At 41.0% G+C, this 57671-nt stretch carries 44 protein-coding genes and 1 tRNA gene (2 of these 45 cut by a window edge); 24 read left to right on the top strand and 21 right to left on the bottom strand.

What is annotated here, in order from left to right; translation table 11 throughout:
• A protein-coding gene (locus LH29_RS12055) for a type I restriction enzyme HsdR N-terminal domain-containing protein (RefSeq protein WP_045030023.1) crosses the window boundary here: on the bottom strand, nt 1-174 show its beginning. The gene continues 267 nt to the left of window position 1, outside the view; only the first 174 of its 441 coding nucleotides appear in the window; its start codon is at nt 172-174; its stop codon lies beyond the left edge, outside the window.
• 116 nt (nt 175-290) lie between these two features.
• Here LH29_RS12055 and LH29_RS12060 point away from each other — a divergent pair, with 116 nt between their 5' ends.
• Genes LH29_RS12060 through LH29_RS23830 form a run of 4 tightly spaced genes read left to right on the top strand, consistent with a single transcriptional unit; the run spans nt 291 to nt 3516 of the window.
• Nucleotides 291-1061: an AMP nucleosidase gene (locus LH29_RS12060; RefSeq protein WP_045030024.1), complete on the top strand. Its 771-nt coding sequence runs from the start codon at nt 291-293 to the stop codon at nt 1059-1061.
• Nucleotides 1062-1063: 2 nt separating this feature from the next.
• Nucleotides 1064-2065, top strand: coding sequence for a DNA polymerase III subunit delta (gene holA, locus LH29_RS12065; RefSeq protein ID WP_045030025.1), 1002 nt, complete (start codon nt 1064-1066; stop codon nt 2063-2065).
• Nucleotides 2065-2676 carry a rhomboid family intramembrane serine protease gene (locus LH29_RS12070; protein ID WP_045030029.1) on the top strand — a complete coding sequence of 204 codons (612 nt, stop codon included), beginning with the start codon at nt 2065-2067 and terminating at the stop codon, nt 2674-2676. The genes holA and LH29_RS12070 overlap by 1 nt, the downstream gene beginning before the upstream one ends.
• Nucleotides 2677-2679: 3 nt before the next feature.
• On the top strand, nt 2680-3516 hold the full coding sequence (locus LH29_RS23830) for an aminotransferase class IV (RefSeq protein ID WP_052670850.1): 837 nt from the start codon (nt 2680-2682) through the stop codon (nt 3514-3516).
• Between the two features lie 6 nt (nt 3517-3522).
• Here the strand turns inward: LH29_RS23830 and LH29_RS12080 are convergent, their stop codons facing one another.
• The 3 genes from LH29_RS12080 to pruA form a co-directional block, all read right to left on the bottom strand.
• Complete coding sequence (locus LH29_RS12080; protein ID WP_045030031.1) at nt 3523-4113, bottom strand: YqgE/AlgH family protein; 591 nt, start codon at nt 4111-4113, stop codon at nt 3523-3525.
• Nucleotides 4114-4235: 122 nt separating this feature from the next.
• Nucleotides 4236-4544 carry an FtsB family cell division protein gene (locus LH29_RS12085; RefSeq protein WP_045030034.1) on the bottom strand — a complete coding sequence of 103 codons (309 nt, stop codon included), beginning with the start codon at nt 4542-4544 and terminating at the stop codon, nt 4236-4238.
• Between the two features lie 130 nt (nt 4545-4674).
• Complete coding sequence (gene pruA / locus LH29_RS12090) at nt 4675-6312, bottom strand: L-glutamate gamma-semialdehyde dehydrogenase (protein WP_045030275.1); 1638 nt, start codon at nt 6310-6312, stop codon at nt 4675-4677.
• 424 nt (nt 6313-6736) lie between these two features.
• Between pruA and LH29_RS12095 the strand changes: the two genes are divergently transcribed.
• Nucleotides 6737-8650, top strand: a complete 1914-nt coding sequence (locus tag LH29_RS12095) for a sensor histidine kinase (protein ID WP_157493678.1) — start codon at nt 6737-6739, stop codon at nt 8648-8650.
• A gap of 102 nt (nt 8651-8752) precedes the next feature.
• Here the strand turns inward: LH29_RS12095 and LH29_RS12100 are convergent, their stop codons facing one another.
• Nucleotides 8753-10039, bottom strand: a complete 1287-nt coding sequence (locus LH29_RS12100; RefSeq protein ID WP_052670851.1) for a type IX secretion system plug protein — start codon at nt 10037-10039, stop codon at nt 8753-8755.
• Nucleotides 10040-10460: 421 nt separating this feature from the next.
• Here LH29_RS12100 and LH29_RS12105 point away from each other — a divergent pair, with 421 nt between their 5' ends.
• The 8 genes from LH29_RS12105 (at nt 10461) to LH29_RS12140 (ending at nt 19189) form a co-directional block, all read left to right on the top strand.
• Nucleotides 10461-11807 carry a Na(+)-translocating NADH-quinone reductase subunit A gene (locus LH29_RS12105; RefSeq protein WP_045030039.1) on the top strand — a complete coding sequence of 449 codons (1347 nt, stop codon included), beginning with the start codon at nt 10461-10463 and terminating at the stop codon, nt 11805-11807.
• Nucleotides 11808-11838: 31 nt separating this feature from the next.
• Entirely contained in the window at nt 11839-13020 is a 1182-nt protein-coding gene (locus LH29_RS12110; RefSeq protein ID WP_045030042.1) for an NADH:ubiquinone reductase (Na(+)-transporting) subunit B, read from the top strand.
• A 16-nt stretch (nt 13021-13036) separates the two neighbouring features.
• Nucleotides 13037-13735: an NADH:ubiquinone reductase (Na(+)-transporting) subunit C gene (gene nqrC / locus LH29_RS12115; RefSeq protein WP_045030044.1), complete on the top strand. Its 699-nt coding sequence runs from the start codon at nt 13037-13039 to the stop codon at nt 13733-13735.
• A 5-nt stretch (nt 13736-13740) separates the two neighbouring features.
• Nucleotides 13741-14385 carry an NADH:ubiquinone reductase (Na(+)-transporting) subunit D gene (locus LH29_RS12120; protein ID WP_045030047.1) on the top strand — a complete coding sequence of 215 codons (645 nt, stop codon included), beginning with the start codon at nt 13741-13743 and terminating at the stop codon, nt 14383-14385.
• A gap of 24 nt (nt 14386-14409) precedes the next feature.
• A complete protein-coding gene (gene nqrE / locus LH29_RS12125; RefSeq protein WP_045030049.1) occupies nt 14410-15027 on the top strand; it encodes an NADH:ubiquinone reductase (Na(+)-transporting) subunit E in 618 nt (205 codons plus the stop codon).
• Nucleotides 15028-15048: 21 nt separating this feature from the next.
• Nucleotides 15049-16320 carry an NADH:ubiquinone reductase (Na(+)-transporting) subunit F gene (nqrF, locus tag LH29_RS12130; protein WP_045030051.1) on the top strand — a complete coding sequence of 424 codons (1272 nt, stop codon included), beginning with the start codon at nt 15049-15051 and terminating at the stop codon, nt 16318-16320.
• A gap of 575 nt (nt 16321-16895) precedes the next feature.
• Nucleotides 16896-18416: a sensor histidine kinase gene (locus LH29_RS23835; protein ID WP_198152434.1), complete on the top strand. Its 1521-nt coding sequence runs from the start codon at nt 16896-16898 to the stop codon at nt 18414-18416.
• Between the two features lie 14 nt (nt 18417-18430).
• Entirely contained in the window at nt 18431-19189 is a 759-nt protein-coding gene (locus tag LH29_RS12140; RefSeq protein ID WP_045030053.1) for a LytR/AlgR family response regulator transcription factor, read from the top strand.
• A gap of 564 nt (nt 19190-19753) precedes the next feature.
• On the opposite strand, the gene LH29_RS12150 is transcribed toward LH29_RS12140, so the two are convergent.
• Nucleotides 19754-20485: a toxin-antitoxin system YwqK family antitoxin gene (locus tag LH29_RS12150; protein ID WP_045030057.1), complete on the bottom strand. Its 732-nt coding sequence runs from the start codon at nt 20483-20485 to the stop codon at nt 19754-19756.
• A gap of 270 nt (nt 20486-20755) precedes the next feature.
• Here LH29_RS12150 and LH29_RS12155 point away from each other — a divergent pair, with 270 nt between their 5' ends.
• Both LH29_RS12155 and LH29_RS12160 read left to right on the top strand, forming a co-directional pair.
• A complete protein-coding gene (locus tag LH29_RS12155; protein WP_045030059.1) occupies nt 20756-21520 on the top strand; it encodes a hypothetical protein in 765 nt (254 codons plus the stop codon).
• A 168-nt stretch (nt 21521-21688) separates the two neighbouring features.
• Nucleotides 21689-21880 carry a cold-shock protein gene (locus LH29_RS12160; RefSeq protein WP_038564982.1) on the top strand — a complete coding sequence of 64 codons (192 nt, stop codon included), beginning with the start codon at nt 21689-21691 and terminating at the stop codon, nt 21878-21880.
• A 122-nt stretch (nt 21881-22002) separates the two neighbouring features.
• On the opposite strand, the gene LH29_RS12165 is transcribed toward LH29_RS12160, so the two are convergent.
• Nucleotides 22003-23181, bottom strand: coding sequence for a DUF5009 domain-containing protein (locus LH29_RS12165; RefSeq protein WP_045030064.1), 1179 nt, complete (start codon nt 23179-23181; stop codon nt 22003-22005).
• Nucleotides 23182-23338: 157 nt separating this feature from the next.
• On the opposite strand from LH29_RS12165, the gene LH29_RS12170 reads away from it, so the two are divergent.
• Nucleotides 23339-24400 (top strand): hemolysin family protein, encoded by a 1062-nt coding sequence (locus LH29_RS12170; RefSeq protein WP_045030066.1) that lies wholly within the window; start codon nt 23339-23341, stop codon nt 24398-24400.
• Between the two features lie 14 nt (nt 24401-24414).
• Here LH29_RS12170 and LH29_RS12175 read toward each other — a convergent pair whose 3' ends face one another.
• From LH29_RS12175 to LH29_RS12195, 5 genes are all read right to left on the bottom strand, one after another.
• Complete coding sequence (locus tag LH29_RS12175; protein ID WP_045030069.1) at nt 24415-26871, bottom strand: DUF5686 and carboxypeptidase-like regulatory domain-containing protein; 2457 nt, start codon at nt 26869-26871, stop codon at nt 24415-24417.
• 329 nt (nt 26872-27200) lie between these two features.
• The gene (locus LH29_RS12180; protein WP_045030071.1) at nt 27201-28853 is read right to left on the bottom strand and encodes a diphosphate--fructose-6-phosphate 1-phosphotransferase; all 1653 of its coding nucleotides are present in this window, start codon (nt 28851-28853) and stop codon (nt 27201-27203) included.
• A gap of 252 nt (nt 28854-29105) precedes the next feature.
• Nucleotides 29106-29603: a GNAT family N-acetyltransferase gene (locus tag LH29_RS12185; RefSeq protein ID WP_045030073.1), complete on the bottom strand. Its 498-nt coding sequence runs from the start codon at nt 29601-29603 to the stop codon at nt 29106-29108.
• Nucleotides 29604-29612: 9 nt separating this feature from the next.
• Nucleotides 29613-29990 (bottom strand): RidA family protein, encoded by a 378-nt coding sequence (locus LH29_RS12190; protein WP_045030074.1) that lies wholly within the window; start codon nt 29988-29990, stop codon nt 29613-29615.
• Between the two features lie 405 nt (nt 29991-30395).
• The gene (locus tag LH29_RS12195; RefSeq protein ID WP_052670857.1) at nt 30396-33068 is read right to left on the bottom strand and encodes a putative LPS assembly protein LptD; all 2673 of its coding nucleotides are present in this window, start codon (nt 33066-33068) and stop codon (nt 30396-30398) included.
• A 293-nt stretch (nt 33069-33361) separates the two neighbouring features.
• On the opposite strand from LH29_RS12195, the gene LH29_RS12200 reads away from it, so the two are divergent.
• The 8 genes from LH29_RS12200 (at nt 33362) to LH29_RS12240 (ending at nt 40888) form a co-directional block, all read left to right on the top strand.
• Nucleotides 33362-34453 (top strand): N-acetylmuramoyl-L-alanine amidase, encoded by a 1092-nt coding sequence (locus LH29_RS12200; protein ID WP_198152435.1) that lies wholly within the window; start codon nt 33362-33364, stop codon nt 34451-34453.
• A gap of 51 nt (nt 34454-34504) precedes the next feature.
• Nucleotides 34505-35758 carry an MlaD family protein gene (locus tag LH29_RS12205; protein ID WP_045030078.1) on the top strand — a complete coding sequence of 418 codons (1254 nt, stop codon included), beginning with the start codon at nt 34505-34507 and terminating at the stop codon, nt 35756-35758.
• A 287-nt stretch (nt 35759-36045) separates the two neighbouring features.
• Complete coding sequence (gene dnaA, locus LH29_RS12210) at nt 36046-37473, top strand: chromosomal replication initiator protein DnaA (RefSeq protein ID WP_045030080.1); 1428 nt, start codon at nt 36046-36048, stop codon at nt 37471-37473.
• Nucleotides 37474-37511: 38 nt separating this feature from the next.
• Nucleotides 37512-38369, top strand: coding sequence for an EamA family transporter (locus tag LH29_RS12215; protein ID WP_045030082.1), 858 nt, complete (start codon nt 37512-37514; stop codon nt 38367-38369).
• The gene (locus LH29_RS12220) at nt 38369-38971 is read left to right on the top strand and encodes an IMPACT family protein (protein WP_045030084.1); all 603 of its coding nucleotides are present in this window, start codon (nt 38369-38371) and stop codon (nt 38969-38971) included. Before LH29_RS12215 ends, LH29_RS12220 begins: the two co-directional genes overlap by 1 nt.
• 314 nt (nt 38972-39285) lie before the next feature.
• Complete coding sequence (pyrB, locus tag LH29_RS12230) at nt 39286-40194, top strand: aspartate carbamoyltransferase (protein ID WP_045030088.1); 909 nt, start codon at nt 39286-39288, stop codon at nt 40192-40194.
• A 7-nt stretch (nt 40195-40201) separates the two neighbouring features.
• Nucleotides 40202-40675 carry an aspartate carbamoyltransferase regulatory subunit gene (gene pyrI, locus LH29_RS12235; RefSeq protein WP_045030090.1) on the top strand — a complete coding sequence of 158 codons (474 nt, stop codon included), beginning with the start codon at nt 40202-40204 and terminating at the stop codon, nt 40673-40675.
• 126 nt (nt 40676-40801) lie between these two features.
• Nucleotides 40802-40888: transfer RNA gene (locus LH29_RS12240), tRNA-Leu, on the top strand.
• 250 nt (nt 40889-41138) lie between these two features.
• Here LH29_RS12240 and LH29_RS12245 read toward each other — a convergent pair.
• The 9 genes from LH29_RS12245 to LH29_RS12285 all read right to left on the bottom strand — a co-directional run.
• A complete protein-coding gene (locus LH29_RS12245; RefSeq protein ID WP_045030092.1) occupies nt 41139-43346 on the bottom strand; it encodes a beta-glucosidase in 2208 nt (735 codons plus the stop codon).
• 342 nt (nt 43347-43688) lie between these two features.
• On the bottom strand, nt 43689-44639 hold the full coding sequence (locus LH29_RS12250) for an alpha/beta hydrolase (protein WP_045030094.1): 951 nt from the start codon (nt 44637-44639) through the stop codon (nt 43689-43691).
• A gap of 2 nt (nt 44640-44641) precedes the next feature.
• The gene (locus LH29_RS12255) at nt 44642-46429 is read right to left on the bottom strand and encodes a glycoside hydrolase family 2 protein (protein ID WP_045030096.1); all 1788 of its coding nucleotides are present in this window, start codon (nt 46427-46429) and stop codon (nt 44642-44644) included.
• A gap of 71 nt (nt 46430-46500) precedes the next feature.
• Nucleotides 46501-48048: an alpha-L-fucosidase gene (locus tag LH29_RS12260; RefSeq protein ID WP_045030097.1), complete on the bottom strand. Its 1548-nt coding sequence runs from the start codon at nt 48046-48048 to the stop codon at nt 46501-46503.
• A gap of 102 nt (nt 48049-48150) precedes the next feature.
• The gene (locus LH29_RS12265) at nt 48151-50574 is read right to left on the bottom strand and encodes a glycoside hydrolase family 2 TIM barrel-domain containing protein (RefSeq protein ID WP_045030098.1); all 2424 of its coding nucleotides are present in this window, start codon (nt 50572-50574) and stop codon (nt 48151-48153) included.
• Nucleotides 50575-50700: 126 nt separating this feature from the next.
• Entirely contained in the window at nt 50701-52227 is a 1527-nt protein-coding gene (locus tag LH29_RS12270) for an alpha-N-arabinofuranosidase (protein WP_045030100.1), read from the bottom strand.
• Between the two features lie 148 nt (nt 52228-52375).
• Nucleotides 52376-53992: an alpha-L-fucosidase gene (locus LH29_RS12275; protein ID WP_082063659.1), complete on the bottom strand. Its 1617-nt coding sequence runs from the start codon at nt 53990-53992 to the stop codon at nt 52376-52378.
• A 35-nt stretch (nt 53993-54027) separates the two neighbouring features.
• Nucleotides 54028-56076 (bottom strand): beta-galactosidase, encoded by a 2049-nt coding sequence (locus LH29_RS12280; RefSeq protein WP_045030104.1) that lies wholly within the window; start codon nt 56074-56076, stop codon nt 54028-54030.
• A gap of 254 nt (nt 56077-56330) precedes the next feature.
• A protein-coding gene (locus tag LH29_RS12285) for a glycoside hydrolase family 43 protein (protein ID WP_052670861.1) crosses the window boundary here: on the bottom strand, nt 56331-57671 show its 3' portion. Its footprint extends 270 nt past the window's final position; only the last 1341 of its 1611 coding nucleotides appear in the window; its start codon lies off the right edge, out of view; its stop codon occupies nt 56331-56333.

The raw sequence follows: 57671 nt of genomic DNA on the forward strand, positions 1-57671 counted from the left end.
CATTAAATTCTGCGGATAATTCCGTTCCTGTATCAAATATTGAATAAAATTCTGGCGCACCCATTCTTCCGGCGTCAGCACCACAAATTTTTTCCTAATCGAATCAAATATCCAGTTTTTATCGTTTTCTGTTTTTGTTCGGAAAGCATATTCCGGCAAATTCAGTTTGTACATAATCTTCTCAATAACTTATTAAATGAACTTGGCTGGCGAGCTCTAAAAATGTACATTTGTGTTCGCCTTAAAACCAAAGGTATTCCTATTTGTTCAAAGGTAGAATAATTCAGCTTATGAAGACGAAAAAAGAAATTGTTGACAACTGGCTACCGCGATATACAGGCAAAAAACTAGATGAAATTGGCCAGTATATTTTGCTCACTAATTTTCAGGATTACGTAGAACGGTTTGCACGCAAGTTTGAGGTTCCGGTTGAAGGGACTGACAAAAATATGCCCAGTGCAACTGCCGAAGGCATTACCATGATCAACTTTGGAATGGGAAGCCCTAACGCAGCAACAGTAATGGATTTACTAAGTGCAATACATCCAAAAGCTGTTTTGTTTCTGGGAAAATGTGGCGGATTAAAAAAGAAAAATCAGCTGGGTGATTTTATCCTTCCCATTGCCGCCATCCGTGGCGACGGGACATCGACGGACTATTTGCCACCGGAAGTTCCGGCATTACCTGCATTTAACCTGCAACGTGCGGTTTCGCATATTCTACGAAATTCGGAGCAGGATTACTGGACAGGCGTGGTATTAACCACCAACCGTCGGGTTTGGGAGTTCGACAACCGGTTTAAAAAATACCTCAAAAAAACACGCGCAATGGCCATCGACATGGAAACAGCAACCCTGTTTACCGTTGGTTTTGCCAACCAAATACCTACCGGAGTTTTATTACTGGTTTCCGATCAGCCCATGATTTCCACCGGCGTAAAAACTGACAAAAGCGATCAGTATGTTTCTTCTTCGTACGTAGAAAGGCATATTCAGGCCGGTATTGATGCCTTGCTGGAAATTAAAAATCACGGACTTTCTGTAAAACACTTACGATTCTAAAAATGGAGTATAGCGACATACTGCACAACCTGAAAAAAGGCATCTACCACCCCATTTATTTGCTTCAGGGTGAAGAAGCATATTTTATTGATGAACTATCGGATTATATTGAAGACAATGTGCTTACCGATGCTGAAAAAGGATTTAACCAAACCATATTTTATGGAAAAGATTCGGATCCGGTTACTATCGTTGAAGCATCGTTACGTTTCCCGATGATGGCGAGTAAGCAGGTTATTATTGTGAAAGAAGCGCAAAGCCTCAGCAAAATAGAAACGCTTACATCGTATGCTGAAAAACCATTGGCTTCAACCATTTTGGTATTGGCTTACAAATACAAAACCCTTGATTCGAGAACAAAACTGGCCAAAGCCATAAAAAAGAACGGTGTACTTTTTACCTCAAAGAAATTGTACGAGAACAAAATTCCGGGCTGGATTGATGGCTTTTTGAGAACGCACAACTATACCATCACGCCGCAGGCCGCGTTATTGCTCACCTCGTATCTGGGAACGGATTTAAGTAAAATTGCCAACGAGCTGAATAAACTGGTAATTGCGGTTAAAGACACCACTAAAATCACTCCCGAGCATATTGAAAAAAATATCGGGCTAAGTAAAGAGTTTAACATACTTGAACTTCAGAATGCATTGGGAGAAAAGAATGTGCTAAAAGCCAACCGGATCATCAATTATTTTGGTGCTAATCCAACACTAAATCCGATACAGAAAACCGTTGCCGGGTTGTATTTTTATTTTTCAAAACTGTTTACCTATCATTTCCTAAAAGACAAATCGGAACGAAATGTTGCCGCCGAACTTCGGGTTCATCCTTTTTTTGTAAAAGAATATGTGTCGGCAGCCAAACGTTACTCCCCTACCAAGCTTTACGAAATTATGGGTATTTTACGCGAATACGATATGAAAAGTAAGGGTTTTAACGTATCAACAATGGTAGAAACCGGAGAGTTGCAAAAGGAAATGATCTATAAAATTTTACATTAATGATAGTATGGTTCATCATCGGCGTAACAGCCGTAATCTCATATATTGCCTTTCAAAACCGCGAGTTATCGGCAAAACTGCAGTTTAATGCTGCGCAAATTATCCACCGCAATGAATACTACCGTTTGGTGAGCCATGCCTTTGTGCATGCCAACTGGTCGCACCTGGGTGTAAACATGCTGGTTCTTTATTTTTTCGGACGAAATACAGTTGTTTATTTTGACTACTATTTTGGAACTAAAGCAACGGCTTATTTTCTTCTATTGTATTTCGGAGGTATTTTGGCCTCGAATATCTGGAGCCTGATAAAGCATAAAAACAACTATTATTACAATGCGGTTGGCGCTTCGGGTGCAGTGTCGGCGGTGCTGTTTGCCACCATATTTTTCCAGCCCTGGGAGCCTTTGTATTTATTTGCAGTGCTTCCTATTCCCGGAATTCTTTTTGCTGCCGGTTACCTATTTTACTCCTATCAAATGAGTAAACGACAATCGGACAATGTGGCACACGATGCCCACTTTCTGGGAGCTGTATTTGGTTTTATTTTCCCGATTTTACTAAAGCCTGAATTATTCAGCCGCTTTATCGACAATCTGTTTTCGTTCCTGTAATTTATGGCCTACCTGCTTGTAAATAATCAGATTTTAAAAGAAGCAGAAACCAACCTTACACCTTTTCTGTTAAACGCTCCCGATGTGTATAAACACAGCATTTGGTTTGGTTTTGGCGGAATTCCAATGCTTGACGAAAATCTGGATATCCTGAAAATAGAATTAAAATCGCTCGGACACGACCTACCAGTCCTTTTTCAAAACCGTCGCGAATTATTCAGGCTGCTAAAACGTATGCTCAATAAAAACCGATTTTTCAGGACAGGACTGATTACTTTTCAGTTTTTTATAGCTGAAGAAAAAATTGATTACCTGGTTACCTGTAAGGCCTTTAATGATTTCGATTTCCAGATAAATGCACAAGGATTGCTCATCGGCATTTCAAGCTCTAAACTGTTAAGTCATTCGCAAAACAGCAATTCACGATTTGGAAAGGCAACATTATGGAAACAAGTTTGTGCAGAAATGAAGGAAAGACCAAGTCCGGCAACAATAATTCTAAATGAAAAGGATATAGTTTGCGAAGGCATTGCTGCGAACCTTTTTATGATAAAGGAGAATGTTCTTTTTACGCCGTCGGTTAAAACGGGTTGTTACTGCGATGTAATTCGCCCGGAAATTATGCGACTGGCGAACGAACTAAATATTAAAGTGGTAGAAGCCGATGATCTGGAACCCAAACACCTGCTGCAGATGGATGAAATATTCTTTGCTTCAGAAACGAAAGGAATACAATGGGTTTTAGGATTTGAGAACCGCAGATACGTGCATCAACACACCGACAGGATTTATGCTGCTCTAAATAAATTTTTAGAAATTAAAACGGAAAAGCAGAAATAAAAAAGGCTAATTAAGTGCCGGGTTCTCAGGGAAATTCTCCCAAACGGCATAACGATTACCTGCTTTTTTTACAAAATCGAACCATGAAGATTCACTTAAATCTTTCATTACTTCGTTTTGCTCGACATCGGTTACCAGCCACGAGTCTTCTTTTAATTCATCTTCCAGCTGTCCACCATCCCAGCCTGAGTAGCCAAGGAAAAAGCGTATATCAGAAGTATTTATCTTTCCGCTGCGAATGTCCCTTTTTAATACCTCAAAATCGCCGCCCCAATACAAATCGCCCATTACATGAATACTACCCGGAAGTTTATCGCCCAGTTTGTGAATAAAGTAAACCGTATCGGTAGAAACCGGACCGCCTAAGTAAACATCGGCGTTAAAATCAGGAAAATCAGGGAAAGCATCCTGCACAGGGAAATCAACCTTTTTATTCAGAATAAACCCAACAGCTCCTTTCTGGCTGTATGCAACTAAAAATACCACAGAACGGTTGAAATAATTACCGGCCAAAAATGGTTCAGCAATCAAAATCCGCCCCTTTTGTGGTGCAATGTTGTTCGATTTAATTCTGAATATGTCAAGATTGTCATTCATTCTAAAAGCAATATAAGAAATTTATATTGGCTATCAAATAGCTGTTTATCTTACACTACTTTGTAACGAATTTATTAACAGAATGTTCTGAATAGAGGGAATTATTGTTTACCAAAAGTGCGCTATTCTTCTTCAACAATAATAAAAACATCTTCGTCGGGTTTTGACATCTGGTATTGTTCGCGGGCAAATTTTTCCAGTTCTTCTTTTCCTTTATTCAGGTCCTGAAGTTTTTGTCTGTCTGAGGCAATACGTTCCTGGTAATATTCTTTTTGTTGCTTCAACTCGTTTAGCTGGCGCTTGCTTTTCACATGAGAAACAATGCTGTTCTCATCAAAAAATATTATCCAGACTGCAAAAAAAACAAAGGCGATAACAAACTTATTACCGATGCCTTTAAAAATTCCGGATTTAAATATTTCCTTGTTCATGTTCCTCTAAATGTTGATACAAAAGTAGAATCTTTCGCGACCAAAAAAAAGAGGAACCGAACAATTCCGATTCCCCTTTTTCAACAGTTCAACCTTAATAACCTGAGTTTCAAACATCAGGTATTAATATCTATTCATTATCCGGCTGAAAATTCGGATAAGTATAATCTACCGGTGGTACAAAGTTTTCTTTGATTGTGCGGATTGCAGTCCAGCGAAGCATGTTAAAGATAGAACCTGCTTTATCGTCGGTGCCCGAACCACGAGCGCCACCAAATGGCTGCTGGCCTACAACAGCTCCTGTTGGCTTGTCGTTAATATAGAAGTTACCGGCGCAGTTTTCCAGGCGTTTGGCAATCTTCTCGATATTGTAGCGGCTTTGCGACCATACAGCTCCTGTAAGTGCATAAATCGAAGTTGTATCAACCAAATCAAGCGTTGTATCCATGTCTTCGTCTTCGTAAACGTAAACAGTAAGAACCGGACCAAACAACTCTTCCTTCATGGTAATGTAATCTGGCTTTTTAGCCAGAATAACTGTTGGCTCAACAAAATAACCAACTGATTTATCGCAGTTTCCGCCAAAAATAACTTCAGCATCTTCGTCTTCTTTTGCACGATCGATAAAACCTTTCAGTTTATCAAACGACGACTCGTCGATAACGGCATTTACAAAGTTGGTGAAATCTTCTACCGGTCCCATTTTTACGGTAGCCAACTCAGCACCTAAAATCTCTTTTACCTCAGGCCAGATACTTGCAGGAACATAACATCTTGAAGCCGCAGAACATTTCTGTCCCTGGTATTCGAAAGCACCACGTAACATAGCAATCGCCAGTTCGCGTTTTTTAGCTGTAGGATCAGCAAAAATAAAGTCTTTACCACCAGTCTCACCAACGATACGTGGGTATGATTTGTATTTGTAGATGTTCTCGCCAATAGTTTTCCAGATGCTTTGGAATACAGCTGTTGAACCGGTGAAGTGAATTCCTGCAAAATCAGGGTGAGTCAGCACAGTATCGGCAGCAACAGGACCCGATGCATAAACCAGGTTGATAACGCCATCAGGCAGACCGGCTTCTTTAAAGATCTCCATAATTACACCTGCTGAATAAACAGCAGTTTTTGATGGTTTCCAAACAGCAACGTTACCCATCATGGCAGGTGCCGCAGGAAGGTTTCCGGCAATTGATGTAAAGTTGAAAGGTGTTAATGCATAAATAAAACCTTCCAACGGACGGTATTCGTTGTAGTTCCAGATACCTTTTGCCGACTCAGGCTGGATCTTGTAAATCTCAGTCATTACCTGAACGCCAAAACGTAAAAAGTCGGCAAACTCACAAGCCGCATCAATTTCGGCCTGGAAAGCATTTTTTGATTGCCCCAACATCGATGCTGCATTGATTTTTGCACGATACGGACCTGCCAAAAGATCGGCTGCTTTCAGGAAAATTGAAGCGCGGTGTTGCCACGACAAGTTTGCCCATTCTTCTCTGGCTGCCAAAGCTGCATCAATCGCCATTTCAACGTGGCTGGCATCGCCCTGGTTATAATATCCTAAAGTATGTGCAATTTCGTGAGGAGGAAACATCCTTACTTTTCTGTCGGTAAAAACTTCTTTTCCACCAATAATCATTGGCTGATCGAGTTCTTCCGAGCGTAATTCCTGCAATTTAGCCTGCAGCTCTGCTCTTTCCGGAGATCCCGGAGCATAACTTAAAACCGGTTCGTTTTTAGCAACCGGAACGTTGTAAATTCCTTTTGGCATAATTCTATAATATTTGTCGTTTGTAATTCTTCTGATCTGTTTATGCAAAACTAAAAAATCGCATTCTCACAAAGCATAACAAAAATCATAATCGAAAAATAGAGCTTAAATCAACCTTCTTATAGCCAAACATTTAGAAGGAATAACATCGAAAACAAAACAAAAATCAGGTTTTTGGATTCCCATTTTGACAATATTTCCCCGAAAAATCGTTTGTTTTGGCGGGACGTACCTGTTTTTTAATATTTTTACATTATTGTTAAAAAGAATATATAAAATATTAGCAGAAAGATTTTGGGCTGCTAAAACTGATCATGAAAAAAGGCAGCTTTTTCAGCTTCTATTGTTTTGGGGAGTTGTAGGCGTGTTGTCACTATTCCTATCCGTTAGAGAATTGACACTTTCTACCCCAAAAAGCGATCTTGTGGGTTATCTGCTGCTACTTTCGGTTTCAATTTTAGCTATAGTTTGCACTTTTAATGCAAAAAAGAATTGTGCCATCAATGTTATTTTTTCGTTACCCGTTTTTATTTACGCTTATTACATCTCCGATTTAACAGAACATGCACCATTAATTGAAACCGTGCACCTATCGGTATGGTGGCTGATGGCAGGTCTGGTTTTTCTGTACTACTTCTCGATGATGGAAGTTCGGGTTATCGTTTACTTCTTTGTATCGCTGGCACTAATTTGTTTCCAGCTGTTAAAAGCCGGACATTTAACTGATGCCTTTAGTTATTTCGATCCTTTTGCCAGCAACCCGATTTTAATATTCACGGCCTTTTTCCTGGTAACCTTTTACCTCCGCAAAAAGCTGATCACAAACATCGAAGTTCTTACGGAGGAAATCGACTCGAAAAACGAAGCAATTAACCGGGTTTTACAAAACTCATCGTTTCTTATTTCGCGACTGCGTGCTGTACGTGACGAAGACGGAAACATTACCAACCTGGTGGTTGAGAAAATAAACAACGCTTTTGAAGCCGCTTTTAAACGCAATTTATACGAAGTACAGGAACAGGAAGCTGAATACGTATTCGACCTTATTTTCAAAGGCCGGTTTGACGTGAACAAAACGGTCCTTTTTAATAAAAAGAATTTTACGGAGTTTTATGCCGAAAATCTCGACAAATGGTATAACATTCGGGTATTAAATCCCTCATATAATTCATATTACCTGGTTTTTGATGACATCACTAAAACCAAAAAGCAGATTGCTGACCTTGAAGCCAGCAAACGGCGCTACAAAGTACTGCTTGAAGCTATTCCTGATATTTTCTTCGTAATTGACAAGGATGGTATTTACGAGGACTTTGTGATTAAAGAAGGAGACCTGTTTAAAATTGAAGACTCGAATATTATTGGCAGCTCTATATTTAATGCCGGTTTCCCGGATAAAATGGCGCATAAAATTTATTCATGTATTCAGCATTGTATTAAAAACGACACCATTGAAAGTATTGAATACTCGTTAAATACTCCCAACGGAACATTTATGTTCGAAATGCGCCTGGCCAAACTAAATGCCAATGCAGTAATTTCGGTGGCTCGCGATATTACCAAACGCAAAACAGCTGAATTCGGTCTGGAAAAAGCGCTCGTAAAAGCGGAAGAATCCGATCGTTTAAAATCGGCATTCCTCGCCAACCTGTCGCACGAAATTCGCACACCAATGAACATTATCTCCAACTTTACGCGCATGTTGGCCGATGATTCACTCGACGGATTGGAACGCCTGCAACTTACCGAAGCGATTACCCAAAACGGTCAGCAGTTACTGAATATGATCGACAACACGGTGCATTTGGCAAAAATTGAAACCGAGAATATTCCGGTACACACCTCTTTTAGCAAAATAAATCCACTGCTTCGCGATATTTACAATGCCTATTTTGCCGAACTTCCCGACAGCAAGGATATTCGCATCAGCTTAAAAACGGATGTTGCCACGCCTGAATTCGGCTTTTCAACCGATCCTCAGTTGCTGAAAGAAGTGATGACGATTTTGGTTGACAACGCCGTAAAATACACCTTAAGCGGCCAGGTTACCTTTGGGTTCGAGATGGTACGCAATGATTTTGTAAAATTTTATGTGGCTGATACGGGAATTGGTATTCCTGAAGAAGATTACGAACACATCTTCAGCCGTTTTTACCGTGTGCAGAACAAAATAAACCAGACAACTTCAGGATCGGGAATTGGATTGCCAATTGCCCAACATTACGTTACGCTGTTGGGCGGAGAACTTGAATTTGAATCGAAAGTGAATAAGGGCAGTAACTTCTGGTTTATGCTTCCTTTTAACGAAGGCCGCGGCTATATGAGAATCGTGAGTTGAAGTCGATTTGGTAGTCGCAGTAAACAGTTTTCAGTTGCAGTTTTCAGTTTGCAGTGTCAAACTTTTCAAACAATTTCAAACAACAAAAACAATGCAACCCAGTTAGTACCTGTTTATAACCGAGTTTAATTGCCGGTACCCAACCAACCTGTCGTAACGGCTGGCTAAATCGCGGTAATATACCAGAATCTGATAATCATTACTGGTTTCCCAAAAGCTTCCTTCAATATTGGTATGATCGGCCACTTTTGATCCCTGCGGCACATAAACGTAGATATAATTATAATACCCCTGCTTGAGCAACAAAGTCAATTCATATTCTCCTCGCTCGAAATTATAGGTCATTTCGTTGCTCTTATTGGCGTTCCAGTTGCTTAGAGCGCCAAAAACATTTACCGATCCGCCAAGTAGCGGCGCTTCCAATGGCAAGGTAAAATGCACGAAGGTATAATCACATTCGGTATCATAATCGCGCACCTCCTGATCCTGGCTTTCAATGGCATACATTCCATTCATTTCTTCGTACGAAAAAAAGGGTTTATTGGCACGCACTTCATCAATTTTAACCGTTTTATGAAAATATGGACGGTGAAAATCGGTAGCTATCACATTCTCGCCATTCATCCGGTTGGTTCGGTTGTCGAAATACCGAAACTCGTTTCCTGCCGGAAATACATTTTCGCGGTTATAATCGTAATCCAAAACCCCGTCGCGCATGTACAACGGCTTCAAATCACGAATGGCATTATCCCAGCGGTTATTCTGCATAATCACAACCTTCACCTCTTCCCTCGGATTTAAGATCGCCAAATTGGGATGGTATATTTTAAAATCTACTTCGTGGTTGCTGCCTTCAAAAGCATCGGCAGTGGCGCGTCTAACTGTTCCTTCAATACGAACAGCATTTTCGTATATATGAAAACGTTTCGTCAAAACCACCTTCTCCTTGTCCTGATCTTCGTAAACCACTAAAACATAATTTCCCGAGAGTTTAAAGCGCATCTGGTCGTTGGGCAATTCAATATGGTAATTTACATAGCTAAAAGTGGTATTAAACGACAACGCGTAATCATCAACCGGATTATCGATAAATCCATCGATGTATTCGTCCTGCGAAATAAAACTCTCGTTCCAGTCAGCATCGCAATGTACCACGGTGTAATAGTAATCTTTCACGCCTTCCGAAAGATCATCGAATTTAAAAACCAGCGTTATATCTTCATTCAAACCCATTATCGGGTTCGAGAGTTCGAAGCCATTCCGATAGGCCTGCACCGTTTTTATATTCTCGCGGTTAATGGCATTTTCGTAGTAAAAATTCTCCTCCTGCCCCTTTGCCCCTGTACTTAGAATCAGAAAAAATATGGTGGTGAAAAAAACGGTTCTCATCTGCTATTTGATTTGTTATTGTTGGTATCGTATTTCCAGTTACTATTTTCGCAATCACTCATTCTATTTAACAGCTACAATGTTCGGTTATTGTATTGCAAAAGCAGTGCCTGTTTTGTTAAAACGTAAAAATCTGCAATTCGTATCTCATATCAAAACCGAAAACACAAATTTCGTTTAAATGTGCTTGCTTTTTATAGTTAAATCGCTAAAATAGATAACAAAATGTTAATTTAATCTGAAGATAAATAACGTTAAAAATGATTTTTTATTTTACTCAATACCTGACACTTACACATACTATTGCAACATCCACATATCTTCATATTTGAAACCGTTGAACTTTTGCTATAAAGCATTGCGAAAAGCCAATTAAATTAATACTTTTGCCCACTTAAAAATAATACATTCTTAATTAGATATGTCAGAAGTAGTTAAGTTAAGGAAAGGGCTTAATATAAAGCTAAAAGGAAGTGCAGAAAAGGCACTTGACAAATTGCCGGTTCCGGCAACAGTAGCTCTGAAACCCACCGATTTTCCGGGACTTACTCCAAAACTTAGTGTAAAAGTTGACGCCGAGGTTAAAGCCGGCGACGCTTTGTTCTACGACAAATATCATCCTGAAATCAAATTTACAGCTCCTCTTGGAGGAAAAGTAGTATCGATTAACCGTGGTGAGCGTCGTAAAATTTTGGAGGTAGTTATTGCAACCGACGAGAATGTTGGTTCAGCCGAATTTAAGAAAGCTGACCCATCGAGCTTATCGGCGGAAGAGGTGAAGGAACAAATTTTGAAAAGTGGTATATGGCCGTTCATCAAAAAACGTCCGTATGGTATTATCGCCAATCCGGAGGAGAAACCAAAAGCCATTTACATTTCAACATTCGACACGGCTCCATTGGCACCCGATTACAATTTTGTTCTCGATGGCCAACTGGATACCTTCCAAACCGGTGTTAACGCATTGGCTCAACTTACCGAAGGAAAAGTGAATCTTGGAGTTTCAAAGGATTCGGCTTTTACTTCGCTAAAAAATGTTGTGGTTAATACCTTTGAAGGGCCTCACCCTGCAGGTAACGTTGGTATTCAAATTGCCAATACATCTCCGATAAACAAAGGCGAAGTGGTTTGGACCATCAGCGTACAGGATGTATTGTTCATTGGCCGTTTGTTTGAAACTGGTAATGTTGATTTTACAAAAACTGTTGCTTTAACCGGATCAGAAGTTCAGGCACCAAAATATTACCAAACAACCGTAGGAGCACCAATAGCTAACCTGGTTGGAGGGAAATTGGTTGATGCCGACTACAATCAGCGTATTATCAGCGGTAACGTGCTTACCGGAACCAAAGTTTCGTCAAAAAGCTTCCTTGGTTTTTACGACTCGCAAATCAGTGTAATTCCTGAAGGCGATGAGTACGAATTTTTAGGCTGGGCCGACCCGGGCTTTAATAAATTTAGTGCAACCAAAGCTTATTTCGGAAAATTGTTCCCGAAAAAAGAGTACACAATGAATGCAAACATTCATGGTGGCGAACGTGCATTTGTTTTGTCGAACCAATACGAAAAACTGGTTCCGATGGATATCCTTCCGGTATTCCTGCTTAAAGCTATCCTGGTAAACGATATCGACAAAATGGAAAACTTTGGTATTTATGAAGTGATAGAAGAAGACTTCGCCTTGTGTGAATATGCCTGTACTTCAAAAATCGAGGTTCAGAAAATTTTGCGCGAAGGTATTAATACCATGATCAAAGAGCTTGGTTAATCATTACAAGTAACTAATTAGTCTTTTAGAGATGAAATTTATAAAAAACTTTTTTGAAAGGACAGAACCGCTGGTTCAGAAGGGAGCCAAATACCATTGGCTCAATTCGGTACACGACGGATTCTTTACATTTTTATACACGCCAAAAACCACGTCGAAAACGGGTACGCACATTCACGATTACATCGATTTGAAACGTACCATGTCGATTGTTGTTTTATCGGTGGTTCCGGCTTTGTTGTTCGGAATGTACAACGTTGGAGTGCAACACTTTAAAGCCATTGGCGAATTGGCCTCAACAGGATTTTTCGACATCTTCCTGTTTGGTTTAATTAAAGTACTTCCAATCGTTATCGTATCCTATGGAGTAGGTTTAGGTATCGAATTCGTTTTCGCTCAATTGCGCGGACACGAAATACAGGAAGGCTTCCTTGTATCGGGTATGCTTATTCCGCTTATTATGCCTGTTAATACTCCGCTTTGGATGATTGCTGTTGCAACAGCTTTCGCCGTTGTTTTGGGTAAAGAGGTATTTGGTGGAACCGGAATGAACATCTGGAACCCGGCGCTTGTAGCACGTGCTTTCCTATTCTTTGCTTATCCGGCGCAAATGTCGGGCGATTCGGTTTGGATCGCATTAAAAGATACCGATAAAGTAGTTGACGGTTTTTCAGGAGCAACTCCAATGGCCGATGCAGCTGCAGGACACTTAAATTACAGTGTAGCCGATGCATTCTTTGGTTTTATTCCCGGTTCTATCGGTGAAACATCAACACTGGCAATCCTTATCGGTGCTGTATTGTTGATCATTACCGGAATCGGAAGCTGGAAAATTATGGTTTCAACCATTGCAGGTGGTGCAGTTATGGGACTTATCCTTAACGCATTTGCAGGCAGTGCAGGTTTGTCGCCTGAAGTTGCAACATACTTTTCAATGCCTTTCTGGCATCACTTAATTTTAGGTGGTTTTATGTTTGGTGCAATTTTTATGGCAACCGACCCTGTTTCGGCATCACAAACCGAAAAAGGAAAGTGGATCTACGGATTCCTGATCGGTATTCTGGCTATCATCATCCGTGTTATCAACCCGGCCTTCCCTGAAGGTATGATGTTGGCAATCCTGCTGATGAACACATTTGCTCCGCTTATCGACCACTACGTTGTAGCCGGTCATGTTAAGAGAAGAACAAAACGAGCTAAAGTTTCTGCATAATTAAAACGAAGAAAAGATGGACAGAAATAGTAATACTTACACATTTTTATATGCAGCCATTATGGTAATTGTTGTGGCTGCCGTTCTTGCTTCGGTTTCAATGGCGTTAAAGCCAGCGCAGAAAAAGAACGTAGAGATAGAGAAAAAACAAAATATCCTGGCATCGGTAAATATTGAAAGTACTGCAGAAACCGCAGAAGCTATTTACGCTGAAAAAATTATTGACGAGTACCTTGTAAATACAAAAGGTGAAAAAGTTGATGGTAATGCTTTCACAACCGACCTGAAAAAGGAACGTGCCAAGAGTTTCGACGAAATGGTACTTCCGGTATTTGTATGCGATACTGAAGAGGGAAGAAAATATGTACTTCCGGTATACGGAGCCGGTCTTTGGGGACCTATCTGGGGATATGTTTCGGTAAGCGCCGATATGAATACCATTTTCGGAGCAAACTTCGATCACGAAGGTGAAACTCCGGGATTAGGTGCTGAAATTTCAACTTCAGCCTTTGAAGAGCAATTTAAAGGAAAAGAGATCTTTGATAATTCAGGAGAATTGGTTTCTATTCTGGTTGCAAAAACCGGTCAGGTTGCTCCTGAAGAGCATAAGGTTGACGGAATCTCAGGTGGTACAATTACAAGTAAAGGTCTGGAAGCGATGTTAAAAGATGACTTTACAGGCTATGAAGCATTCTTAAACAAGAATAAAAATTAAGAGAGATGAGCGAACCATTATTTTCAAAGAAAAATTTAAAATTACTGTCGGATCCGTTAAACGACAGTAACCCGATTACCGTACAGGTTTTAGGTATTTGCTCAGCGCTGGCTGTTACTGCACAATTGAAACCGTCAATTGTAATGACAATTTCAGTTATGGCTGTTTTGGCATTTGCAAACGTGATTATTTCATTGTTACGAAATACAATTCCTAACCGAATCCGAATCATTGTTCAGCTGGTAGTTATTGCAGCCCTGGTAATTTTGGTTGACCAGGTACTTCGTGCCTATGTGTACGACGTAAGTAAGCAGCTATCGGTATTTGTTGGTTTGATTATTACCAACTGTATTATCATGGGTCGTTTGGAAGCATTTGCTTTGGGTAACCGCCCATGGCAATCGTTCCTTGATGGAATTGGAAACGCAGCCGGATACGGTTTTATTCTTATTGTAGTTGGTTTCTTCCGCGAATTGCTGGGATCAGGCTCTTTACTGGGTTATAAAATAATCCCTGAAAGCTGGTACATCGTAAACGGTGGATTTTACGAAAACAACGGACTAATGGTACTTTCGCCAATGGCGCTTATTGTTGTTGGTGTAATTATCTGGGTTCAGCGTAGCCGTAACCGTAAACTAATTGAAGATTAATTGTAACGCAAAAACAAAATTCAAATGGAAAATCTGATTAATATATTTGTTAAGTCAATTTTTATTGAAAACATGGTATTTGCGTACTTCTTCGGAATGTGCTCGTATTTGGCTGTTTCGAAAAAAGTAAGTACCGCTGCCGGTTTAGGAATTGCTGTAGTTTTTGTGTTAGGAATTACGGTACCGGTTAACTACCTGTTAGAGAAATTTGTATTAAATGAAGGTGCTTTGGTTTGGTTAGGCGAAGGATTTGCCAATGTTGACCTCAGCTTCTTACGCTTTATCATGTTTATTGCCATCATTGCATCAATGGTTCAGTTGGTGGAAATGATTGTGGAGAAATTTGCTCCTGTGCTGTACAACCAGCTGGGTATTTTCCTGCCGCTTATTGCAGTAAACTGTGCTATTCTTGGAGGATCGTTATTCCTGCAGCAAAAAGCATTTATTAACGTTGGCGAAGCTACCGTTTACGGTTTGGGTTCGGGCGTTGGCTGGTTGCTGGCAATCGTAGGTATTGCGGCCATCAGGGAAAAGATCGAATACTCACAAATACCTGGCCCGCTTCGTGGACTTGGAATTACATTTATTGTAACCGGTTTGATGGGATTGGCATTTATGGGATTCGGCGGAATTAAATTGTAGAATTAAAAAACAATTAGCAAGATGATATTATTGTCAGCACAATCAACTGTAATTATTACCAGTGTTGTTTTCTTCCTGAGTGTAATTATTCTGTTGGTGGCCTTACTTTTGTTCGCCAAAAAGAAACTTACGCCATCAGGAAGTGTAAAGGTTAGCATTAACGAAGGCGACCTGGAAATTGAAACCGAACCGGGAAATACCCTGTTATCAACACTTGGTAACAATAAAATTCTTCTTCCATCGGCATGTGGAGGAGGTGGTACATGTGCCATGTGCCGTTGCCAGGTTGAAGAAGGTGGTGGTTCTATTCTGCCAACCGAAACCGGTTACTTTACCCGTAAAGAGCAAAACGACAACTGGCGTTTGGCTTGTCAGGTAAAAGTAAAAGAAGACATGCAAATTAAAATTCCACAAGAAGTACTTGGTGTTAAAAAGTGGGAATGCGAAGTGGTATCGAACCACAACGTGGCTACTTTCATCAAAGAATTTGTGGTTAAATTACCTGAAGGCGAAAACCTTGATTTCAAATCGGGTGGATATATTCAGATCGATGTACCTAAAGTTGATGTAAACTTTAAGGACATGGATATTGAAGAGGAATACCGCGAAGAGTGGGAAAAATTCGGCATGTTCGACCTGGTTATGAAAAACCCGGAGCCTACATTCCGTGCTTACTCAATGGCTAACCACCCTGCCGAAGGTAACATTGTAATGTTGAACATTCGTATTGCAACTCCGCCTTGGGACCGTGCAAACAACGGATTTAAGAAAGTAAATCCGGGTATCTGTTCATCATACATCTTTAACCTGAAACCGGGCGACAAAGTAACTGTATCGGGTCCTTACGGAGAATTCTTCCTGAAAGACAACGACAGCGAGATGATGTTCGTTGGTGGTGGTGCAGGTATGGCGCCAATGCGCTCGCACTTATTCCACTTGTTCCACACCATCAAAGAATCGAAAAAGAAAGTTACTTTCTGGTACGGAGCTCGTTCGTGGAAAGAAGTTTTCTATTACGATCAGTTCAGAGATATCGAGAAAAACTTCCCGAATTTCGAATTCCATTTGGCGCTCGACCGCGAAGATCCTGAAGCCGATAAACTGGGCATTAAATATAAAACAGGATTTGTTCACCAGGTAATTCACGACAACTACCTGAGTCAGCATGAAGAACCGGAAGAAATCGATTTCTACATGTGTGGACCACCAATGATGAACGACGCCGTTCAGAAAATGCTTTACGATTTAGGCGTTCCGGACGAAAACGTACTGTTCGACGACTTTGGATCGTAACCAACATCGAAGTTATTAAACTTAGATATTTCAAAGCCACTTCTCTTTTTGAGGAGTGGCTTTTTTAATGCCCTACCCCTCGTTTGCAACGAGGGGCCAGCAATTTGTCGTTTGTAACGACATTGAATTGTGCATTACAAATGCAAAAACATTTTCCCCCTCGTTACAAACGAGGGGGAGTTGGGAACATAGTTTCACGCAGATTACGCAGATTTTCGCAGAAATATTTTCACTTTCTTCTGCCCCTCGTTTACAACGAAGGGGCACCAATCTATTTTTAATAGTTCCAAATTCTAAATCAGACTTACCAAATTCTCAATCTGCATTTTTATTGTTCACACTTTAACATAGTTTTACGTGTAAAACATACACAAATGAGAAATTTATCAATTGTCTTTCTGATATGCACTTTTTCAATTTTTGCATTGCCTAATAAAGCCCGGTCACAAACCTATAAAAGTTATATAAAGTTTAAAACTGAAGGTACCGACACTCGATTTATGGTTCGGCAAGAATCGTACTACTCGATAGATACGATGAACTTAAAGAGGATTTACAATCAATCAAGATCTCCCATGAATAAGGACATAAAATTTCACAGTCCTATAATGTTGGGCGTATTGATAAATCCCAAAGCTACATTCCCACACACATCAGATGTAAAGTCATACACAAAAGACTATACAAGCTACATTATTGCCGATAGTAGCGATGTGAAAATTATTGCAGCGGGTATTAATCCCGATAATTATAAAGATTACAAATACCATGTTGTTCTAAACGACAGTATGGAGATAATGCCCTGGTCTTCGGTTTCGGTTTCAAATCTGGAGAAAAGGTATGGTGCTGAAAAACCATTCGCAAACCTGGGTACATATAATTCTCCCGGTAACCAGATTTTGGTTGAAGTGATTAATAAAAATGACTATTCGATCCGCGATGGAATTATTTTCGATTGGCGGGTGGATTTTACTCCTGAAGTTACACAAATCGTAGTTAGTACCGATAGAAATTACTTTAATCTGAATTTTAACGAATTGAACCGTGGATATGTCACCAGGTTCGATTCAATATCAGGAATGCCTCTGGATCTCTCCTTCCCTCTTGATAGTATTAATAATTTTCGTTTCTATTTTAAAAACCACGAAACAGTGCCTTACCGAATGTTTTTAAAGAAGGAAACGAATTCTGACACTTCATCATCCGAAATAGATTATTGGATTTTAGGAGATTATTATGATTTCGCGTCCAAACATTTTCAGGAACCGGGGAAATACGAATTAACCATACAAGCGATTAATGCCAATAGCCTGACTGAAAGAGACCAAAGCCTTCATTTCAAATTCGAAGTGCTTCCTCCTCCTGCAAAAGCCAAAAGCTACTCCCTGTTTCAATTATTCTATTTTGGAGGTGGTATCATTCTTTTGTTTGGCATCCTGTTTCTTGTTTATTTCATCAATAATAAACGAAAACGGAACAAAATTAAACAGCAGAAACAAATGATCGATTTAAAACTGAAATCGATACAGGCTCAACTCAATCCACATTTCATGTTTAATGCTCTAAGTTCCATTCAAAACTTAATGAACAAAAACGAAGTAGATGAAGCCAACCTTTTTCTGGGCAGATTCTCAAAACTTACAAGACAAGTTTTAGATGCCGGAGACGAAGAAATGATTAGCCTTGAAGATGAGCTTGCAATATTACAGGAGTATTTATACATGGAACAACTACGTTTTAATTTCGATTTCCAGATTAAAACAGATGATATGATTAACAAGGCAAATACCGAGGTGCCCGCTATGCTCTTACATCCTTTTATCGAAAATGCAGTTAAACATGGCGTTTCAGCGCTTGGTAAAGAAGGTAAAATAGATCTGGTAATAACCGAAAGCAATAGCAATTTAGTGATGCAGGTTATCGATAACGGAAAAGGTTTCTCGGAAGAATTAATAAGCACCCGTTCGATGGGGATAAGATTGGTAAAGGAACGGATCAATCTTTTGAATCAGTTGAACGATCAGCAATTTGAATTAAAAATTGAATCGGGCTCGGTAGGTACCAAAATCGTTTTAACTTTAAAAAATTGGTTTTAGGTTTATAAAATTCCATGGAAATTAAGTGTATAATAATTGACGACGAATTAAATAACATTGAGAATCTGCAGCGTATTCTTGAAAATCACTGTAAAGAAGTTACTATTGTTGATACTGCTACAAATGCTGATGATGCTTTTCAAAAAATTAACGCATATAATCCCGATCTTATCTTTTTAGATATTCAAATGCCGGAAAAATCAGGTTTCGATCTGCTTAAAATGTTTCAGGATATTCATTTCGAAATAGTATTCGTAACGGCATACGATAAATATGGTATTCAGGCTATCAAGTTTTCAGCTCTTGATTATCTGTTAAAGCCAATTGTGGTTGAGGATTTAAAACTTGCCGTTAATAAGGCGAAAAGCCGTATTACACAAAAACAACAAAACCTGAATATTGAGAATCTTCTTGAATATTTAAAAAGAGGCCAATCAGAACCACCTAAAATTGCGCTTCCAACATTAAGCGAAGTCTACTATGTAAAAACCAATGAGATCATTCGGTGTGAAGCGCTCGACAATTACACTTCATTCTTCCTCAACGATGGAGAAAAGATACTGGTAAGCAGGTCTTTAAAAGAATACGCTGATATTTTACAACCCTTCCAATTCGTACGTACGCATCAGTCTCACCTGGTTAATATTCACTTCATTAAAAGCTATTTAAAGGAAGATGGCGGAAAATTATTACTGAAAGACTTAACGAAAATTCCAATTTCAAGACAAAAAAGAAACTTTGTAAAAGAGACTCTAAATTGTTTTGCCAAATAAGCAAACTCAGAACTTAACCTTTTCTTCCGATTTTCTACTTCTAATTCCATACTATCACCACCTGACATCTGCAAAAGAGGAATGGATTCGTGCCGGGATAAGGTGAATTTAAAATTGAATTCTCCTGCCCCACGTTACAAACGAGGGCAGTTGGGTGATCTGCGATAGCTGCGTGAAATAACAAAATCGTACGGTTTATAGGTTGTAGGCGAAGTTTAGAGTGGACCACTCCGGCAAAACCATGGAACGTTCCAGCATCAATCCGGACAAGTCCAGGATCATCATGGACTGTTCCGGAGCCTTCATGGACAAGTCCGGAATCGTTATGGAACGCTTTATAATTGTTCTGACCCGTTCCATAATCATTCTGACCCGGGTCATAATAGATAAATCCCACTCCATAATCGTTACCCCATAGGTAATATCTATTATGGAATATTCCATCACCATTCTGGATAATGAAATTTTTATCATGGAGCGTTCCATATGAGCTGTGGACAAAGAAAATCTTTGATTAGGGAAGTCGCCCCCGCCTTTAAATGAAGGGTACGCGTCAACTAAAACCTACAAGTTAATTGAATTACTAACCACTCCCCTGTTCCGGTAGCGGGTAGAATATTCAGCGGTTATTGTAATGGTTCCGCTGGTTTGCGACACTACAGTTTCGCCAACATCGTTTCGGGTCTGAAGCGCTTTCATATTTTGGGGTAGATATTTTCCTTCTGTCAGTTCGCCAATATAAAAATCAACATTGTCATAGTTGTCGCTTAAGCGGGCCTGAATTAAGACGCCGGTGGCAACGCGGTGTTTTGTAAGTATTAATTTGGGCTCCTCTATCTCCTTCCCTGATTCGGTGTATTCTTTTAAACCTACAGCGCGTAATCCGTTTTTATACTCGTATTCGGCCTGCAAAGTTCCGTCGCGGTGATAGCGTTTGCAAATGCCATGCAGCTCGTCTTCTTCGTAAGGTTGTTCTTTCCAAATTTGTGGTTCGCTGTCTAAGGCTGCCTGGTAATAGGTGCACGCCACGCCTTGTTTTTTGCCGGCAACATACGGGATGGTTGAATATAAACTTCCGTGGAGGTAATAGCGCTTCTGAATGCCATGTTTGATGGTTGTTCCCTTTACAACCGATATTTCGTATTCAATCTTCTCAGAATTGCGATAGGGCCGTTTAACGATTTCCAAACCATCGCTCTCTACACTGGTATTTTCAGGTGCTTCTCTTTTCGGTTCTGAATTACAGGCAACCAGAAATAACAGTGCGGCAGACAAACAGTAAAACCATCCTTTCATAACAGCGGTATTGAATTTTATAAGTTATTAAAGATAATCTTTCATTCCTTTATTAAAACATAATACGGTAATATTCTCAAACATCCTGATTAATGGTTGTTCGACGTCTATTTCCCGTCCTCTGTTATACGCTTAATTTGCAGGCTTAGTTTATAAAATTCGGAAAACCCTACCCCCTAAAATACGTACATAAAAACGAAAAATACGTTCAGAAAACCATTGTTCTTTTATTGCATGATTTCCTGCCGTTAAAATTTAAAAAATATCGTCATGGAAAAACATTACTACCTTGTAGCCACTCCCGAATCGTTGATCGTTTCGCATTTAGATCCTTTCGAATTTGGTAACTATATGGCCGTAGGAACAAAGAAAAACCTGCGTTCGCAATCGGTGTTTTTTGAGATCGATCCGGACAAAACGGAGTTACCGGAGAACTATGTGAACAAGAAACTCATTCCGTACGAAAACGGGGAACCCAAACGATCGGTGTATCTTTCCATTTACCGCGTTTTTGAAACCGTTCCACTGGAAGCACTTTTGAAACTTTACCTGGTTACCGACGATGGCAAAGTGCTCGAGATTAACGACGCTGAATACCAGCCACCGGAGAAAAAGGACATTCACCTGTACCAGCAATACAATCCATTTTCCACCATGGTGGCCAGTAAATTAAGTCCGCCAGAGTTCATTAAGTTTTTAACCGATACCACAAAACCGGTTTCTGTACCAAAATTATTTTTCGTTGAACTTCAGTTAAACGATCTGGCAAACGACCCGCTGTTACCGATAAAAAATTTGCCTTATCGAAATCCGGCACACCTGAGGGAATGTTTGATTAAACTCCACCAGTCGGACGAAAGGCTAACCAAGACGGTTTTGCGGGTACGACAAAGCGAACTCCCTTACCGAACCATTGAAGATGGATTTTTTATTGGCGAAAACGAACATTACAAGTTTTATCCGTTTCCTGCTCAACACGAGCTTGAAAGCACCTATTTCTCGTGGTGGAGATCGGCATTGGAGCAACATTTTTAAGCTTTTGAGCTTTCTGTTTGAGGAAATTAGGTGTGCACAGCCCTGATTATTGGTATAGTTTGGCGAGAAATAGTGTAGAATACTACTAAAAAGTTAACTCCCGAAATTTATGTTATTTATTTCCAAAAAATTATCGTAGCTTGCACCCATAATTTTTTTAAGAATAAAATGAATAAAGGAACAGTAAAATTCTTTAACGATACCAAAGGATTTGGTTTTATTAAAGATGCAGAATCAACAAAAGAGTATTTCGTTCATGTAAGTGGATGTAAAGATGAAATTCAAGAAAATGACGAAGTAACTTTTGACCTTGAAGAAGGTAAAAAAGGTCTGAACGCAGTAAATGTAAAACTAGTATAGTTATTATATTGCTTTGATGAAAAGTTCGGTTTTTAACCGGACTTTTTTTATGCCCTAAAGTCGCGAACACCCCTACGAATTAATAGCCAACAGAAAATCACCCTTTTCGTTAAACACGAAGATTATAGGCGAAGTCGAATTCCAATACTTGCCAGCAGCGCAGCAAAACCTATCATTGCCAATGCCCATAACACGGAACCGAGAATAACAATTCCGGCATATTCCGACTGTTTGTAAATTAGTATCGGTATTCCACTTAACCACATCGAATAATACAAAATATCGGGGGCAAGATATGTTGTTAATGAATTTTGCCCGGCAGGCTTAAATACAACAGTCCATTTCGGGAGCTTAAATAAATCGATAACGATATAAAGAACAACAAATACCAGCACACTAATTCCATTGCAAATCATCGCCCAACTTGGCGTCCCTTGTATTTTTGAAATAATAAACCACTGACGCAGAATAAATCCGGCAACAAGCAAAACAACGCCAATGATTAAACTTGTTCTGATTAGCTTTTGATAATCAGTAAAACCAATCCTCCGGATTAAAACGCTAAAAAATAATCCGGCCAAAACAATCGACGGTGTGTTTCCGCTAAGCAGTACTCCAAAAACAGGTTTTATGGGATTTAAGAAGTTGAGCAGATTCATTTGCGTTAAAATATTCAATACAAAAAACAAAGCCCAAAAACCGGCAATTTTTGAAAGATTGTCTTTCACCAACAGGTAAACCAACGAAGCGGCCAAATAACCCCAGCCGATTAATCCGAGTATCCCCCACCAACTGGTATGAAGCCAGGTTACTGCTTCCGCGCTGCCCGATTTAAAAATTGCTGTCAGTATAAACAGGCCGGCAATTCCGGTTCCTTTTAACAAATATACCAACCAGAGCTTTAAATTCTTGTAATTGTTCCATACCAGGAAAATGGAGACATAAACCAGAATTGCCCAAAGATTTTTCGGTAAGCCCGTTAATTCCGGATTTAACCGGGAAACGTTTACCATTAACACACCAATAACTAAAAGGCTGAGTGTTCGAACCAATATGTGATAAAATATTATCAGGTTAGTGTGCCCCTTTTTTATTCTGCTTTGCACAGCAAAAGGCACTGCCATACCCACCATAAAAAGGAACCCGGGAAAAACCCAGTCGGCGAGTCCCATTCCGTCGAAATCGGCTGTTGTATGCCCCAGCCATGCCGGAACCCCGGGCATATACAAATCGTTAACAAAAAGCATGAGAAAAAGCGTTAAACCACGCATTATATCTATAGACAGGATTCGTTGTTTCATAAAATCCGATTTAGTTGTTTTGCAAGAATAGCAAAATATGCAGATTCCTCAAGTGTCAAAACTCATATTATTCAAATAAATGGATTAAGCACAAAACTCTATACTATTTACTTCCCGATTATTTTTCTATTTTCGTATAAACATTGTTATACGTTATATGGCGATACTACTCTTTTTCTTTTTCGTTTCAATACTTTTCTCGTTTCTGTGTTCGGTTTGGGAAGCTGTTTTGCTTAGTGTAACACCATCGTATGTTAGCCGCATGCAAATGGAGAAACCGAGCCTGGGTAAACGGTTAACTTCATTAAAAGACGACATCGACCGCCCGTTATCGGCCATTTTAACGCTAAATACAATCGCACACACCGTTGGTGCTATTGGAGTGGGTGTACAAGCCGGAAAACTCTTCGGTACAGCAAAGATCAACCTTTATATTTTTGATGCCACTTACGAGTCGCTAATTGCAGGTTTAATGACCTTGGCTATTCTTATTCTTTCTGAAATTATACCCAAAACCATTGGAGCAACTTACTGGAAAAATCTAACCCCGTTTACCGTGCGATCATTAAAGGTTTTAATGATTATACTGGCACCTTTTGTTTGGTTAAGCAAATGGGTAACACATCTGATAAAAAGAGAAGGTGAAAAAAGCGTATTAAACCGTGCCGACGTTGCAGCAATGGCCGATGCCGGGTTAAGAAGCGGTGCCATCGACAAAGAGGAAAAATCGATTATACAAAACCTGTTACGTTTAGAAAACATGCAGGTAAAAGATATTATGACGCCTCGCAGTGTGGTGTTCACCCTGAATGAAAATCAAACGCTGGGAGAAATTTTTTCGGCCTATAATCCTTTCCAGTTTTCGCGTATACCTGTTTACGGCGACAACTCCGATCAAATAACCGGGTTTATTTTGAAAGATGCTATTCTGGAAAATATTGCGGCCGACAAACACAGCCGGCAGGCAGTGGAAATACGCCGGAAAATATTTTTCGTTGACGACAGCCTTTCGGTTGCCGGTTTGCTCGATAAACTTATCCTGGAAAAACAACACATGACAATGGTTGCAGACGAGTTTGGAACTGTTGTTGGCCTGGTTACCATGGAAGATGTTATTGAAACACTATTTGGACTGGAAATAATCGATGAATCAGACAAAGTAGCCGACCTGCAAAAGCTGGCTCGCGAACGTTGGAAAAGGGCAAAAGATCCGAATTAAACCACTTTGGTCTCTTAGAAACTCATTTCTGCCCTGAAACGTATTCCGCTGTTGTCGGTAAAACTTCGGTCCATATAAGTGCCGCCCAACTGATGGATATACTCAACACGCAGTACTTTAAAAATATTTGTTATTCCTAATCCCAATTCGGCATAAGGATGTGTGAGGTCTTGGGTAAAGGCTTCAGGAAGATCGAATATTGGATTATACGCGCTCGTCCGGTCACCATAGTGTGCTTTTAGCGATACCATTTCGCGCAGTTTTAAACGATTAAATAGAGGAATTTTATTAAAAATAATTCCTCCGCCAACCCAGTCGAGGTGAACATTGGTATACACGTTATGCGCAAAAGATGCCTGGTGCAACAGGTTAAAGCGGTATTTTGCAAAACCTAGCGATTGCGAACCAACAGGCATATCCAATAAATCGTACGGAGCATCGCCAAACAAATAACCACCGTTAACCATATAACGCATAAATGTAGGTCCCCAGTTTACTTTTCCAACTACGGAACCATGAAAATGCGAATACATTCCAAAATCAGGCGTATTATCTCCCGGCACATAAGCCTGACCAATGTCCCAGCTTAAGTTAATAACCGGAGTTTGGTCGATATAATACACACGCATAAAGTAATACTGGTCGTAGTACTGACCAAACGCCAAACGTGCATTAAACAAGGCACCGTAGGCCGAATAATGTTTATAATCCACGCCATTATTCACGTAATGGATGGATGGCGTACTGTGATTGGAAGAAAAATACGCTCCACCCTCAAGAATAACATTATCGGTGTTATACTCCAGGTTAATGTGTGCCTTTTTCTCCTGTTGTAAGTACGGGTTCTCCTCGCGCGAAGTAATGGCAGCAATAAAGTTACCGTTACCTCTTGTGTTCGGGTTTTTCTTAATAAACCTCAGGTATTTATCCTGCGAAACCAGGTTATAGTCATCCGAATAATTACCACGCAAAATAAACTTATCGTCCTGTGTTAACTGCCAGCCAAAGTTCAGGCCATATTTTAACTCCTTATTCCGGGTACCGTAACCTAAAAAACCACCAACGGTAAAACGTTCCCACATTTTCTGCCCGGTGCGGAACGGCAGGGAAAAGCGTTGCCCCTCAATGGCATTGGTACTGTAAATATCGAATACCGGACCGAGCTCAATTTTTCCCAGGTCAACGTAGCTGGTCAACACCATTCCTCCAACGGCATCAATACCTTTTACCACCTGGTTTTCCTTCAATTTATCAACGCGTTCGTACGTTCCGTCCGACATCAGGCTGGTAGCAAACTCGGGTTGTGAACGCCAGTTGTAGCCACGTATCTGATCTAAATGTTCAGAAGTTGAATACTGCGTTATTTTATTCACCATCCAGTTTCCGCTCGAAATCTGATCGATGCGTTGCGAACCATACCTCGACACGGTATCCTTATTCAGCGTTAACGACAAATTCAGACTAATTTGCTGGTTATCGTAAAACCATGTTCCGTTTTCGTCTTTCTTGTATTGTACGTTTGACCGGTAGCCATTTACAAAGTTGATATTGGCCTCTTCCTGCACGTAAGCGTATATGCTGGTAAGCGCAAAGTTTTTGCCTTCAACAGTAAATCGTCCGGTAAATAAGGGATTATATTTATTTTTCGGTGTAAACGAGAAGTTATAATGCCAAACGCTGTCAATACGCGTACTGTCGTTTAAATACAGATCGTAGTGTAAACGGGCCGAATTGCTCAGCGGAGAAACAATACCACGTCCCAAAATATTAATCTGATCTTTGTAGAAATCCAGATCGATCACTACATTCAGCAGTATCAAACTTTCAATAGTCTGATTAAGTTTTGGGAAAATACCGTCCTTTTTATCGTATACAACGCTGTCTTTATTGTTGCTTGTTAAGGTTGCCAATTCAGCCATGTATATAGGCGAAAACCGAATATCGCGGTCATCCAGTTTCATGGTAACCTCATTCATATTTGGGATAATCCGGTTCACCTTCGAAGTGCTGTCGATGGCCATATAAACCGAAGTTCGCTCAAAAGCCTTGTAATCGTTATAATTCTCAACTTTATCGCGGTTCTCTTTTTTATGCTCCATTATTTTTCGATACAGCACTTTGGCTCGCGATTCTTCGGGCCTAACCTTAATCTCGCTAATTTGCTGAACATCGGGTGCCAAATAAATTTTAAGCGGCATTTCCAGTTGTGCAGTTACTTTCAGCTCCTGTTTTTGGTAGCCTACCGAAGAGAAACTAATGTCGTCGCCATTAGTTGCCGACAAAAGAAAATGTCCGTCAATATCGGTAATGGTTCCCCGCGTGGTTCCTTTTACCCACACGTTTACAAAAGGAATGGGCTCGTTGGTATCCTTATCGTAAACATTTCCCGATATTTCGGTGGCTTCATCCGAGGCGTGGGAAATAAATACGAACAGTAAAAAGAGTATTGTTAATCTGATCTTGTTTTCCATAATAAATAAGCAATTGCCTCATTTATCACACATTCGCTTAACGGATCATCTAATATAATGAGAATCAACTGACTATGTTTCCTTTTCTCAAATAAATATTTGTATTTACCTGAGATAATTGTTTTCGTGGCGATTTTACATATTTAAATACTAAACGAAAGTAATTAAGATCACTATTCAAAAATTTATAAACGATAAGAATCGTACTATATTTTAACTTTTATTAAGAACCGTTCTAAAACCCTTTTGTTGACGATTGGTGTCAAATAAAAAAACCTCCCCGATTAACTCAGGGAGGTTTTTAAGATATCGTACTTAAAAGCAGTTGATTAGGCCTGCTCTAATTTTAATGTTTCTGTAGTTTGGTCGCAAACTTCGGTTGGACCGAAATACTGAATAGGACCAGGATAAACGAACTCGGTTCCTGTTGCCCACTCACCACGTTTTGAAACGAAATATTTGTATGGAGCGCCTTCCAACTCAACCAGTGCTTTTTGGATTACCGGTTTCATATGTCCGTGACGTTTTTCCATGTTCATCATCATAGTTACAGGTACACCACCCGCAATCCACTCATCAGCAGGAGCAGTTGTGTTACGTACTGATGCCATGTAACCGGTTCTTCCTTCTGAAATAAGAACAGAAGCAGTGTAACCCAATGAGTAACAGTAGTCGGCATCAAAGTTTGATGGAGCTGCACAACGTCCTTCATAACCAAAGAAGTGGTACTGAGTACCGAATTTCCCGGCAGATTCACCGGCTTCTTTCATTTCATCCAAACGTGTTTTTACCATTTCACCCAGCAGCTTCTCAGTTTCGATTAACGATACCTGAACGTTTCCGTGTGGATCGCGATCTAAAGTTAACTGAGTAGCAATACCTGATGGCAATGAGCTGAATACACTTGAAGAAGTTTCTGAAAGATGACCGGCCACCCACTCGTTACGGTGACTTTTCTTCAACATTTTAAATTCTTTCTCGCTTTCAGTTCCTTCAGCAAGAAGGTCGTTCAATTCCGAGATCAGAACTTTCATTTCAGGAATGAATTCGATCAAACCTTCAGGAATAAGGGCAACACCAAAGTTGTTTCCGTCGGCTGCGCGGTTGGCAACAATACCGGCCATATAATCTACAACCTCGCCTAAAGTTTGTTTTTTCTCAGCAACTTCTTCTGAAATTAAAGTAATGTTCGGTTGAGTTTTTAAAGCACACTCTAAACCGATGTGCGACGCCGAACGTCCCATCAATTTAATAAAGTGCCAGTATTTTTTTGCTGAGTTGGCATCGCGCTGAATGTTACCAATCAACTCTGAATATACTTTTGTTGCAGTGTCGAAACCAAACGAAGTCTCGATCATTTCGTTTTTCAGGTCACCATCAATTGTTTTCGGACAACCGATTACCTGAACGCCAGAATCGATTTTAGCGTAGTACTCGGCCAAAACACAAGCGTTTGTATTTGAGTCGTCGCCACCAATGATTACCAGCGCGTTAAGGCTAAGATCTTTTGCAATCTCCAAACCTTTATCAAATTGTGCTTCTTCTTCCAGTTTTGTACGGCCCGAACCAATAATATCGAAACCACCGGTGTTACGGTACTCGTCGATAATATCAGCAGTAAGTTCCATGTATTTGTGATCAACCAATCCGCCCGGTCCACCTAAGAAACCATACAATTTACTATCAGGATGGATATTTTTAATACCATCGAAAATTCCTGAGATTACGTTGTGTCCGCCCGGAGCCTGACCTCCAGAAAGGATTACACCAACATTAACAGGTTGTTTTTCGGCAGCCGCATCAGCAGCTTCGAAGGTAATTAACGGCATTCCGTAAGTATTCGGAAACAGTTCTGCAATTTCTTTTTGGTCGGCAACCGATTCGGTTTTTGCACCCTCAACCAATTTTACATTGCCTTTTAACGATTTAGGCAGCTTAGGCTGATATTTAGCCCTTTCTTTTTGTAATGCGCTAATACTCATGTCTGTTTATTTTTTAGCCGGAAATTGAAAACAACCTTCCGGAACAAAACTTTAACCGATTAACCGGCTTCAGTAATTATTAATTATTGATTTCTAATTTTTTAAGCAGACCAAAAATAACGGAATTTGTGGTGAAATCCTCTGTTGAAAAAACAGGATGAACTGATTTAAAGTAAAGTTAAAAGGGAATCGACCAAATCCCTTCAATAATTGGATTTATAAGGATGTCATCTTTCAAAAAAGATGACATCCTTATAGCAACTTCTGATAGGCTACAACATCGAGTATGCGCCCGAACTTCTCTCCTACCTGTTTAAAATGCCCGCATTTTTCATAGCCCATTCGCTCGAACAGTTTTACACTGGCTTCGTTTTCGGCAGTAATAATTCCCATTAGTACAACGATCCCAACTTCCAGTGCTTTTTGTTCCATCTGGAGCAAAACTTCGCGGCCAATCCCTTTGCCAAAATATTCCGGCTTAAGATAAATGGTTACTTCGGCGGTGCGGTCGTAGGCAGCGCGCGGTTTATAGCGCCCCAGGTAACAATACCCGGCCACTTCGTTATCAAAGTAAATCAGGAACGACCTGAAACGGCTATCGCCTATGGGTAAAATGTCTTTCAAGTCGGCCTCGCTTACCGAACCGGTATGAAAGGTAGCTGTTGAATTAGCGATGTAATAATTATAAATGTCTTTAACCAGACCTAAGTCTTTCTCCTCCAGTATTTCGAGGCGAAGTGATTTATTCATCCTATCAACTTATTTTACGGCTATCGTTTCAATTTCGACCATTACCCCCAGCGGCAGTTCCTTTACAGCAAAAGCTGCTCTTGCAGGTGGAGTCTCGCTGTAATATTTTCCGTAAACTTCGTTCATGGCTTTAAAATTGGCCATGTCGCTTAACAGACAAGTCGATTTTACTACGTCGGAAAACGAATAACCGGCCTCGGTTAATATCTCACCAATGTTTTTCATTACCTGCTCGGTTTGTTCTGTAATTCCGCCTTCAACAACTTTCATGGTTGCCGGATCGAGTGGTACCTGTCCTGAAATATAAAGTGTTCCGTTTACTTCAACAGCCTGGCTGTATGGACCAATTGCAGCAGGTGCTTTTTCTGTAGCTATAATACGTTTCATCTGATTAAATTTTTGCTGTGAAGATACCAAAAGATGCCCCAATTTTCAAGCCCGGCTATTAAGCAATAAAACTTATTAATGGAAAGAAAACAAATGCATATTTTCGATTATTGTTAAATGCGGAAGGGGCCATTTTTATCTAAAAATATATCCTTCCGCACTTAAAAGGCCTTATTTTTTTGTAAAAACTTTGCCTTCCGCAGTTAAAGGAGGGCATTTTCTTGTAAAAATGTATCCTTCCGCACTTAGAGGGGGTCATTTTTTTATAAAAACACTTCCTTCCGCACTTGGAAGGGGTCATTTTTTGGTAAAAACACTGTCTTCCATATGCGGAAGGATACGTTTTTGCGTAAAAACGCTGCCCTCTAACTACGGAAACAAACTTTTTTGCAGTGTAATTATCGCTTAGAAATTAAAGTTATCGTAGTGACTTTGCTGTTTCTGGATTTTCAAATCCTGCAGCATCGACGAAGATGCACTAATGGTAAAGCTGTAACTTTTACGGTAGCCAAAAGGCACAAAGTTAAACGACATATTCCAGCAGTGCAGGTCGCGGTTCAGGCGGAACGAGGTTAATGCAAACTCCCCTTCCTGAATATCGAAGTTGGTCATGGCACTCATTTGCCACTTATTGGTAATACTAATATTTCCGCGCAAACCTAAAGTTTGGGTAACCCGCCCATTCGGATTACTGGCACTGGTTGCTCCGGTATAGTTTAAACTGTAGTCGAAACCAAAATCCCAGGGCATACTAAAATCAAGATAGTCATCAAAAATAGGTGGAAGCACTTCTTCCGGAGGCCCGGGAGTTTCATCCTCATTGTTGCCTTCGTTGTTTTCGCCCTTTTTCTTGTCTTTCGAGTTAAAATTCATTCCGAACGAAAGGTTGGCCCTAGTTACACGTCCCAGTTTGCCAATACCACTGCGTTCGTTCCAGGCATATTTATGAATACGACGGTAGTTCTCATCCACCATATACGGGTCAACCGTGGTTCCCATATTAATACTTACACCTGCTACGGTAGTACGTGCACGAATAGAAAATGGAGCCAGGTTTAATGAGTCGCGAATCAGGTCATACGATGAAGAAATACTCAGGTTGTCAATAATTTTTACCTTCTTGTATTTCTGTTCTTCATCGGTTTTGGTGGAATCGCGCGTATCCAGCTTTTTCATTTCCAGGTTGTTGTTCACCGAGAAATTTATAGATCCCGATTCTCCTCTTCCGGGCGAACCACCATAAATACCTCCTAAATTGGTATCAAAGTAGCGGGTATTTCCTTCATCATCAACCTGTACTTCCTGCCAGTATCCGTAATGTTCCTTGCCAAAATCGGGGCGGTAACTAAACGATACCGAAGGTGTCATTTTGTGGCGAATCCGCTGTATTTTGGAGTTAGGATTACGTGGTGCATAAAAACCATAAATATTGGTTGATGCGCTTATACTGTATGAATAATCGTAAACCCGGTTAAGTCCGGTGATTGTATCGATCTGAACATTATCGGGAATGCCTGAAGGATTGTCGGGAAACTCACCTTCTTCAACATAGTTGTAGTTGTATTTTTTAAAGTACCATTTTTCGTTATAACTGATGCCCGGACTAAAATTAACGGTACCTAAATTAAAACTGGGGAACGATATGGGCAGGTTATGGCGAATACCGTTTTTCCAGTCGGTAGCAAACGAACTGCTAAGTATTTCGCTTTCCTTGGCATTTATCGAGTTTCTGAAGTTGGCGGTATAGTTAATACCAAATTTTTCGTAGAACTTCACCGATCCGCTTCGGTTCTTTTTCCTGAGCGGATAAATTTTTGCCATGTTAAAGGTCATTTCAGGCAACGACAACGACATGGTGCTGTCTTTTGTATTTTGCGAATGACGCAGGTTCATCGAAAAATTAAAGGGTGTATTCTCAAATTTTCGAGAATACGAAATACTCGACGATTTTGTGGTCGTCAGGTAATCGTTCATGTTGTAGGCATTTTGTTTATCGTAGCCACTCGACGAAACGTTCACACTTGCCGAGAATGTTTGGTTAGGATTGGCTTTTGCATCCTGCGAGTGCGACCACAAAATTTTATATTGTGTGCCTACCGAGTAATTATCTAAACCTTGCTCTCCATATTTGTTTTTGGCATATTCAAAACCAAAATTACCGCCAAACTTGTAACGTTTTTTGTAATTCGTTTTCATACGTGCCCCCCACGAACCACGCGAATAAATATCTCCCTGAACCGCCAAATCGAAATATTCGCTTGCTGCCCAGTAATACCCTCCGTCGCGCAGAAAGAATCCACGGTTTTGCTCCTCACCGTATTTTGGAATTAATATACCCGACGAATAAGTTGGCGAATTGGGGAAATAGCCAAACGGAATAATGGGGAAATACAATGGGAAATCCTCTAAAACCATGTAGGCCGGTCCGGTAATAATCTTTTCGTTTGATATAACCTTGGCTTTTGTAAGGTGCAAATAAAAGTGTGGATGATCGGCATCGCAGGTGGTATATTTGGCATCCTTGGTAATAAACACTTCTTCGCCAATCTTTTTGGTACGGTCGCTGTGAATAAAACCTTCGCCCTGTGCCGAAACAACTTTGGTAATAAACGCCTTTTCGGTTTCGAAATTATAGCGCATCGTTTCCGACTCGTATTCTTCAGAACCTTGCCGGAACATTGGTTTTTGCGTCATCTCTCCCACCGAATCAAGCACTCCTTCGGCATAAATTTCCTTGGTTTCCAAATCCAACTCAATATAATACGCCTCCAGTTCAATATTTTGGTAAGTAACTTTTGCCTGGTTATATAAATACACCTTTTGCCCGTCGAGCGAAACAATCATCGAGTCGGTGGCTGCATAATCAATGGGCGCATCAATTACCGGCTTTTCTTCTTTTACCATTCCCATGGTGTCAATACCGGTACTATCGATTAAAATGGTATCCTGCGCGCTGATATACTCCGATAAAATGGAATCGGGTACCTGCTGTTGCGGAGCCACACTTATGGTGGGTTCCTGAGCTAAAATCAAAAATGGAGCTACCAGGAATAAATATGTAATGATTATTTTATACAAAATGTTTTCTGCGTTTCAAATCTACTTGGCTGCACAAAAATATAAATATGGCGTATACTAAAGTGCTATAAAATGTAAAATAATGCTAATATTTCTATTTTTACGTTTATAAGCCGTAAGCGGGGCAAAGCAAATAAATAAAATGATACCGAACAAATACTAATACTCCGCTCTTATGTGTTTATATATAAAAATACAGATCAGATATTTACATGACACAACAAGGTTTAAAATTACTTCTGTTCATTTGTAGCGTTTGTTTTGCAGTGCAATCTTTTTCAGCAAATCTTTTTTTGGCTGAAAACCAAAAAGAAGGCATTTCGGTAGTGGTAATCGACCCCGGACATGGGGGCCGAGACCTTGGCGCGTCGTTTGGTAACGTCCTTGAAAAAAACATTGTATTGGATATTGCCCTAAAACTGGGAACAACAATAAAAGAAAACTACCCCGATGTAAAAGTGGTTTACACACGCACCACCGATGTTTTTATACCATTATATAAACGGGCCGAAATTGCCAATAAAAACGAGGCCGATCTTTTTATATCGATCCATGTGAATGCAGTTGGTGCCCGAAGTGTGCAGGGAACCGAAACTTTTGTTCTGGGGCTTCACCGAAACGACGACAACCTTGAAGTAGCCAAAAAGGAAAATGCTGTAATTCTTTTGGAAGACGATTACAACACTACTTACGAAGGATTTGACCCGAATTCGCCCGAGTCGTACATCATGTTTGAAACCATGCAGGAAGAGTTCCAGGGACAAAGTGTAATGTTGGCATCGAGTATTCAAAATGAATTTCGCGATTATGCCAAACGGATCGATCGCAGCGTAAAAATGGCAGGTTTTCTGGTTTTACGCGAAACAACCATGCCCAGCGTGTTAATCGAAACCGGTTTTATCAGTCATAGCGGCGAGCGGCAGTACCTTAGCAGCGAAGCCGGCAGAACACGACTTGCCTATGCGATTTTCAGGGCTTTCCGCGAATATAAATCCGCTATCGAACAACGCAGCAGTTTTCATTTGGTAACAGAAACCGAGGTTCAGCCAGTAAACATTCAAAGTTCAGGATCGGCCCCCTCTGAACTGCCATTGGCTCAATCCGGAAGTCAGGCTCCTAAACAAAAAACTGATGATTTATTTTATACGGTACAAATAATGGCCTTAACACGAAAAATGGAAGCTACACCAGCCAATTTCAAGGGCGAACAAAATATCTTTCGGGTAGAAGGACAAAACCTCAACCGCTACTTTTCGGGTAACTTTAAAACAATTGAAGAAGCCGAGCAGGAACAACGCCGAATAAGCCCGAAATACCCCAACGCTTTTGTGGTTGCTTTCAAAAATAATAAGTTAATTTCGGTAAAAAAGGTATCAGAGCAGTGATTAATCCCTCGGGAATTGGCTACTTTTACATTAAAATCTTATTTTTCCGCCATGAAGAATGCAAAGTACACCAAACTTGGAATTTTAATCGTCTTTTCATTTGCCGTACTCATTTGGGGTTTAAGCTATTTGAAAGGCAACGACATATTTAAACAAAACGACTATTACCATGTGTATTACAACCGTATTGACGGGCTGGTAAAATCAAACGATGTAACACTCAACGGATATAAGGTAGGACAGGTTACCGAAATACAATTTGCGCCAGACAACTCCGGGCGGCTGATTGTAACTTTCTCCGTTAATTCTTCATTCAAAATTCCGGTAAAATCAACCGCACGTATTATTAGCAGTGATATTATGGGAACACGTTCGATCGAAATTGTGTACAGTGGCGAAAGCGAATTGTATGAATCGAACGATACTATTCAGGGATCGATTGAAGCAGGACTCAAAGACCAGGTAAGCATGCAGGTACTTCCGCTAAAAAATAAAGCAGAAGAATTGCTGAGTACCGTTGATTCGGCCATTACCGTGCTTACCATAATTTTTAACGAAGATGCACGCGAAAACCTCACCACCAGTTTTGCTAAAATAAACCAAACTGTTGAAAACATTGAAGCAACAACTGCCGACCTCCAGGAGATAATGGCCTCGGAAAAAGGGAATGTAAAAAATATTGTTTCGAATATTGAAGAGCTAACCTCCACTTTTAAAAATAATGCAGCCGAATTTGAGGCCACCATACAAAACCTGAATCGATTTTCAGACACGCTGGCCAATGTTTCCGTTACTCCTGTTTTAAATAATCTGGCCAATGCATCGGCAGAAATTGAAAATATACTGGAGAAACTGAACAGCGATGATAATTCAGCCGGCCTGTTGCTTAACGACGATGAATTATACCAGTCGATAAATACACTTTCGGAGAATATGGGTTTCCTTATCGGCGATATTCAGCAAAATCCCAAACGTTACCTCCAGGTTTCGGCATTTGATTTTGGCAAGGAAGTATATATTAATACCAAAGACGATGCTTCGTCGAAAGATATTGTATTTAAAGTTCACCTGCTTTCAACCAAAACACAATTGGGTACCGACGCTGAAATTTTTGAAGAAATCGATGATGTGGAAGAATTCACAACAGGGAATGTTTATAACTATTTAACCGGTGCAACAAGTAAGTACAGCGAGATAGAAGAAATCTATCAAAATTTACGTTTACAATTTCCCGAATCGAGTATCGTTGCCTTTAAAAACGGCCAACTTATCAAGCTTAAAAAGGCTTTGAAACAGATACGGTAATTAACCGGCGATTGTTGATAGCTATTAACCCGAAAAAGCAACCCTACCAGACCCCACCAGCTATATAGTTATCGTTCAATCACTTAAAAATAAACCGCTGATTTTTAAACACTTATAAATATTTCAGAAAATTAAAATTTTAAATGCCTGACTTATAACCAACTATGACAAAAGTTATTTTTCCAATAGAATTATGATTTTTTTTTTAACTTTTTTTTCGCAACTTTTGTTCTCGGAATACCACTAGGGAAATTTTTTTGTAGAACCTCATTATCCAGCAATTGTAAATGAACAACGAATACAGATCTGCATGGGAGAAATGCCTTAACGTTATTAAAGATAACGTTCCTAGCAGCAGTTTTAAGACTTGGTTCGAACCAATCGAGCCGGTTAAATTGGAGAATAAAGTATTAACGATTCAGGTACCAAGTGCCTTTTTCTACGAGTATCTTGAAGAACAGTTTATCGACATTCTTCGTAAGACACTTCGTATGGTTTTAGGTAACGGAGCCAAATTGGAATATAACGTTGTTTTAAGCAATAAAAACAGTAATGAACCGTATACTGTTAGTTATCCTACGAATAACAACAACAAAATTCAAAATAAACCACTTACTGTGCCATTAAAAGCGGAGGAAAAAGCAACAATAAAAAATCCATTTATAATTCCGGGGATCCAGAAATTACAGATCGACCCGCAATTAAAACCGGACAATACTTTCGAAAATTTTGTAGAAGGTGATTGTAACCGACTGGCACGTAGTGCTGGTTTTGCCGTTGCTCAAAATCCGGGAGGAACAGCTTTTAATCCCTTAATGATTTACGGTAACTCAGGTTTGGGGAAAACTCACTTGTCGCAAGCTATTGGTATCCAGGTAAAAGAAAATTTTCCCGACAAAGTGGTTTTGTATGTAAACGCAAATAAATTTCAAACGCAATTTACCGAGGCAACACGTAATAATAACAGAAACGACTTTTTACATTTCTACCAAATGGTTGATGTGTTGATTCTTGACGATGTGCATGAGTTTGCAGGAAAAGAAAAAACACAGGAAACATTCTTCCACATTTTCAACCACTTGCACCAAATGGGTAAGCAGCTGATTTTAACATCAGATAAGCCGCCTATTGAGCTGAAAGGAATGGAACAGAGACTCTTGTCGCGTTTTAAGTGGGGATTGACTGCTGATTTGCAAACACCCGACTTTGAAACTCGTATGGAAATTCTGCGTCGTAAAATTTATAAAGACGGCATTACTCTTTCGGATGAAGTATTGGAATATATTGCATCGCATGTAACCAATAATGTTCGCGAGCTGGAAGGTGCATTGGTTTCATTGCTGGCACAGTCGATGTTGAACAAGCGCGAAATTACGCTTGAACTGGCTGCCAAGTTGATCAACAAACTGGTTAAAAACTCAAAACGCGAACTTTCTATCGAGTACATTTCGAAAGTAGTTTGTGATTATTTCAGCATGCCGGTTGATGCACTGCAAACCAAAACCAGGAAACGCGAAATTGTTCAGGCACGGCAAATAGCCATGTATTTCTCGAAAAGTTTAACGAAATACTCGCTGGCAAGTATCGGGGCACAAATTGGTAGCAAAGACCACGCTACGGTTCTCCACGCTTGCAAAACTGTAAACAACCTGAAGGATACCGATAAGAATTTCCGACAGTTTGTTGAAGACATAGAAAAGAAATTAAAAATGTAATACCGGCAGGCTTTTAAGCCTGCCTTTTTTTTGCCCGTATGATTTATCTGATCCTGTGCATCCTTTCATCATCAATGATCTATGTGATTTTCAGAGTTGCAAAAAATTACAATTGTAAACTTCAGTCACTGATCACGATAAACTATTTGGCTGCCAGTTTACTGGGCATTCTTTTGTTTCAACCATTTGCTGAGGCCAATACCCCGGCCACACTCCCCCACTGGATGCCTTTTGCCATACTACTCGGAATCCTTTTTATTGCCATGTTTTACTTAATTGGTCACAGTGCCCAGAAAGCAGGAATTACCGTAACCACGCTTGCCAATAAGTTATCGCTGGTTTTTCCGGTAACCTTCTCACTCATCTATTTTAACGAACAGCTTTCAACATTAAAAGCAATTGGAATAGTAACAGCGATAATTGCCGTTGGATTAACGGTTTATAAAAAGGAACTTACCAAAACAAACCTGGTTTATATTGTTTTGCCTCTGTTTATCTTTTTAGGAAGTGGTTTGATCGACTCGATTGTAAAATATGTTCAGGCGGTAAAAATATCGGAAAGCGAAACATCGTTATACACCATCCTGGTTTTTATGGTTGCCTTTTTATGTGGAGTACTCGTTTCGATATTCACAAAAACTTACCGGCTAAAACTAAATCCGGCAACACTACTCTTCGGGGCACTTTTGGGTATTACGAATTTTGGGTCCCTGTATTTTATTATAAAAGCACTGAATAATTCAGGCCTGGAAAGTTCGCTGGTATTTGCCCTTAATAACATGGCTATTGTGGCATTTACAGCCATTTTAGGCACCTTACTTTTTAAAGAACGGCTGAATAAAATTAACTTTGCAGGTGTTGTATTGGCACTCATCAGTTTATATTTCCTGTTGTAATGGACGATCAGTATAAAACCATAGAAACACCGAGTAACGGCTACTTTAAAGACAAAGGCAGCAAATTTTATTCGTATGCCTACCCCTTAAAAGATGAAGAAGAAGTAAAAGAGCTGGTTGCTGCATTAAAAAAAGAACACCACAGTGCGCGCCATCACTGTTATGCCTGGCGACTGGGCACTGAAGAAATTCGTACGCGCGCAAACGATGACGGCGAACCTTCATCAACAGCCGGGAAACCTATTTTAGGGCAATTACAAAGCTACGAAGTAACCAATATTCTGGTGGTAGTGGTTCGTTATTTTGGCGGTACACTGCTTGGCGTTAGCGGGCTTATTAATGCCTACCGGGAGGCTACGGTTGAAGCGCTGAACAATGCCGAAATAATTTCGAAACTTATTGAAATTCAGTATGAACTAAAATTTGAATACGACATGCTGAACACCGTTATGAATAAGCTAAAACAAGATAATTACGATATTGTAAAAACCGATTTTCAGGAAAGCTGCCGGCTGATATTTAAAGCGCGGAAATCAGAGGATAAAAGGGCTTTCCAATCGTTTAACGAAATATATGGAATAGAAATAAAAAGGCTGGATTAGCATTTTTATGTGTTAATAAAATGCTGATAAGTACGCCACACTATTTTTGACAAACGTTAACTAACACTGTATTTTTGAACCATGATGCTACGCGTGATATTCCACTTTACTTTTCTTGAGCGAGGCACTAACAAACGCTTTGAGAAGGTTTCTTTTTCCCATCGCTGCATCAGACGATTTTTAAAAGCAATCGTTTTTATCTATAAAAAAGGTTCTACTTTTTTAGCAATTAACGAAGACCAACATTTTCTTTTCCGAAATGTTGGTCTTCTTTTTTTCAGTCAACCACATTATCAAATTCAATATTTAAGGCAATGAAGAAGGATTTAATTTCGATCACAGATTTCTCGAAAGAAGAATATCTGAGAATTATGGAACTGGCTGCGGATTTTGAAGCAAATCCGAACCAGGAATTGTTGAAAGGGAAAGTTGTTGCCTCCCTTTTTTTTGAACCATCAACACGCACACGCTTAAGTTTCGAAACAGCGATTAATCGTTTGGGGGGACGAATTGTTGGTTTTGCCGATCCTGACAGCTCGAGTGCAACAAAAGGAGAAACACTGCACGACACTATTAAAATGGTGAGCAACTATGCCGACCTTATTGTTATGCGTCACCCGCTTGAAGGCGCAGCGCGTTATGCTGCCGAAGTTTCAAGTGTACCGATCATCAATGCCGGCGACGGTGCCAATCAGCACCCTACACAAACCCTGCTCGACATGTATTCTATTTTAAAAACACAGGGAACACTAGATAACCTGAACCTGTTTATGGTTGGCGACCTGAAATTTGGAAGAACGGTACATTCGCTGCTACAGGCTATGTCTGAATTCGAGAATCCGATTTTTAACTTCATTGCACCCGAAAGTTTGCAAATGCCACGCGGCTATAAGCACCATTTGGAAGAAAGAGGCATTCGTTATTTTGAGCACGAAGAGTTTACCGATATTATTTCGGAAGCCGATATTATTTACATGACCCGCGTTCAGAAGGAACGTTTTTCGGACCCGATAGAATACGAAAAAGTGAAAGATGTTTACATTTTAAATAAAGCGATGCTGGAAAATACCAAACCAAATGTTCGGGTGTTACATCCGCTGCCACGCGTTAACGAAATTGCCACTGATGTAGATAGCAGCGAAAAAGCTTACTATTTCGAACAGGCGCTAAACGGGGTATTTACCCGCGAAGCCATCATCTCACATGTAATGAACCTTAAATAATACCGCCATGGAAAAAAATGACGCAAAAAAGAAACTAAAATTAAAAGTTAGTGCCATTAAAGACGGAACAGTGATCGACCATATTCCGGCAAAAAGTTTATTTGAGGTAATTTCCATATTAGGACTCGACACTATCAAAAACCAGATCACTTTCGGAACCAACCTTGAAAGCAGTAAGTTGGGCGCAAAAGCTATTATAAAGGTATCGGATAAGTTTTTTGAAAACGACGAGATCAACAAAATAGCACTGATCGCACCACACGCCAAGCTCAACATCATAAGAGATTACGAAGTGGCCGAAAAGAAAATTGTTGAAATACCGGAAAAAATTACAGGAATTGTAAAATGCTTTAATCCAAAGTGTATTACCAACAACGAAAAGATAACTACTTCGTTTAAAGTAATTAACACAAGTCCGGTTGCCTTAAAATGTAAATACTGCGAAAAGATTACAGCAGAAAACCAAATAAAAATGTTGTAAGAAATAATTGTTTTCAACTAAATCCGCCTTTTTAAAGAAACAAGAAGGCGGATTTTTTTTATATTTGCACGTCCAAAATCGAAACGGAGTAAACGCCACAGATTTTGGAATGTTCTTAACAAATTTGCCCAGTTGGCGGAATTGGTAGACGCGCTAGTTTCAGGGACTAGTATTCTTATGAATGTGAAGGTTCGAGTCCTTTACTGGGCACCAGGAGAAATCCAAATAAAATCAAGAGCACTTAAAATCAATATTTTAAGTGCTTTTTTGTTTTCCACAGGAATCAAAAAAGTACAAAAAAAGTTATTCAAAACGAGACTTTACCGAGACCAAAAATTTCCGACTTCTATAAGGTACTAATCCATTGCTATAAGCGACCTTTACCTCCTATCCACAAAAATACTCTACAAAACTGTGCCCTAACCGTTAGCGATATTAATGATCCTGCTATTGAAACCCGGGTTTATTCAACATTTACAGTTAATTTGCCTTTTATATCACGTGATGAATTTCCCAGCAAAAAAGTGTAGTTACCCGGTTCCACAATCCATGAACTTTTCGACTCATTATAATAGGCAAAACTGCTTACCGGGACTTCCAGTGTTACCAACCGGCTTTCTCCGGCTTTGAGGAATACCTTTTTAAATGCCTTGAGTTCTTTCGCGGCCCGGGCTACTTCGGATTTGGGTTTGCTCACATAAAATTGGGCTGTTTCTGCCCCGTCAATTTTCCCGGTGTTGGTTAGTGTGAACCATACTTTTAGTGTTCCATCGGCTTTTACTTCATTTCTGTCAACTTCTGGTTCCGACCAGGTAAAAGAAGTATAGCTCAAACCATATCCGAATGGGAACAAGGGCTCAATTTTTTTGGTATCGAACCAACGGTAACCCACCAGGATATCTTCTTTGTAATATTGGTCAATACTATCGCCTGGATAAGAAAGCTCTCCGAAGAAGTGAGCCCCATTATCCTCCAGCTTTTTAGGGAATGAGAAAGGTAATTTTCCTGAAGGGTTAACATCGCCTGAGATAACATCGGCCAACGCATTTCCAGCCTCGGCCCCCAAATACCATCCCTGCATAATGGCAGGCACTTTGTCTACCCAAGGCATTGCTACTGCATTACCGCTAAGCAAGACCACAGCTGTGTTTTTATTTACTTTCAACAGTTCATCAATCAGTTTATCCTGTCCGAATGGGAGGTCAAGGAATTTACGGTCCCCACCTTCACAATCCTGAAAGTGATTTTTATTCAATCCTCCGATATAAAGTACGATGTCCGCATCTTTTGCAACTTCGATTGCAGCAGCCATTAAGGAATCAGCGTCCAGCTTTGACGGTTCTTCGCGCCCGTATAATGAAGGTCCCGAAGCATAACCAAGGCTATAAGTAATATGCTTATCGCCATATTTGTCTTTCAATCCTTGCAAAGGAGAAACCTCATAGGCCACTTTAAGTGAAGAGGAGCCACCCCCGATGACCATACTACGGGAAGCGTTTTCACCGATAACAGCTATTTTTTTGTATTTCCCGACAGGAATAGGAAAGAACTCTTCATTATTTTTCAATAGGACGATCCCCTCGCAGGCAATTTTCCGTGCAGCCTCGCTGTGTTCCGGCGAAACAAAACGACCAAACGGACGATTGGCACTCATGGTCGTGCGGAAGATTAACCGCAAAATACGCCGTGCTTTATCGTCAAGCACGGCCATTTCATATTTACCATCCTTTATTCCTTTTAAGAAAGGATCGGCCAGGTAATAATCTGAATACGGGAAGTGCCCGCTGGTTGTCAATCCATTGGTATAGGTACCCATCTCAATATCAAGCCCGTTATTTACTGCCTGATCAGTGTTGTGAACTCCGCCCCAGTCGCTGATTACCAAACCGTCGAATTCCCAGTCTTTCTTCAGGATTTTATTCAGTAAAAGATCGTTGTGACAGCAGTGCTCACCCCTGAACTGGTTGTATGATCCCATGATTGACCAGGCCTGACCTTCCTGAACAGCAGCTTTAAAGGCAGGCAAATAAATTTCGTATAAGGCACGGTCACTCACGTTTACATTAATATGCCCGCGCCATTTTTCCTGATTGTTCAGGGCAAAATGTTTCACGCAAGCAGCAACACCATTGGCCTGAACTCCCTGCACATAGGGAACAACCATACATGAAGCCAGGTATGGATCTTCGCCCATGTATTCGAAATTGCGCCCGTTCAGAGGGGTGCGGTAAATGTTCACTCCTGGCCCCAGCAACATGGTTTTATTACGATAGCGAGCCTCTTCACCAATCGATTTTCCATACAGCAGCGACAATTCAGGATTGAAAGTTGCAGCTAAACACGTAAGTGCCGGAAAAGCGGTACATGAGTCATTGGTCCATTGAGCTCCGCTCCACTCATCCCAATAAACCTCTTCACGAATTCCGTGAGGGCCATCCGATGTCCATACTTCAGGAATGCCAAGCCTGGCAGCCCCTTTTGAGCTGAATTTTGACTGTGCGTGGCACAAGGCGACTTTTTCTTCGGTAGTCATTAATGAAAGCGCATTTTCAACCCGTTCTTCAATTGGTTGGGTTACATCAAGGTAAATTGGCGTAGTTTTCTGGGCAGAAGCAGAAAGAGTCATCGCCGTAATGAAAAATGAAACGAATCCTGTTTTTAAAGTTGACATTGTTATTATTAATTTAATTATCTGGTATTTGGAACTTTACAGAACCTCTAACGATTGAACACAAACCAGTTCTTACTCCAAAACAAACCAATTAGGTCCCTTTTTACTGAACGTCCTGTGATGTACCCAAAAAAACGACCGTAAAAATACACGTCAACAATACACACAGGGGTACTACAATGTTTCCCACATAGTATGCTGTTGTATTTTTAAGTTAACAAGAATGCAAAATGCGTCAAAAACAGAATTGTTTATGACGCATTTTGGGTATTCATGTAAGACGCCCCCTTCAACGGCACTTACTCACTCCCCTACTCATATCAATATACTTCAATCAATATTTCACTTTTCCGAATTCGACGCTCCTATAAAACCTCTTGCTTCAAGCCATTTTAGGCATGCTTGTGGCCACATAGATTGAGTGCTTCTCCCGGGAGCCATTCCATACCCATGTCCACCCGATTGATAAATATGAAGTTCGCAGGGTACATCATGCTTTTTCATCGCTAATGCATATTTAATACTATTTTCAACCGGAACCACATCATCATCCAACGAGTGAACTACAAATGCCGGTGGAGTATGCGTATTGACCTGCGAGTCGTTTGAAAAATGCTTCACCTGTTCAGCCAATGGTGCGTTACCAAGCAACCCCACGCGTGAGCCTCTGTGCGTAATGGTAGAGTCCATAGATATTACCGGGTAAATAAGCAACGAGAAATCGGGCCGCGCACTGGTTGAGTCATCCGGATCATAAACCTTCTCAGTATAATGGGTTGAAATTGTAGATGCTACGTGCCCCCCTGCTGAGAAGCCCATTATACCAATCTTTTCAGGATCAATGCCCCATTCTTTGGCATGGCGGCGAACAATGCGTATTGCCCTTTGGCCATCCTGTAACGGGCCAATCGATTTGTTTTCCATTGCGGCATCGTCGGGCTGACGGTATGTTAATACGAAAGCGGTTATACCCACGCTGTTAAACCACTGCGCAACCTGTAGCCCTTCATGCCTGATAGCAAGTCCTGAATAGCCGCCTCCGGGACAAATAACAACTGCCGTACCCGTTGCCTTTTCCTTTGGAGCCGGATAAAAATAAAGATCGGGATCAACAATGGAATGTTTATCTATCCAGCCTGCCGTTGTATCAACATGCTGTGTAAATTCTTCACTTTCTAAGGCACCGGAAGCCTTTCCGTTCCAAACATCAATTACCTGAAATTGTGCCGAAAGACTGCCGACTGTGGCAACTACACAAATCAATGCTACAACTAATCTTCTTAAATCTATCATTTTTACTTTCTTTTATAGTATTCGTGCACAATATACCAAGCTCTTTTTTTCTCTCCATGTTCCGACAACAAGCCTTTTCGGTTGTAACCATTTTGGTAAACCTGATTCATCCTTTTTAACGACCTGTAGTCGAATAACAACCACGGACACACCCCACACAAATTGGGAGTGGAGCCAAACATTTCAATCTGATTGACATAAATTTGCTGTTGGTACTCTTCTGTCCAGTAAGCCGCCTCATCGCCCGGACCTTCGTTACTGCCATATTTTGCTTCGCCTCCAAACTCGGAGATAAAGACCGGTTTATCGGGACAAACAACGTCCCATTTTGTTTCCGATGGTTTGCCTTGCCAAGGTTTGTACCAACCAACATATTCATTAATGGCTATCAGTTCGGAATAGTTGTAAAGTGGGTCCCACACCTTAAAGGTATTGTTGTTGTATCCGTGAGTATTTATCACGTGTACAATCAGCCGGGTTGAATCCAAAGCCCTGCACTTTTGAGTTAGCTCAATAAGCGCCTCGTTGCGGTTTGGTGTTCCGGGATAGGTTTCGTTCGAAAGACACCAAATAGCAACTCCACAGCGATTTTTGTCACGCCGAACCATTTCGTTAAGCATAGTCTCCAGTTTTTGAGGAACAAGGCTATCCGAGAACTGGATATGCTGATACACCGGCAACTCATCCCAGACCATGATTCCCATTCGTTCTGCTTGTTTAACCATGTTTTCATTGTGAGGATAATGGACTAATCTCACCAGGTTACACCCTAATTCTTTTGCCGCATTCAATAACATCCCGGCATCCTCAGCAGTATAAGCCCTTGCAGCTTTTGATGGGTTTTCTTCGTGAATATTTACTGCTTTCAGAAAAATTTCTTTGTTATTCAACAGTACTTTATTTCCCTGTACTTCAACGCTCCTGAAACCAATCTCGTCGGCTACAGTATCGGTTTCACTTTCAACCATTACCTTGTAAAGCTTCGGCTTTTCGGGCGACCAAAGTTTAAAAGCCGAGTTAAACTCAAGCTTTGCCCAACCTTCTTTATCGGTTTTTGTACGATATTCCAGATTCTGTTCAGGAATTTTAACCACAATATCCTGTTTAAGCTTGTTCCCGTTCAGTTTTACCCAGCCAGAAACGGTGTTTAAGCTCCCCTTCTTGAGCTGAATGAAGTAATCTTCAACAAAAGTTTCGTTGGTTTCGATTAAATCCACATCGCGGGTAATTCCACCATAATTGAACCAGTCGTAACCGGTACCTGGCAAACCGTTGCCCAAACGCTTGTTGTCAACCTTTACAACAATGGTGTTGCTACCATCCTTTACTTTACCTGTAATTTCAAACTGAAAAGGGGTAAAACCGCCTTCGTGGCTTCCCAGCTTTTCGCCGTTAAGGTACACATCGGCCAAATAATTTACCGCCCCGAAATGCAAAAACAATCGCTTGTCTGCCTTCACGGAATAGTTAAATTGTTTTTTGTACCAAACCGTTCCTTCAAAATAAGTCAGCTCGCATAATTGCGAGTTAAAATCGCCCGGCACCTGCAACTCTGGGCCCCCTTCAAATGAATATTCCACAAAATCTGTCTTCTTTTGTGACTTCTTTTCCTGCCATACCTGTTTCCCTTCGCCAACCCCTATTGGGTCGATAATGACTGTCCATTTGCCATTTAAACTTGTCGTTTTTCTTGCCTGAACATTAATCATGGCCGTTTGGGCATTTGCACTGCCTGCGAAAAAAATAAAAATCAAAAAGACTAACATCCATTCTTTTACTTCTGTCTTCATGTATTCCTTTATTTTAAAATATTGTTTCCCTTATAATTTGCCAGGTAGTTCAGGGAAGTAACTGTTTAATACTATATAAACTCAACTTTAAAAACGGTCGCAATTTCGTCCATAGCTTCAGCACTGGGTGTTGTAAGCGTCAATTTATTTTCGCTGGCCGACCATTTTAACTCTTCGCCACTTCCAACCACGCTAACTCGTTTGATATTCTGCCCCGGATTTGTCTCGAATACATGCTCCAACCCGATTTCTTTGCCAGAGTCGGGCAAACCCAATAAATAAACATACAGGGTATTTCCATCTTTCGATTTGGCAAAACGAACATCGTCTTTTGTGTATTTCATAGTAGCTGATTGTCCGCCAAAATGACCTTTCTCAAATTCAGCAATTCCGTAGCCAAAAACAGAATGTACACGCGTATTGTACACCGCTTCCTTGTGTTTCTTAATCCATTCACCAATTGTAAGTAAAACGTCTTGCTGTTCTAGCGGGATGATGCCATTGGCCATTGGAGATACATTTAACAGTACCACGCCTTTCTTACTCCACACGTCAATCATATTACGTATTATTAAATCGGCTTTTTTGTATTTCAGGCCATTGGTGTAGCACCAACTACCATCACTAATGGTTATATCGGTTAGCCAGTATTTTTCCGAAATTTCTGTTTTCCCGCCCTGCTCAATGTCAAGAAGAGCCACACTATCAGGTAAGTCTTCCTGTTTATAAAAAGTTATCGGTTCCTGGCCGCATTTTAAGGCTGTATTGTAATGATGGGCCACCATTTTTTGCCGGTATTCTTCAGGAATCATATCCAGCCACGAATCAAACCAAATCATATCCGGGGCATATTTATCAACTACCTCATTTACCTGTCCCAACCAACGGTCGTGAAACTCATTAACGGGAATGTTGCCGTACAGGTATTTAAGTTTTTTATCGTTGGTACTAGTAATTCCATTGGGGTCGTAGGCGAAATGACTATCAAAACCAACCTGACCGCTATTGGCCCAATGGGCACTGTCGTTGGCATAACGTTGCAGGTTTCGCGCATGATGGAAGGTTGCTATGGTTTTCATATCGCGCTTTTTAAGCTCCGATAACAGCTCTCCTGCAATGTCCTTTTCAGGCCCCATATCTGCAGCATTCCACGGATTTATTTCACTATCCCACATGGCAAAACCATCGTGATGTTGTGCAACCAGGCCGGCAAATCTGGCTCCTGCATTTTGAAACAGATCGGCCCACTCCGCGGCATAAAAGTGTTCGGCCTTAAACAGAGGGATAAAATCATGATAATCAAAATCAGTTCCGTAGTTTTTTACATGGTAATCGCGAATTTCCGCTCCCCAATGTTCTTTTTCAAGCTTGGTATAGTACATCCATGCAGGATACCATTCGGAACTGAAAGCAGGTACGGAATAAATTCCCCAGTGGAAATAAATCCCGAGTTTGGCATCTTTAAACCATTCGGGTTGGCTGTTGTGTTGGGCTAACGATTCCCAGGTTGGCTCGTAAACATTTACCTCCTGTTTGGTTTGCTTCGAACTGCAATTAAATAAGGTGCAAGCTATAGCCAACAGGCTCACTGTTCTTAAAGTTCTTTTAAGTTTATTCATTTATTCAGTTTTTATTGGATGATAACTGCTCTGTTTCTTAGTATTAATTGAAATGGTACTAATTTATCAAACGCAAACCTATAATAAGCCTGCTTGCCAGAATTATTTTGCTGTCAGAATAGCTGATGCCACCGGAAGCGAACCACTTTGGGCTGTTATTTTTATTTCACCTTTCCTAGAGGTTGATTGTATTACAGCCAGGCATTTTCCGTGATAAGCTTCCATTTCTCTGCCATTAAAGGGGGTATGGCTTTGCTGGTTACCATTGCCTACGGCCAGAAGTTTTCCGGCACCGCTCACTTCAAATTCAATCAGGTTGTCGGCAAACGGAACAGGCACGTTATTGGCATCAAGCAATTGAACCGATACATAGCTTAAGTCCTGCCTGTTTGCTTTTATGATCTGACGGTCTGGTGTTAGCACTATTTTCGCAGGTTCGCCGGCTGTTTGTACGACACAGGTAACGGTTTTGCCATCTTCTGTTTTTCCTACAGCCTCTAATATCCCCGGTTCGTATGGCACTTCAAAAAACAAAAAAGCTTCGTTATTTAGATCCCATTTGCGGGAGCCCAGCGATTTCCCATTTAGCTTTAATTCCACATCAGGCACGTTGGTATAAACGTGAATGGCCAGCGTATCGCCAATAGTTTCGTGGTTCCAATGAGCTTCAACCTTAGGCCAGTTCCAGAAAGAAGACCTATTCCTGTTACGCGCTGATTTATCGGTTTGAACAGCAATGTAAACCATGGGCTCATCGTTCCAAATCGACTTGCGGAACCAATAGCCGGGTTTTGGATTGCCACACATATCTATCACGCCGCAATCGGCACCACGCCATGGCCAGTTGGGCCATGTTTTCCAAAACTCGAAGCCGGTACCCACGTGCCCAATACCGGCTTCGCCAAGATAGTCAAAGCCGGTCCACAAGAACTCGCCGGCCACATAATCCTCTAACTGTCCATCGAGCCATTGCTGGTATGAGCGCATTTGCCACGCTTTGTGATCGTGATATGGGTACATCACCGTTTCTGAACCATAAATCACCCGGTTAGGGTATTTTTCGTGGTCTTCCTTATAAAAAGCTTCCTGGTAGTTGTATCCTACAATATCGAGCAAATCGAGCACGCCAAAAGAGTTGAAGTTTACAATTTCGTTACAGGCCAGGGTAAAAGGCCGCGTACTATCGTGTTTCTTTGCTGCATCCAGCAGCATGGGAATAATTTTCTGCGCACTGTCCTTGTTGTATTGTTCGCGCAATTCGTTGCCAATGCTCCATGCAATTACCGACGGATGGTTTCGGTCGCGACGTATCCAGTTTTTCACGTCGCGCTGGTACCATTCTTCAAAATGAGGGGCGTAACCATGGGAAGTTTTTCCATCCATCCATTCGTCAAAAATTTCGTCAATAACCACAAATCCCAGGCTGTCGGCATAAGCAAGCAGTTCCGGCGACGGTGGATTATGACTCATTCTTAACGCATTGCATCCCATTTCTTTTAAAATAGTCAGTTGCCGTTTGTGCGTGTGGTTTAATACTGCCGCGCCTAATGGCCCACCATCGTGGTGATTGTTCACCCCTTTCAGCTTTACATGCTTTCCATTGAGCGAAAAACCTTTATTGGGATCGAACCGGAAAGTACGAACACCAAAAGCCGTAGCATAACTATCCACCACCTCATCGCCGCTCCTTACTTCAACCTGCAGGCGGTACAAGTTGGGTTCTTCGATGGACCACAATTCAGGGCTGTCGATCCGAATGTTTTGTGCTATCGTTTGCTGTTGACCGGCTTTAACATCAACATCGGTTTCCGATTTGGCAACTTCTTTATCTTCCGAATCAATGAACCTGGACACCACGGTGCAAGGCTGATCGGCATCGTTGTCGTTGTTCACTTCAACAGAAACATAAACCCTGGCACCGCTTTCGTTCACTTCCACAGTTTGGGCAAACACCCCCCACTGGTTAATGTGCAGCTTATTTTTTGCCACGAGCCAAACATGGCGGTAAATGCCCGAGCCCGTGTACCAACGCGAATTTGGCTGTTCCGAAGTATTTACTTTAACCGCAATCAGGTTGTTTTCGCCAACCGGGTTTAAATAAGGTGTCAGTTCGTAATAAAACGACGAATAGCCATAAGGACGAATTCCAAGATAATGGCCGTTAATCCATACCTCGCTGTTGCGGTAAACACCGTCGAACAAAATCCATAATTTCTTGTCAGCATACACCTTTTCCGTTACAAACTGTTTCCGGTACCAGCCAATTCCGCTATATGCGTAACCGCCACCGGCACCGGAGGTGTATGCCGAGTCGAAGGGATGTTCGATGCTAAAATCATGTGGCACATCAAGTACGCGCCAGCCCGAATCGTCGAAACCGGGCTGTTCAGCCCCCGGCTGTTCGTTCAGTGCAAATTTCCAATCAAAATCGAAGGGAATTCTGGCATCATCTACCGTTTGATTGTTTTTGCAGGATGTGATTGCCAAAAGGCAAATCAAAATATAGTTTATTACTATCTTATTCATTGTGTTGATTTAATATTGATTTATTCAGTAATCACAGCCACTTCTGCATAACAGCTACTCATTTTTACCCATTCAAATATTTATTTTATTGCCTTATGATAAAGATTTTGAATGAGATTAAAATTCCTACTGCAACTGAAGCAACAATACAGAATGTGCAGGAATACTAATGTTTAGTTGTTTATCTCGAACTTCCGCCGTCGAAAAATCCGATAAGCTCACTTTTTCTTCTTTACCAAAATCGTTATAATCAGTATAACTATTACTTGTCAGAATTTTTGCATCTGCAACCTTTAGATCTTTATTCAACGAACAATTAATACTAACTGTTTTATTCGGATTGGCATTGGTAATTGTAACGCTAACCACACCGTCTTTTTCAGAAGCAGAGGCTGTTATGGCCGGTATTGATTCTCCTTCATACGAATAGTCTTCCGTTTGCAACTCTAAAGGAACAAGGTTGGCTTCCTGATGCACATTGTACATTTTAAATATGTAATAAGTAGGCGTTTTAACCATTTCCTTACCCTTTGTAAGAATAGGTGACTGCAATACATTTACGATTTGTGCGATATTAGCCATGCTTATCATATCAGCATGATTATTAAAAATGTTCAGATTAATACCTGCAACCAATGCATCGCGAACCGTATTTTGCTGTTGCAAAAAACCGCCTTTTGTTCCGGGCAATTGATCATACCATGTTCCCCATTCATCAACAATTAGTTTAACTTTGCCTTCTTTGTCGTATTTAAGCATAACTGCAAGATGTTGATTAATATAATCCTCAATTTTCATGGTGCCATGCAGTGTTGAGAAATACATATCTTCTTCAAAATCGACAGATGATCCCTTACTCCCCCAGTTACCGGTAGGCAACGTATAATAATGCATAGAAACACCTTGTGTAAGATTGAGTTTTCCTTGCAGTTTAGACATAATAGTCTCGGTCCAGTGTGTATCGTCGGCCGAAGGTCCACATATCACCTTCTGAAAACCATTACCCCTGATATAGGCGGAATAATTTCTGAAAAGATCGGCGTAATAACCAGGCGACATTTCTCCGCCACAGCCCCATGTTTCATTGCCGATCCCCCAAAACTTCACATCCCAGGGATCTTCTCGTCCATTCTCTTTGCGCAGTTCTGTCATCGGACTTTCATCACTTGAGGTAACGTACTCTACCCACTCCATGGCTTCCTGAACAGAACCGGATCCAACATTTATGCTCAAATAAGGCTCAGTACCTATCAATTCACAAAAATCTAAAAATTCATGAGTTCCGAAACTGTTGTCTTCCGTTACCCCACCCCAGAAAACATTCACAATTGAGGGGCGATCTTCTTGCTGCCCTATACCATCTTTCCAATGATAAGTATCTGCAAAACAACCTCCGGGCCACCTTAAAACAGGTACTTTCATTTCTTTTAAAGCTTCAACAACATCTTTTCTGTACCCATTAATGTTAGGTATTTCAGAATCTTTTCCAACATAAATTCCTTCATAAATACAAGTTCCCAAATGTTCAGAGAAGTGCCCATAAATTTCCTTGTTGATTTTAGGGCCTACAGAATCCACGTTTAACACAATTGTATTCTGTGCAAATACGTTCACTATAAATAGTGAACTGATAATCAATAAACTAATTTTCATATTTTGTTTTTTTTATTAACTGTATTTTTTTAGTTCACATCCCTATCGACCACAGTTTTGGTTTTGCTATGCTACCCTGCACATCTGGTCGAACAATTACCTGGTGCTTTTTACAGTACATAAATCACCGGCAACTAAACGATTTGTGTTATTCAATAAAAATTTTGAAGACAACAGCGATGTCATTAGGAATTGTTTTTGATTTTTCGATAACCAGCGATTCTGAGTTTTGATTCCACTTTAGTTTTTCATCGCTTCCCAGCATTTCTATTTTTTTGATTTTCAAATCGCAATTAGCAAGCGCTAATGATTTTATATTTATTGTTTCTGAGGGAACTCCAAGTATCGTCGCGTAAAGAATGTCACCTTTTTGATTAAAGCGGATGTCCTTAGCAGTCATCTGAACTTTTCCCTCGTTGAATCCCTGTTCCTTCATAGGGTTGACCTCTTCAACAGACGGCCCCTCACCAAACACAATCCACGGACGGGTATCAAAAATACTCTCCTTGTTCACTTCCATCCAGGCAGCAATTCCTTCAAGAACGGCTACTTCTCTGCTGTCAATAGAACCATCGCCGCGAACCGGTATATTCAGTAACAAGTTACCGTTTTTACTAACGATGTCCACCAGTGTGCGGATAACAGTTACAGCCGATTTATAGGCATCGTCATCGTAGCGCCAGCGGCTGTAATGCCAATCGCCAATACAGGTGCAGGTTTGCCAGGCCAAATCCTGCCCTTTATCGGGGGCACCACGCTCAACATCCCATACCATGCACTTTTTCTGTTCGTCAGTCAAAATCTTCCCGAACAAAACGGCCTCCAGTTTGCCATTATGAGTTGCCATGTTGTGGTTGTAATAATGCGCCGCCAGCTTCAAGCCGGCATCGCTAACAGGATAAAGAGGAAGAGCGGTGTCATCAAAATAAATCAGGTCCGGATTATACTTGTTAATCAAATCCATCGTACGATTGTAGAAATTCTGGCAGTATTCCTTTGAAGGCGGAGTAATAACACCTTTCTGCCATTCCCAGCCCCAGCCTTTACTCATCTCGTGGTTTTGGGCGTACAGTTCCTGAGGGTCGAGTCCTTCCCACCAGGTACCTTTTCCATCTGCTTTGGTTAACTTACCATCATAAGATACCCCTTTGTACTGCCCGGTCGTATCGGCTCCCTGGGCAGTTTCGTAAAACGTCCAGGCATGGGATGCATGAACACTGATACCGAAAGGAAGTTGGTATTTCTTGGCAGCTTTGGCCCATCCCGTCATTATATCTTTTTTTGGTCCCACACGTACCGAATTCCATTCCTGGTACTTGCTGTCCCACAAATCAAGGTTATCGTGATGGTTAGCCATAGCAAAAAAGTATTGGGCACCGGCACGCTTGTACAAGGCAACTAATTTCTCAGGGTTCCAGTTCTCGGCTTTCCAGTCGTGTATAACATCTTTAAAACCCACTTCCGAAGGATGTCCGTAATGTTCAACATGCCACTTGTAGTAGTCTGAGCCTTCATCATACATACCGCGAGCATACCAATCGCCACGTTCCGGCTGACACTGAGGCCCCCAATGCGCCCAAATACCAAACTTGGCGTTGCGGAACCATTCGGGAACTTCGTATTGACTGAGCGATTCCCAGGTAGGTTCAAACTTGCCTTGTTCAACAGGTTCATTGTCCTCGTTCACCGGAGAAATATAGGTCTCCTGTGCAAATAAAGAAAAACAACACAGAAGGTAAATAGCAGTAAAAAATATCGTTTTCATCTGTATAAGTTTGTAATTTTATTTCAACCAATAGATCATTTTACCTCAATAAATTCGGGTTCGTAAGGGGCAATGGTAAAGTTGCCCGTGTACTCTTTATCAAAAAGAAGACTCTTCGACTTGCCGTTCATTTGAATTTCTTTGGGTTCGCCGCTGACGTTTAGGTACAAAAAATGGTTCTTATCTATTTGCCGCGCCATGATGCCTGCCGGAACGACGGGTCCTTTTTCAATGCCAAGTTCTATTATCAGGTCGTCGAGCAAAGCACCAAGCACTTCGCCTTTTGCCGGCAAACCGATGTAAATTGCCCGGCCTTTGCCGTATTTATTCACCGTCATTATCGGGTAATCTTTGTCCAGGCTGGTCAGTCTCCCGATAACTTCAGCGCCTTTTAAATCAATTAAATCGAAGCGTGCTGTCTCGGTATCAAGCGGCTTTCCGTTGTACACAAACTCAAGTTTCTGTCCTTTGTAAGCTTTTCTTGAGATTTCGTTCATGGACTCTGTTTCTTCATAGCCGCCCAGGCGTATACCAAAAACATCATTCAGCATTCCCGGCCGGGTTGTTACAAAAACCTGTCCGCTTGTATCAACAATCGCCGAGTTGCTGGTCATTATTATCGTCCCGCCATCTTTCACATAGGTCCTTATTTTAGCTGCGGTAATTGTATCCATCACCGTAACTCCGGGAACTATTAATAATTTATAATCCAACTTACTCTTGCTTATCTCAAGCACCCGCGAATCCATGTTGCGCCGATAAAACAGGTTCCAACAGGCTTGCAATTGACTATCATGTTGTTCAGGAAAAGAATTGCTTGCTATCTGACCAGGAAACGAAAAAGCCAGTCCCACCTCTGCTTTTAGTTGATAAGGAAAGAATTTTTCAATTTTTTTGAATTCAGAGGCAATCTGCATGTATTCGTCGTATTTGCGGTTAGGCATACCATCCCAGTCTAACATGCCTTGAAGGTACTGTTCTTCTCCCGCCCACATGCTTTGCCAGGTCCACCCACAAACCATTTGGTTACCATACAGCAGGGTGGCATAAGCCGATTTTCGGATGGAATTGGGAACTGCGGTCATTGTAGTGGATTCGTTGCACCAGAATGGGTTCGTGCTTTCAAACTGAATTCTGGAAATTCCGAACAAGGCTCCCATCACGCCCCAGTTGGAGGTTAACGAATTTCCGGGGTAAAAACCGCAACCTTGGCGGGTCATCTTTCCCGAATAGGCAATTTCCGAATAATCAATGTACTTCATCTGGCTGTAGTACCAGGCATTAGTATTGGTGAGGGCATTGGGGGCGTTGGTATTCACCACTTCGAGAACTTTAAACAGGATACCATTAACCTCATCTGATACAAAACGGCGGAAGTCGAGGATTTTTTCGGGAGCCCCGTTTTTGGCTCCTTCAGCGGGCAAGCCCACTTCATTGAACTGATTCAAGCGGCGCGACCAACGCTGGGTGGCCCAGGCACTGTTCAGCTTATCGATGTTACCGTACCGCTCTTTCAACCAATCAATGAAACGTTGACGAACAGTTTCGGAGTATGAAATTGGGCCGTCCCCCGATTCATTATCGATTCCGAAGGCCAGCAAAGCAGGATGCCCGGCGTAGTGTTTAGTAAGCACATCGGTATAACGCAAAGCATATTCCTGGTAGTTTGGGTCGCCCACATCGTCCATATAACGGTGGTTCGGATAACGAACATTCCCGTTAGCATCAACCACATCAATCGACGGAAATTTTTGGTGCAACCAGATTGGTGCAGGCCGAATGGCGATATCGAGAATGACCTTTATCCCGGCCTCGTTCATCAAATCCATCACTTTATCAAACCAGGCAAAGTCGAACTGCCCTTCCGCGGGTTCGTAAACGTCCCAGGCCAGATGGCCCATCCGTACACAGGTAAACCCGGCTGCTTTCATCAGCTCAATATCGTTTTTTATCTTTTCGATGTTTTTATCATCGTGCGGATGGTAATTGGCCCCGACATACAGCTGGGCATTTCCGCGAACAACGCAAAAAAGCGACACAACAAGTATTAAACTTTTAATTCCAACCAGGTTTCTAATTTTCATACGTATGTTTTTTAATTTAAAAAACTCACAACGACTTCATTTCCGTTATATTTAACCGGCTTATCAGGAACAGGCGATAATTCTTTTTCTGTTGCAAATTTTTCCTCTCTCATTCTGCTCCAGATATCCAGATTAAAGAGGCCATTCATTAAATTCTTTCGACCTTAAGAACGGCCTCTCATTTTCTGCTTACATCTAATAAACTAGCTATTTACCAAAACTTACCTAATCCCTTAGGTATTGTTCTTGAAAATTTATTTCTCAGACACAGTGAATATCCTTTTCGGGTTCGCTTCATAATCAAACCAATCAAAATCGGCAGGATTGGTGTTGGCACTTCCATTACCCGATGCATACATTCCGATAAAAACACCAATGAATCCGTGAATTTTTTCGTTCGATAATTCCTTTGTGGCAGCCGTTCCAAGTAATATCGCTTCTTTGCCTTTGGGCTGCACCCAAAATTTGTATTCCAATTCGGTTGCACTGATTTTCAGAATAACATCATCTTTTGATATTTCCTTAAATTCTTCGCTTTCGACTTTATCCTGAAGATACTTTCGGTAAAGCACCACCCGTTTCCCTTCGCGTTGTGTAACTACCAGGCTAAAATGGTTGGCATCGTTGCCGCGTACCACCAGGCCGGCTTCTTCATTATCGGCTTCAGGAGTGAAGCTCAATTTTGTAGAAGCTACCATGTTAAAATCGGGTTGTCTGCGCCCAATAAAGGCAGGCGAATCTTTTTCTTTCAAGCTCACTTTTGAACCGTTTAGCCTTAAGTAGCCAGGCTTTTCTGTCAACGACCAGTCGGCTTCGTAAGGATTGCGAAGAAAATTCCATTGCAAGCCAAGCGTCGTACTGTTGAAATCATCACGAACAGGTTCCTTTTCCCATTTGTGTTCAGGAAGATTTGGAGCAGGAAATTCTTCGAGCATAACGCCATTATCGCCACCAATGGGCCAGCCATCATCTGTCCATTTTACCGGTGCCAGATAAGTTTCACGCCCCAAGTGTTGAAACCGTCCACCCTTCGGCCTGATTCCTAAACATACCAGCCACCACGAGCCATCCTGCAGTTGTAGTAAATCGGCATGGCCAATAGCCTGAAACGGACTTTCAGGATGATTCATATTTGAGATTACAGGATTGTACGGACTCGGTTCAAACGGCCCGTATGGTGATTTGCTTCGTTGAATAACTTCACGGTGCTCGTAACCTGTGCCACCTTCTGCCGACATCAGGTAATAATATTCGCCAATTTTATACATGTGTGGCCCCTCGGGCGACGAGCCTCCCTGACCTTTAGCCACCTGTTGTAAAGGCTTAATAAACTTTTTTTGAACCGGATCAAAAGTTCCTACACTAAATCCGCCTTTATGGTCGGGACTTATCCAATACATGCTGTCGTTGGCAAACATCATTGACGGATCAACATACCAATTACCAATCCAAACCGGATCGGACCATGGACCTGCCGGGTTTGTAGCCGTAACATAAAACACACCCTGTGTACCCTTACCGCCATAATTGGTACACGAAATATAGAAGGTGCCATCGTGGTAGCGAAGTGCCGGTGCATAATTTCCCCCGGAAGA

This window comes from Draconibacterium sediminis, from assembly GCF_000949475.1.
Lineage (GTDB): Bacteria > Bacteroidota > Bacteroidia > Bacteroidales > Prolixibacteraceae > Draconibacterium > Draconibacterium sediminis.

Coding starts and splice junctions, on each gene's coding strand:
- LH29_RS12100 (WP_052670851.1), bottom strand. CDS start 10,039: ATGAGAACCGTTTTTTTCACCACCATATTTTTTCTGATTCTAAGTACA.
- LH29_RS12185 (WP_045030073.1), bottom strand. CDS start 29,603: ATGAATAAATCACTTCGCCTCGAAATACTGGAGGAGAAAGACTTAGGT.
- LH29_RS12265 (WP_045030098.1), bottom strand. CDS start 50,574: ATGAATAAGATAGTAATAAACTATATTTTGATTTGCCTTTTGGCAATC.
- LH29_RS12085 (WP_045030034.1), bottom strand. CDS start 4,544: ATGAACAAGGAAATATTTAAATCCGGAATTTTTAAAGGCATCGGTAAT.
- LH29_RS12110 (WP_045030042.1), top strand. CDS start 11,839: ATGAAATTTATAAAAAACTTTTTTGAAAGGACAGAACCGCTGGTTCAG.
- LH29_RS12215 (WP_045030082.1), top strand. CDS start 37,512: ATGATTTATCTGATCCTGTGCATCCTTTCATCATCAATGATCTATGTG.
- nqrF (WP_045030051.1), top strand. CDS start 15,049: ATGATATTATTGTCAGCACAATCAACTGTAATTATTACCAGTGTTGTT.
- LH29_RS12070 (WP_045030029.1), top strand. CDS start 2,065: ATGATAGTATGGTTCATCATCGGCGTAACAGCCGTAATCTCATATATT.
- pyrB (WP_045030088.1), top strand. CDS start 39,286: ATGAAGAAGGATTTAATTTCGATCACAGATTTCTCGAAAGAAGAATAT.
- LH29_RS12205 (WP_045030078.1), top strand. CDS start 34,505: ATGAAGAATGCAAAGTACACCAAACTTGGAATTTTAATCGTCTTTTCA.
- LH29_RS12270 (WP_045030100.1), bottom strand. CDS start 52,227: ATGAAAATTAGTTTATTGATTATCAGTTCACTATTTATAGTGAACGTA.
- LH29_RS12105 (WP_045030039.1), top strand. CDS start 10,461: ATGTCAGAAGTAGTTAAGTTAAGGAAAGGGCTTAATATAAAGCTAAAA.
- LH29_RS12060 (WP_045030024.1), top strand. CDS start 291: ATGAAGACGAAAAAAGAAATTGTTGACAACTGGCTACCGCGATATACA.
- LH29_RS12260 (WP_045030097.1), bottom strand. CDS start 48,048: ATGAATAAACTTAAAAGAACTTTAAGAACAGTGAGCCTGTTGGCTATA.
- LH29_RS23830 (WP_052670850.1), top strand. CDS start 2,680: ATGGCCTACCTGCTTGTAAATAATCAGATTTTAAAAGAAGCAGAAACC.
- LH29_RS12120 (WP_045030047.1), top strand. CDS start 13,741: ATGAGCGAACCATTATTTTCAAAGAAAAATTTAAAATTACTGTCGGAT.
- LH29_RS23835 (WP_198152434.1), top strand. CDS start 16,896: ATGAATAAGGACATAAAATTTCACAGTCCTATAATGTTGGGCGTATTG.
- pruA (WP_045030275.1), bottom strand. CDS start 6,312: ATGCCAAAAGGAATTTACAACGTTCCGGTTGCTAAAAACGAACCGGTT.
- LH29_RS12080 (WP_045030031.1), bottom strand. CDS start 4,113: ATGAATGACAATCTTGACATATTCAGAATTAAATCGAACAACATTGCA.
- LH29_RS12190 (WP_045030074.1), bottom strand. CDS start 29,990: ATGAAACGTATTATAGCTACAGAAAAAGCACCTGCTGCAATTGGTCCA.
- LH29_RS12160 (WP_038564982.1), top strand. CDS start 21,689: ATGAATAAAGGAACAGTAAAATTCTTTAACGATACCAAAGGATTTGGT.
- LH29_RS12250 (WP_045030094.1), bottom strand. CDS start 44,639: ATGATAGATTTAAGAAGATTAGTTGTAGCATTGATTTGTGTAGTTGCC.
- holA (WP_045030025.1), top strand. CDS start 1,064: ATGGAGTATAGCGACATACTGCACAACCTGAAAAAAGGCATCTACCAC.
- LH29_RS12170 (WP_045030066.1), top strand. CDS start 23,339: ATGGCGATACTACTCTTTTTCTTTTTCGTTTCAATACTTTTCTCGTTT.
- LH29_RS12280 (WP_045030104.1), bottom strand. CDS start 56,076: ATGAAAATTAGAAACCTGGTTGGAATTAAAAGTTTAATACTTGTTGTG.
- LH29_RS12255 (WP_045030096.1), bottom strand. CDS start 46,429: ATGAAGACAGAAGTAAAAGAATGGATGTTAGTCTTTTTGATTTTTATT.
- nqrC (WP_045030044.1), top strand. CDS start 13,037: ATGGACAGAAATAGTAATACTTACACATTTTTATATGCAGCCATTATG.
- dnaA (WP_045030080.1), top strand. CDS start 36,046: ATGAACAACGAATACAGATCTGCATGGGAGAAATGCCTTAACGTTATT.
- LH29_RS12175 (WP_045030069.1), bottom strand. CDS start 26,871: ATGGAAAACAAGATCAGATTAACAATACTCTTTTTACTGTTCGTATTT.
- pyrI (WP_045030090.1), top strand. CDS start 40,202: ATGGAAAAAAATGACGCAAAAAAGAAACTAAAATTAAAAGTTAGTGCC.
- LH29_RS12165 (WP_045030064.1), bottom strand. CDS start 23,181: ATGAAACAACGAATCCTGTCTATAGATATAATGCGTGGTTTAACGCTT.
- LH29_RS12150 (WP_045030057.1), bottom strand. CDS start 20,485: ATGAAAGGATGGTTTTACTGTTTGTCTGCCGCACTGTTATTTCTGGTT.
- LH29_RS12245 (WP_045030092.1), bottom strand. CDS start 43,346: ATGTCAACTTTAAAAACAGGATTCGTTTCATTTTTCATTACGGCGATG.
- LH29_RS12140 (WP_045030053.1), top strand. CDS start 18,431: ATGGAAATTAAGTGTATAATAATTGACGACGAATTAAATAACATTGAG.
- LH29_RS12155 (WP_045030059.1), top strand. CDS start 20,756: ATGGAAAAACATTACTACCTTGTAGCCACTCCCGAATCGTTGATCGTT.
- nqrE (WP_045030049.1), top strand. CDS start 14,410: ATGGAAAATCTGATTAATATATTTGTTAAGTCAATTTTTATTGAAAAC.
- LH29_RS12275 (WP_082063659.1), bottom strand. CDS start 53,992: ATGAAAACGATATTTTTTACTGCTATTTACCTTCTGTGTTGTTTTTCT.
- LH29_RS12180 (WP_045030071.1), bottom strand. CDS start 28,853: ATGAGTATTAGCGCATTACAAAAAGAAAGGGCTAAATATCAGCCTAAG.
- LH29_RS12220 (WP_045030084.1), top strand. CDS start 38,369: ATGGACGATCAGTATAAAACCATAGAAACACCGAGTAACGGCTACTTT.